The sequence below is a fragment of the Anabaena azotica FACHB-119 genome (assembly GCF_014697625.1).
GTDB classification, from domain to species: Bacteria; Cyanobacteriota; Cyanobacteriia; order Cyanobacteriales; family Nostocaceae; genus Trichormus; species Trichormus azoticus_A.
Genome location: NZ_JACJSG010000014.1, coordinates 115344 through 164279, shown reverse-complemented (window position 1 = coordinate 164279; position 48936 = coordinate 115344). Strand labels below are relative to the sequence as shown.

Sequence of the window (48936 nt, the reverse complement as noted above, 5' to 3'; positions counted from 1 at the left end):
GATGACTCAGTAGGAATTGCCACCATTGCGGCACGCTTCAACAACATCTCCAGTGGTAACTACCAACTAAAAATCAATGGCTTTAGTAAAACCCAACTGCTAACCACGGATTTCATTTTCAGTACGACAGTAGTAAATGACAATATCACAGGCACAAATAACATTGATGATTTGTTTGGTGGTTTAGGTGATGACACTATTCAAGGTAATGGTGGTAATGACCGTTTGTTTGGGGAACAAGGGAATGACAGATTATTAGGCGGATTTGATAATGATACTCTCTATGGTGGTGCGGGTAATGACGTGTTTGTGTTCGAGACCTTCAACACTGCCACATCGTCCCAGTCTGTGGATGTAGTTGCAGATTTTGTCCAGGGACAAGACAAAATCGATCTGAGAACTGTGGGCATCAGCGACAACAATACCCTGCAACTACTCCTGAATAATGACTCAGCCGGAATTGCCACCATTGCGGCACGCTTCAACAACATCTCCAGTGGTAACTACCAACTAAAAATCAATGGCTTTAGTAAAACCCAACTGCTAACCACGGATTTCATTTTCAGTACGGCAGTGGTAAATGACAATATCACAGGTACAAACAACAATGATGATTTGTTTGGTGGTTTAGGTGATGACACTCTTCAAGGTAATGGTGGTAATGACCGTTTGTTTGGGGAACAAGGGGATGACAGATTATCAGGAGGAGCGGGTAATGATACCCTCTACGGTGGTGCGGGTAATGATATCGCTGTTTATTCAGGTAATCGTTCCGAATATCAAATTACAAGTACAAATGGGGTATTTACAATTACCGATACAGTGTCTAATCGTGATGGTGTAGATATATTGAATGACATCGAACAAGTACAATTTTTAGATCAAACTATCACCATCGGCACTGTTTTACCCTCTATTACCCTAGCCGTCTCTCCCAGTAGCGTGACTGAAGACGGTACTCCCAATCTGATTTACACCTTTACCCGCACAGGAAGTACTGCTAACACCTTAACCATTAACTTTGGAGTGGCTGGTACAGCTACCTTCAACACTGACTACACTCAAAGCGGTGCAGCCAGTTTCACCAATACCACAGGTACAATTACCTTTGCTGCGGGTGCAAGTACAGCCATCCTGACTATTAACCCCACGGCTGACACCACCGATGAAAGTAATGAAACCGTTGCTTTGACGGTAGCAAGCGGTACAGGTTACACCATCGGCACGACAACACCTGTTACCGGAACCATTACTGATGATGATCCCTCCGGCATTACCATAAATCTTAATGCTGGCCAAACCATAGTCGAAGGCTTAACTAGCCCTCAAAACGCCACCTATACAGTTAGTCTGTCCCAAGCCAGTAGCCAAACTATCACTGTGCAATATGCCACTGCTAATGGTACAGCTACAGCAGGAGTAGACTATACCAACACAACTGGAACTCTAACTTTCAACCCAGGGGAAACTAGTAAAGTCATTAATATCCCCATTCTCAATGATTCCACCAATGAAGCAAATGAAACCTTTACACTCAGCTTAACTTCTCCCACTAATGCCAGCTTGGGTACGAGTACTGTTACTACAACTATCACCGATACTCTCTCAAGTTCTTCGACTACCACTCTGCCAACCAACGTCGAGAATCTCACTCTCACAGAAACAGCAGCTATTAACGGTACAGGTAATGCCGGAAATAACATCATTACAGGTAATAGTGCCAATAATACTCTCTCTGGTGCAGATGGCAATGATACTTATGCTTTCGTAGCCAATACTGCTCTGGGAACTGACACAATTGTTGAAACCGCTACAGGTGGTGTTGATACTATTAACTTCAGTGGTACTACTGTAGCTGTCCAAGCAAACCTGGGTGTAGTTACATCACAAACAGTGAATAGCAATCTCAAGCTAATTCTCTCTGCTAACAACGTCATCGAAAATGCTACAGGCGGTACAGGTAATGACCGTTTGACAGGTAATGCCTTAAATAATATCCTTGCTGGTGGTAGTGGAAATGACCAACTGCAAGGGTTAGCAGGAAATGATACCCTCTGGGGTGGACTAGGGGATGATATTTTGACAGGCGGTGCTGGTAACGATCAATATTTATTCCAAGCTAGTGGTGTCTTTAGTTCTAGTTTAGGGGTTGATTACATTAGCCTGTTTGAGGTGGGACAAGACAAAATTGTGTTGAGTAAAGCTACTTTTAATGCAATTACTAATGGTGTGGGACAAACTTTAACTGATTTTGCGGTTGTCAGTGATAATGAATTTGTCAACGCTAGTAGTGCGCGTATTGTCTTTAGCCAAAGTAGTGGGAGCTTGTTCTACAACCAGGATGGTAGTCTTTTGGGTACAAGTACAGTGTTTGAGTTTGCCAGTTTAGGTAATCCTGATATTACTTTGAGTAGTAGCGATTTCAGTTTAATTGCTTAATTACTTAGTTATAAATACCCGACTTTTCCACAAAGTCGGGTGTCTTGTTTTTGCAGCGTAGGTGTAGCCTTTAGTAGACATCGCTTGTTGAATTTAGTCTGCTGTTGCTCCTCATCAAATTTCTGTATCTTATCCTTGTCATAGCTCGTTTTTCTCGCTTTGAGATTTACTTTATAAATAGCCTCTTAAACTTTCAAGTTATATATTTTATTTAGTTAGACAGCCACAAGTAAAAAACTTATAGGACTTACGCAACTGGCATATTTTTTCTGTAGGGTGTGTGAGGAGCGATAATATTTGAACGTAGTCATGAGACTTGTAGCGTCACGCACCAACCACCAATTGTGACACTTGCGTAAGTCCTGACTTATTATAGCGGCTGAGTTTTTTTGTAACCAAATATTATTTTTTGTTTAAACATGATTAATTTATTTAAATTTATCTAAAGTTAGAATAATCAGTTCTAACGAATCTTCCTTGAAGCAAGTAATCTATATATTGTAATTTTATTAAAGTATAAGCATTTGGCTAATATTTTTACAACTATCAAAACAGTATGAATATAGGTTATTTTCAAAAAATTCCTCTGCTACCTTTGGTACTCCTGTGGCTAGCTTACGCTCTTTTAGGCTGGTATCTAGCAGCGCATCACATTGTTTGGTTAGTAGGAGCGTTTATTGCTACTGTTGCTATAACTGTAGTTCGTAGAAGTATTTCTTGGTTAGAAGGTTTAGTTTCTTTTGGCTCTCGCACTCTGGTAGTAGTCATATTATTAAGCGCATCTATTGCTTTAGTTGCAACTTGGTCAGTATTATTGAGCTTGTTTCTCATACCCATAGCCACTACTCTTTTAGCCGATTTAGAACTACGTTTTGCTGGCTTTAAAAAAATAGATTCGTTTTGGATTTTAACTGTTTTAGCGGGTTGGGGTTTAACAGTGGGTGAACTTGTAGATATTTTACTTCTACCCAGTAGCAGATACTAATACCAATTCAAAATGGTTTTGAGGAATTGTTGGTTACTGAATTTGGGAAAATTGCCATCAATTCTTAATTCTTTAGGTAGAGTAGGGTGGGCAATGCCCACCACAATAATAATACTGTTGCCAAATTTTAGTTAATTTGGTGCTGAGGCAGATAGTCATCACGCACCGCTAGATCAGATGGTGTTGAGGCGCTTCTATAATATTTTTCATGAGAACCTATAGCCAAAGTCTGCGCCTAACATACCCTAAAAGAATTTTATTTTTACTTTATAAATAACCTCTTATAGAAAAGCTTAACTTTCATTATTCAAGCCAAAAAGTAAAGATAAGTATAAAATAAGTAGGTAACTCAAAATGCCTTTATGACATTTCAACAACTACGTACAGGAGAATACTTTTGTTTCTCTGGTATGACTACTGCTTACGTATATAGGAAAATCAGTGCTTCCTATTGCAGCCAGAACGGTTTCCTACAAAAAATTAGACCGCAAGCAAAAATTAGAAGGCTAAGTCAGACAGAAATTAAGGAATATTTAACACAAAAGCAGAGTTCCCTAAAAAATGTCTTAGAGAGAGATTAGGTGTGTTTTCAAACCCCAAATTAGACTTTGATTTAGATGAGGACATAGATAAATTAACAATCCTATAGGACTCATACTTGATTTTTGAAATATAGGTAGGGCGCTGCACTGCCCACCAAAGCCATGATATGGTGGGCAGTGCAGCGCCCTACAGATACTACATATACCGAGATTTTTTCATAAATCAAATCGGATTCCTATAGCAAGCAGATTTTCAGCCTGTCACCTATCACCTGTCACCTGTCCCCTATCTAAGTTTGCTCTATCGCCCCTAACATTTGTAAGATTTTATCGGCGTTGTCTAAATCACCAACCATGCGGCGAATTGGCAGAGGCCAAACCTTAACTAGGGTAGGAGTTGCGGAAACTTGGTCAATTTCTGCTTGTTCGGGATTAGTCAAAACATCAATCACCTTCATAGTGTAAGGATAGCCTAGCGATCGCTCCAACAGTTCATGGAGATTTTTCAAGATCCGTTCCGTATTAGCACTGTGTCCAGCAACAAACAAACGCAGAACATATGTTTTCAGTTGCGTCTTTTGTACCGTCATAGCCGGTGGATGATATTTAGGAACCTGTTGGGAAAGGTCTAAGTTAACAATTAAATCGTGGTCTTCCCAAAGTTGGGGAAACGAAGAGCGATAAGTTGATAATACCAGGCGATCGCAAGAACCCTCTTGCCAAGGAGCAGGTTGCCAAACCAAGTCACCCGTATTGAAAATCGCGTTCAGCACCGCTTGATGCTTCAACACTGCTGGAGAAGCTTCCGCAAAAACTTTTACCTGCTGAGTTTGAGTATCTAACCAATGGTCAACCGTTGCAGTGTAGCAAGGTACTAGAAAATGAGGCGGTTCCGGTAAGTCTAAAATCTCCTGCAAAGCTGCACACAAATGCGAATGCCATCGACCTTGTTTGTGAGGGTCAATGCAGTAAATTAAATCGCCTCCAGGCGTAAACAGGGCAATACCCTTATATAACTCAGGTATCGATAAATTTTCTAGAGTCGATTTAGCCACGATATCCCAAAACTCAACAGTCCATAGTCAATAGTCCACAGTCCATAGTCAACAGTCAACAGTCCAAAGTACAAAACCTAAACTAAATAATATTAACAAGTCTCCACAAAGAAAAAAGGGCAAAGGCTTCTACCCTTCCCCTTTCTCCCTTCCCCCTTCCCCTTTCCCCCTTTCCCCTTTTCCCCAGTCCCTAAACCCGACCTCGGAGAAACTGAGCCATTTCGTTAGGAGTTGGTGACATCTCCAAAGCCGTTTCTTCCGTGATCCGTCCATCTTGATAGAGATTGTACAAAGACTGATTCATCGTAATCATCCCATCAAAACTAGCTTGCTTCATCAGCTCAGTAATTTCATCATATTTACCATCTTTAACCCATTCCTTAACCGCTTCCGTATTAATGAGGATATCGTGGAAAGCAGCCCGCTTACCGTCAGTTGTCCGACACAAACCTTGTGCAATAACAGCTACCAAAGACTCCGCTAGCGCCACTCGCATCGCATCCTGTTCTTCACCAGAATACAAATTTAGAATCCGTTCAATAGTTTTCACCGCACTATTCGTGTGCAGAGTTCCCATTACCAAGTGACCAGTCTGCGCCGCCTTCAATGCAGTATTCACCGTTTCCTTATCCCGCATTTCCCCCACCAGAATCAAATCTGGGTCTTCCCGCAAAGCTGCTTTTAAAGCATTATCAAATTTGCGGGTGTGCATTCCCACTTCCCGTTGCTTCACCAACGACTTGCGACTTTGGTGAACAAATTCTATTGGGTCTTCAATCGTGATAATGTGCTTAGGCATCTCGCGATTGATATAATCAATCATCGCCGCCATCGTCGTTGATTTACCAGAACCAGTCGGCCCTGTCACCAAAATTAAACCCTTGTGATAGTGGCAAATATCCCGAAATATTGGCGGTAATCTCAACTGATCAATAGATAAGATTTTCAGTGGAATCAACCGCAGCACCATTGCATAGCCTTTGAGAGAGTCAAAGACATTAATCCGTACACGGGCGAATTCATACTGAGTTGCACCATCAAATTCTAAATGTTCTTGGAAGCGTTGAATTTCTGGCTCAGTCATGATTTCCCGTAACCAACTCATAAAAGCCTCTTTGTCAGTTTCGGGATAATCAGTTGGGCTAATCTCGCCTCGGTTACGGAATCTTGGTATTTCACCAACACCTAAGTGAATATCAGAAAAGCCATTATCAAAAGCCTCCCTGATAATTCGCGCCAAAGTTAAAGGCGTATCGCTATCTGGCGTAGAGATTGGTGGTGGTGTCCCTGGACGATGCGCCGCATGAGGAGGCGGCGGCGGTGCAGCATTAGCGCTTCTATTAACTTCTGACATATCCAACGTTTGGGTATGTTGACGTTGGGTAATTAACGATGGTGGTGGCGGTGGCGGTGGCGGTGGGATTGGCGGGATGTTACGCGCAGTCACAGAATTAGAACCAGATAGAGAGTGGGATTCTGTCATATAACTTTATGTTTTTGTGGTAATCAACTGGAAACAGCAAAAAATCACCTTAGAGTGCTAATAGCTTTGGCAAGCGGCATGAAAAAAGCCGATTTGCTGAAAATTTCCTATTTACATTTTGTTACAATGATATTTTTGCTTATGTAATTTTTTTAACCATAAAATAAAAAAGGGATTATAAATCCATATAAACTTGTTTAACCTAAGCTTTCCCAGCACAGCATCAGCAAAAACACTCATAAATATACGTAGTTATTTATACTTTTAACTTATTTGAGGTCAATTCCATCGGCGTAAATGAGAAACTCAAAGCTGAGTTCGCCAAAAATAGCTAGCAATTAACAGCCAAATTATCTGTGCATAACTTGTTTAGCGCCACCAGAGAATTATGAGAAACAAGAGGAACTTTCATAAGAAATGTTAAGCAAAATCTAAGTAAAGAGTTTGCAGTAAACTTTTTGGGTCAGAGTTTTTGTATTCTACTTCTCCAGATAGATACCGAAAGCTAGATAAATCATGAAATGTAAATCCAGCTTTACATTTATCATTGAAAAAAATTAATTGTAAAGTTTAATAAATAAATGCTCATTTTCTCAGATTGGTTTTATATACTGAAACTTCATTGAAGTATTCAGTTTATTTTATATAAGCGAAATATTACTGAATCGCAACTTGCTGTGAATTTAGGAGGAAAAGTCATGGTTTCGGCTCAGAGTGCTAATCTCGAAAAAACCTACTCCTTGTTAGTTATCAAGAGCTTCTTGATATGGACTTTTACGCTGGCAGTGTGCTTGTTGGTTGTGGGTTTTCCATTAGTGGTTTTGATGGCTACGGTCGGATGTCTGTTGTCAATTGTGTTGCAATCTGTAATGCCTGTTAGTGCAGTTTTATTTGTAGCAGGCGGCTTGATTATGTTTAATGTCATGGCAGTTTTGTTAGCTGCTGGTGTATTGACAGTCAAAGGTGTACACCCCAAAGAAATCAAATGGTTAAGTTGGTTGCACGGAGAGGAAGAACAATTGCAAAGCACCGTTTACGCTTCTTGCCCTTTAACTTGCGACATCAACCTGTAAATTTCTAACCACAAATTCGACAAACAGTACATCTGCCCGGTCAAGCCGGGTTTTTTCATGGCTATATTGGGGACTGGGGAAGGGGGAAAGGGGAAAGGGGAAGGGGGAAGAGGGAAAGAAACTAATGACAACTGACAACTGATAACTGACAACTGATAACTGATAACTGATAACTGATAACTGATAACTGATAACTGATAACTGATAACTGACAACTGATAACTGATAACTGATAACTGACCAATGACTAACGCCTTCAACAGACTCGCACCTTTTATTCAAGAATATATTTATCATCATCAGTGGACTGAATTAAGACCTATTCAAACGGCGGCTTGTGAAGTAGTGTTTGACACGGACGCGCATTTATTAATTACTGCTGCTACGGCGGCGGGGAAGACAGAGGCGGCTTTTTTACCAGTCTTAACTCTCCTACATAACAACCCGGCAAATAGTATAGGTGCATTATATATAGGGCCAATTAAAGCTTTAATTAATGACCAATTTGCACGGCTTAACGATTTATTAAAATCAGCTAACATCCCTGTCTATCATTGGCATGGTGATGTAGCGCAAAGTCGCAAAAATAAACTTCTACAAAATCCTCAAGGTATTCTGCAAATCACGCCAGAATCTTTGGAAAGTTTATTAGTTAATAAACATAAAGAAATATTACGTCTGTTTGGCGATTTAAGGTTTGTGATTATTGATGAAATTCACGCTTTTATGGGTTCAGAACGTGGTTGTCAGATTATTTGCCAATTGCAGCGTTTGGCACAATTGACGAAAACCCAACCCCGTCGCATTGGTTTATCAGCAACTTTAGGTGATTATTCGATGGCGCAAGAGTGGTTGCGTTCTGGAACTGATAGACAAGTGATAACACCAAAGGTTGAGGCGGGAAAACGGCAAATCAAATTAGCTTTAGAACACTTTTATATTAAGAAAGATGTAGATGAATCTGAAGCCACAGCCTACGAGCAATACATTTTTAATCTGAGTGAATCACGCAAATGTTTAATTTTCGCAAACAATCGTACACAAACTGAATCAATCATTGCAGCTTTGCGACGCATTGCTAGCCAAAAAGCACAGCCAGATATATATCATGTGCATCATGGAAGTATTTCTGCTAGCTTACGACAAGCGGCAGAAAATGCCATGCGAGAACCTCACAGTCCGGCAGTGACTGCGGCTACTCTCACTTTAGAATTAGGTATAGATATCGGTCATTTGGAACGAGTGATACAATTAGAATCACCTTTATCTGTAGCGAGTTTTTTACAACGCTTGGGGCGTGCGGGGAGAAGAGGTGAAGCGGCTGATATGCGCTTTGTTTGCGCTGAGGATGAATTTGCAGCAGAAGCATCTTTACCTGAGCAAATTCCTTGGCAACTTTTACAATGTATAGCGATTATTCAACTATATTTAGAAGAAAGATGGATTGAACCAATTAAGCCGATTAAATATCCTTTGAGTTTGTTATATCACCAGACCATGAGTATATTGGTAGCGGCGGGAGCAATTTCGCCTGCGGCTTTAGCTAAACAAGTTTTGAGTCTGTCTCCTTTTGCTGCTATTTCGCCAGAAGATTATAAGTTACTGTTATGTTATTTAATTGATATTGGTCATATTCAACATACTGAAGAAAATAAATTAATTCTGGGTTTAGCGGGGGAAAGAATAGTAGGTAAATTTCAATTTTATGCTGTCTTCGCCGAGAATAAAGAATATACTGTGAAGCAAGGTACGAAAGAAATTGGGAGTGTTGTCACACCGCCTATTGTTGGTAGTCAATTTGCTTTAGCGGGGATGACATGGGAAGTTACAGAAGTTGACTTTAAAAAAAGAGTCATTATAGTTAAGCAAGTGGAAGGTAAAGCTACAAGTTATTGGCGCGGTGGTGGTGGGACAATTCACACTAAGGTTTTGCAGAGAATGCGCCGGGTTTTATTGGAAGATATAGAATATAGTTATTTGCAAAAGAATGCTGTTCTACGTTTAAGAAAAGTGCGTGAATTAGTAAATAAATTTGAGTTAGATAAACAGCAAATTGTGCAGTTAGAAAAAAATAAATGTTGTATTTTTCCTTGGCTGGGTACTGTGGCTTACCGTACTTTGGAAAGGTTACTGAATACTTTTTGTCGAGAATCTTTGGAAATTAGCAGTATTGGCGGAGTTAATCCTTATTATTTGACGGTTAAGTTAGGTAAGGGTAAATATAAATATTTGCAGCAAGAGATTGTTTCTTTGTGTGAACAGAGAATTATGAGTGAGGCTTTGGTAAGTTCTGCGGAAGCGCCAGAAATGCAAAAGTATGATGAGTTTATTCCGCATTCGCTTTTACGCAAGGCTTTTGTTTACGATCATCTAGATATGGATGAAGTTAGGCTAGTATTAGATAAGTAGAATCTAAAACAGCGATCGCCTATAATCTTCAACAATAAAGAAAAGTAAACTAGTCTATAAATTGTTGAGTAAAGGCAAAACTTCTTCTTGCCAATATTCTATACGATTGGTTCTTGTTGAGGGTTTACCCATTATCTTAGTCCAACTGTGATGATTTGCAGGACTAGGATGTGGAAACTCAAGATGTTTGATGCTAGAGTCTAGGCTATGGACTGCTTTATTTGCTACTTTTCCCCAAGTAATAACAGCAAGAGGCTCAAATATCTCTAACTCTAGTTGCAAAATTTTTCTGAATCGCTCTCGCTCCTGTTTTATCAGAGGAATGCTATGCTTACCATTATTATCCTGACTAATCCAAATTTTCAACACATCTGTCAAATAAACACGGTATCCGTTATCTAGTAAAACCTGAATTAGATCAAAATAAAGTCTTGTGCTGTGATGTTTTTCACGGCAATACTTTGAATGTAGAGCGTATGGTGTAGCAATTTCAATTTCTTCTACTCTTGTATCACTTTGCCTTCGAGGGTCTTGCCCTAGTATAGCAATTGTCTTTTTATTTAAAGTTTGGTCATTTCGTTCAAGTATGCTGGGAATATCAACTCCGATTATCCAAGCATTATCATACAATTGCTGAAAGCTTTCATTAGATGAATGAAAGATATTTCTAGAAAAAGTGTGTTTAGTACATCCTTCTTCCTCAAACTCTTTCCGCATCGTTTCATAAAATTCAGATATCTGATTTTGTGAAATAGTAAAAACTTGAGCTAATTGGTGATATAAATTTTTAAACTCATTATTTTTGAATTGAGAAAACAAATATTGAGACATATTTAGTAGTAATTAATATGTTACTGCCATTAAGGTGTGAAGTTATATATATTATGGGTGAGATGGCAGTAACTTATTCCAACCTTTGAGGGTAGCAGGAAGGACTAAAGTCCTTACTACGAACTCAAATAGAAAGTTTGACACTCCCCTGCCTAACCAAGTTTCGCTTTCGCTCACTTGCTTAAAAAGGCAGGGGATTCTTGGTTCAATGAGTCCACTTAGCGCCCGATTCCTTGCGGTATCTTGTGCCAGAGGTGGTTCTCTCCCCAAGCGTTAACTTTTGGTCTGCCCGACCATAGTTGCACAGTGTGCAATATTTGTTTGGTAGAGAAGCGATTAATCGCTTCTGTACAATGCTGTTCGTCTAGTACCTGTAAATCTTTTACCTACTTCCAGGTGATACTAGAACTACGAAGTAGAACCAGCAAGATTCATTTGTCAAGGTTCAGCTTCTGCGTATTAGGCAGCAATAGGGTTTTTTCAGTGGTTGATTACCCTTCCACAACCATATTCTACCAAAAGCCGTCCTATAAGGACGGGGTTTTCAACCCAAATTTTCGATAACTGTCTTACCTGGGATATATGTCGTATCTGTTATCTCTGTCGTATCTATCATCTCTGTCGTATCTATCATCTCTGTCGTATCTATCATCTCTGCCGTATCTGCCATCTCTGTCGTATCTGCCATTTCTGTAAAATCGAGAATTGCCTACAGAGAACTCAGCTCGACAACCATTTCTGACGAAAATACGATTGCGGGTGAAACCCCAATTCCCTCTACAGTCAGCATCAGATAATTGCCTGATGAGCCTCACTCTGCCTGTTGGGGGTATAGCACAAGTGTTTCTGCGATTATTCTGGCTTTCACAAGTTATGATTTGTTGAGCTGAAGCTGGGGGAGCAAAGCTCAAAAGGCTACCAATGCTAATGCTAGCGATCGCCAGACTAGTAACCATTTTTGCAAGACGAGTAACCATAGTAATTATGCTCCTGAATTAACATACCATCAAAACAGGTTGATTTTAGCTAAATCAACCCATATTAATCATAAAATTAGAGCTGAATGGGCAAACTAGGAAAAAAGTCATGAATCAGCTATGAATAAAGTCATATTTTCTTATTTTGCAGGACTTACGCACCAAGGTTATCTGTTGAGACAGGGTGTAGGGGGGTAAGGGTGTAAGGGTGTAAGGGTTTTAAAGATTTACACCCCTATACCCCTATACCCCTACACCCTTGCCCAAACCCTTGATTTTTCGTTTTTATGCGTAAGTCCTATTTTGGTTATGAAAACTGATATTAATCAGAATGTGGTGGGCATTGCCCACCCTACAGTAGACTCTAAGCTAAGGACAATATAATGTATCGCGGGTGTCTCGTCCTGTGGTGGGATTAGTACCTTTGGCAACTTTACAGAGTTTTTTCTGCTCGTCTGGACGTAGGAGGACATCAGTGAAGTCTGCACCGTCAATTATCGCCCCGTCAAATTTGGCGTTGGCGGCAAACGCTCCTTCTAAGATGGCGTTTGTTAAGTTAGTTTTGATGAGACGAGCTGAGTCTAATGTGGCGTTGGTGAGGTTTGTTCCTTCTAGGTTGGCTGCTTCTAAGTTGGCGGCGAAGAAGCTAACACCTGTTAAATTTGAGTTGCTAAAGTTGCTCTGGCGTAGGTTGGCTTTGGTGAAACTAGAGTCTGTTAAATCACGTCCAGAAAAGTCGGCTTCAATTAAGATTTCTTTGTTGTAATCAAGTGCTAATGCTGGGGGTGTGAAATTGGCGATCGCCATGATGCCAAGTACCCCCCAAAGTAATAAGCTCAGTATACTGAGGCTAAGTTGTGGAATCTTAAGTTTCATCATACTACTTTTACCCGGCGAATCTTCCACCATCACATTATCCTGATCTTGGGAGCATTGAGATAGGCTTGGGGATTTTCTGGGTCAAATTCTAAACCGTTAAAGAATTTCTCAACGCCCCGTGATGTACTAGCGGGAATTGCTGACTCTTGACCAATTAATTTAGCAACTTCTCGCCATATATCCTCCCGGTTAACGGTATCAATTAGGGGTTTAGTTTCAAAATCGGGGGAACGATAACCCCAGCGCATATCTTCAGTTAAAAACCATAAATCATGGCTTTTGTAAGGATATGAAGCACTGTCACGCCAGTATTTGATGGCGTGGGGGCTATTTTCCACTACCCGCCCGTTACCATAATCAAATTTACCTAAAAGGCGATCGCGGATCAACTCACTTTTCACCCCAATCCATTGCCTTTGTGACACAATCTCAAATAATTCAGCTTTATTTTCTGGCTGGTCACACCAAATTTGTGCCTCTAAAAATGCCGCCAGCATGGCTTTCGCCGCCTGGGGATATTTATCCACCCACTCAGCCCGCATTGTGAAGGCTTTTTCTGGATGATTATGCCACAACTCCCCAGTTGTCACAGCCGAATAACCAAGACCTTGTTTGATCAGGCGATGATGCCAAGGGTCAACCACGCAAAAAGCTTCCATGCTACCGCTACGCATACTTGCAACCATCTGTGGGGGTGCAATAACGATGATTGATAAATCACGCTCAGGGTCAATTCCACCGTAAGCCAACCACCAGCGCAAGAAAAAATCACCAGTGACTCGGCGATAGGGAACTGCACAACGCACCGTTTCCCCTGCTTGGGTTTTTTGGGCAAAGGCTGATTTTAAGGCAGAACTATCTAGACTCAAGTTTAAATTTTTGTAAGTATTGGCAACAGATATTCCCTGACCATTGACATTCATCCTCGCCAAAATGTACATAGGAATTTTGCGCCCGTAGGTAATTTCCCCGGTAGCCATGAGGTAAACCATAGGAAACAGGAGATGACCGCCATCTAAGCCTTCATCAGCAGCACCTAACATAAGTTTGTCGCGCATCACTGCCCATGAAGGTTGTTTGACGACACGAATATCAGGCAGACCATGTTTAGCAAAAAAGCCTTTAGCTTGAGCGATAATCAAAGGACAGCCACTGGTGACAGGTACAAAGCCGAGTGTGGCTGTTGTGACTTCTGGGCTGTCACTATAACCAGCGTAAACACCTGAATTTAATTGGGTTTTGGCAACGGTGGAATTAGTGGAGTTGCTGAGGGTGTGTGTGAGGACAGCAGCGCCAGCAGTTGTGATAAATTGTCTTCTGTTAAATTTTGCCATAGTTAGGGACTGGGGACTGGGGACTGGGGACTGGGGAAAGAACTTCTGTTTACCTTGTCTCCCTCATCTCCCTTTTCCCCTCCAGGGAGGGGCTAGGGGTGGGTTTCTCCCTCATCCCCCCCATTTCTTGACCTTGCAAGAATTGCATTAATTCGTGGCGTAGGTGGTGGTATTTGGGGGTGTCTCTAATTTCTAGGGAACGGGGATGTTCAAAGGGGATATCTAAGACTTGACCGATGGTGGCGGCTGGGCCATTTTTTAACATTACTACTTGGTCTGAGAGTAATAATGCTTCATCTACGTCATGAGTCACCATGATAGTTGTGATGTGGTAGATGTCACAGATACGCATTAATTCTGCTTGCAATGAACCACGGGTGAGGGCATCTAGTGCGCCAAATGGTTCATCGAGGAGGAGTAGTTTGGGTTGAACAGCTAAAGCACGGGCTAGGGCGACTCGTTGTTTCATCCCTCCTGACAGTTGTGAGGGCTTTTTATGAACTGCATCTTTTAAACCAACCATCTCTAGGTGCGAGGAGATAATTTCTCGGCGTTCGTTTTTGGATTTTCGCGGCATGGCTTTATCAACGAACAAAGCCACATTTTCCCAAGCAGTTAGCCAAGGTAACAGGGAGTAATTCTGAAAGACTACCATGCGATCGCGGTATGGTCTTTTGACTATTTGACCATCCACTCGCACTTGACCTTGAGTCGGTTTCTCTAAACCAGCTACGATATTTAACAGCGTAGATTTACCACAGCCAGAATGTCCTATCAAAGATACAAAACTTCCCTGTTGAATTTCTAAGTTGACATCTTTGAGAACAATATTCTTGTTTCCATTCTCAACAAATTCCTTGTTGATATCCCTGATTTCTACAAAATTAGACATAGTATTTACTTAAAAAATTGATTATTCTTTAACAGGAATTACGCAACTGGCAGATTTTTTCTGTAGGGTGTGTGACGCTGCGAAAAGATTTGAACGTAGTAATGAGACTTGTAGCGTCACGCACCAACCACCAATTGTGACACTTGCGTAAGTCCTGAATCTGTACGAAATTATTGGGGCTGACGCACCCTACAGTTAGTTTGGTTATGACACTTGCGTAAGTCCTATTACTCTTGAGGTGTCACTTTCTCGGCGATAAATGCCATAATTTTGTCTAGCACCAAGCCAACGCCACCCAAATATATAATTGCTAAAATCATTTCCTCAATATTTGCATTGTTGTAAGCATCAACAATAAAAAAGCCAATGCCATCATCGGAAAGCAACATTTCGGCGGCAACAACTGCTAACCATGATAAACCAATAGCAATTCTTAATCCTGTAAATATATAAGGTAACGTTGCGGGTAGGAGAATTTTATAAAAGTTTTCTAATGGTGATAAACCTACTAACTTAGCTACATTAATATAATCTTTAGGTATAAGTTTTACACCCAAAGCTGTATTTAAAATAATCGGCCAAATGGCAGTTATCGCAATTACAAAAATAGCTGAAGGATTGGGTTTGAGAAATACTGCTTGCGCTAAAGGTAGCCAAGCCAAGGGAGCAACAGGGCGCAATAACTGTATCAGTGGGTCTACCGCTTTTCGACAAAAGCTATTGAGGCTAATAATAAAACCGATGGGAATACCTATAACTGTTGCCAAAAAATAACCAACTACAACTCGCCTGAGACTTGCCATAATTAGCCAGAAGAAACCTTTATTATTCCCTCCTTTCTGGAAAAAAGGGTCTTTAATTAAATCCCAAGTATCGGTGACAACTGTCAAGGGTGAAGGCAAAGTTGTATTGGGGCGCAAGCTTAAAAAATGCCAGAGAGTTAAAAATATAAAAATACCAAAAATAGACGGCAATAACTGCTTTAGTTTTTGATAAGTGGCTTTTACTATCTGCTGCGGAAAATTTTGATAATTGGCTGGTGTATACATTTCTTATAGTTAAGTAACTAATTATGATTAACCTAAAAAACAAAAATCAGCAAACTTTGATAATCTAAAACCTGTAAAAAAGTAATTCATTTTTTCCCAAATCTTTCCTCCGTGTTAACACGGAGGAAAGATTTATTAGTCTAGTAAAAAATAATATAATTTTAATATAATTTCATTAAATGTTACAAAAATTAATATTTAATTGAGGGTTTATTTTGTAAAAGCTTGATTACTCCTAGTTAATGAACTGTACAGAAGATGAATGAGAACAGAAAATTAACTTACGTCTGATGTGAACAGGACTTACGCACCAATGTTATCTGTTAAGACTGGGTGTAAGGGTGTAAGGGTGTAAGGGTGTAGGTTTTGAAGGCTTACCCCCCTACACCCCTATACCCTTGTCAAAACCCTTGATTTTTCGTTTTCATGCGTAAGTCCTAGTGAATTAGGAAAACCTTCTATATCCAAAAAATAGCCTATGCTTGGAGCCTATGAGACTCGGTAGGGGCGGGTTCACCGGGATCATCGTTAATTGTTGATGATATTTGATTAACCCGCCCCTACAAATGTCTACCCAATTACAAGATTTTTATTCACCGGAAAAGGCAGAGGGCAGGAGGCAGGAGGCAGGAGGAATGTCTCCTGCCCTCTGCCCACGACTGAAAGGAGTAAGGGTCACAAGCCCCGGACATATCTTTGATTTGGGAGCTTCCAATTGGGAGGGGTCACAATCCCCTTCCAATTGGTTCCTCCTGCCCTCTGCCTCAAGCCGGACTGCCTTCTTGAACGTCTTACTCCCCTCTCCTCGTAGGAGAGGGGTTGGGGGTGAGGTCAAAACAACGTTGGTCGAACTCACGTTAAATTAAAATGTCATTTTTTAACAACTTTTAAACTACGCAGACTGGTATCAGCGCAACCTGTGATAAATCCACCTAAGCTTTGAATATGTTGCAAATATTCCAGGGCTGGTTTTGTAATCACTTCCCCTGGCATAATAACGGGGATTCCCGGTGGATAAGGACAGACTATTTCGGCACAAATGCGATCGCCTGTCTGTTCCACAGGTAATATCTCACTATCAGCAAAAAAAGCTTCACGGGGCGAAAGTTCCCGAAAATAAGCGAAATTAGTCTCAATTTCCCTATTTACTTGGGGGTAAGTTGGAGTTATTTCCACCAATTGAGTGAACCCTTGAACTAACTGCTCAATATCAGCAGGCTTGTTTCCCAAACTAATGATAAAGGTGAGATGTTGCAAACTGGCAAACTCCGCCACCACACCCAGCTTTTCATCTAAAATTTCTTCCGCCGCAAACCCAGTTATACCCAAACCGGAAACAGTGACAGTTAACCTTGTTTGATCCAAAGCCGCAAACCCTGGTGATATCCTGTGAGAATGCAGCACCGATAACCCAGCAATTTGACTAATTCTTTCCCTCGCCTCATTCGCCAGATGTAAAGTACGAGACATCAACTCTTTACCAAACACAGCCATTTGCTGACGCGCCGCATCCAAGGAAGCCAAAAGTACATAACTGGGACTGGTTGACTGTAACAACTGCAAAGCCTTACTCACTTTATCAACATCTATCCTATTGCCTTGGATATGCAGCATGGAAGCCTGGGTCATTGCACCCAGTACCTTGTGAGTTGACTGTACAGTTAAATCTGCTCCTGCGGCTAAAGCTGAGGTAGGTAATTCTGGGTGAAAAGTGAAATGTGCGCCGTGGGCTTCATCTACAAGTAAGGGGATATTGTATTGATGGGTGATTTGGGCGATCGCTTCTAAATCCCCACATACGCCGTAATATGTAGGATATACCGTCAACACCGCCTTAGCATCAGGATGTTGTTGCAAAGCAGCTTGTACAGCATCGGGTGTGATACTGTGGGCAATATCTAAAACTGGGTCATATTCAGGATTAAGGAAAATTGGCATAGCACCAGAGACAATTAAACCGGCGATCGCAGATGAATGCACATTCCGAGGCAAAATAATTTTATCCCCAGCGCCACAAGTAGCTAGAATAGCCGCCTCTACCCCACAAGTAGAACCATTCACCAAAAACCAAGTCCGCCCCGCCCCAAACGCCGCCGCCGCTAACTCCTGCGCTTGTTGAATCACACCCTGCGGTGCTGATAGATTATCCAAATTTGCCAACTCTGTCAAATCAGCCGCAAACACAGAATTACCCAGCAAATCAGCCAAAGATTGTGCAATTCCCCTCCCTCCCTTATGTCCGGGAGTGTAAAAAGCCGCATGAGAACGCGCTGCACAAGCCTTTATCGCATCAACTAGAGGTGTTTGGTTTTGATTGAGCATTTTTCGGGGGCTGGGCTTTCAAGGGCAGATTTTTGACAATTCGCTCCCAAATACTAGTTTTAGTGTAGGGGTGAATGAAAGTCTGATATTGAATATGTCGGTTAGTGGTTGAAAGTCTATGCTTTTGAGGATACGTCAAAATGTTGAGTAGGACGCAAATTTGATTTTTGGCTTTAAGCAAAGTAGTTGTATGAAACCACCCTGTCCTCCCAGGAGGGTAAAAGGGAGCAGGGGAGAATAACAACTGTCACCTGTCAACTGTCAACTGTCACCTGACCAATTGGCGCTAAACTTAACATTTATTAAAGAAGCAGTGGAAGACTTGGACAAAAAGAGATAATATTAATCTTCTGGAAAGAAAAGTTGCCAAAAATTTGTTTCTTTAACCTTTCCACTTAATTAAAATTTTCCATATCCCATCCTTAGCGAAAAAGACTTAAATCCCGTGACTTTGAGCTTGTCTGTTGCTAAATCTTATCGCCAACCCTGGCCCGGACTGATAGAAGCCTATCGTGAGTATCTACCTGTCAGCGAGAAAACACCAGTTGTAACTTTGTTAGAAGGTAACACTCCCCTAATTCCTGTGCCAGCGATCGCAGAACGTATCGGTAGACAAGTCACGGTGTATGTGAAATACGATGGTCTTAACCCCACTGGCAGTTTCAAGGACAGGGGGATGACTATGGCGATTTCCAAAGCTAAGGAAGCTGGAGCCAAAGCGGTAATTTGTGCAAGTACAGGGAATACCTCAGCCGCCGCCGCCGCTTACGCCAGGCGTGGAGGGATGAAAGCTTTTGTTTTAATTCCCGATGGTTATGTCGCCTTGGGTAAGTTAGCCCAAGCACTATTGTATGGCGCGGAAGTTTTGGCAATTAAAGGTAACTTTGATAGAGCCTTAGAAATTGTCCGCGAGATGGCGGAAAGCTATCCCATCACCCTAGTCAATTCAGTCAACCCCTACCGTTTGGAAGGGCAGAAAACAGGAGCCTTTGAAGTTGTCGATGCTTTAGGGAATGCCCCAGACTGGTTATGTATCCCCGTAGGCAATGCAGGGAATATCACAGCATACTGGATGGGTTTTTGTCAATATCATCAAATCGGGAAATGCGATCGCCTACCCCGAATGATGGGATTCCAAGCCGCAGGTGCAGCCCCCCTAGTCAATGGACAACCTGTAGCCCATCCCGAAACCATCGCCACAGCCATCCGCATCGGCAACCCCGCTAGCTGGGATAAAGCGATCGCCGCCCAAACAGCCAGCCAGGGCAACTTTAACGCCGTCACCGACGCAGAAATCCTCGACGCATACCGCCTGTTAGCCTCATCAGAGGGCATTTTCTGCGAACCCGCCAGCGCCGCCTCCGTCGCCGGCTTATTGAAAGTCAAAGACCAAGTACCCACAGGCGCAACAGTAGTATGTATCCTCACAGGTAACGGTCTCAAAGACCCAGATACAGCAATTAAGCACAGCAACAGCCAATTTAAACAAGGCATTGAGGCAGACTTAGGATCTGTAGCCAAGGCGATGGGATTTTAGTATAGGGTACTGGGGATTTGGTACTGGGTACTGGGAAAACTCAGGGAAGCAGAGGTACACAGGAGCGAGGAAAGAAATTTAGGACTTACGCATAAAAACGAAAAATCAAGGGTTTGGGCAAGGGTGTAGGGGTATAGCGCAAAGTCTGAGCGCCGGTTTCCGGCGCTCAGAACTTTGTAAGAGAGGGGTATAGGGGTGTAAATCTTTAAAACCCTTACACCCTTACACCCTTACCCCCCTACACCCTGTCTCAACAGATAACCTTGGTGCGTAAGTCCTGAAATTCTAACTCAGCCCAGGTTGAACGCCCCGCTACCGCGCTTAAGCATTCAGTACTCAGCACCAACAACTCATACCGTTTCTTGATGTATAGCAGTCGAAGCATAGGTTAGGACATCATACAATTTTAAAACCTTTAATTTCAAAGGCTTTCAGCCCTGACAAGAGTCCCCTATCACCTGTCCCCTGCTATAGCTTGTGGCGTAGTAGAGACGTTGTATGCAACGTCTCTACACAATTTTTGGCTGCAACTTTATTAGGACTTACGCATGAAAACGAAAAATCAAGGGTTTGGACAAGGGTATAGGGGTATAGCGCAAAGTCTGAGCGGAGGCTTCCTCCGTTGGCGCAGCCCGCCGTTCGCGGTAGCGTCTCTGAAAGAGAAGGCATCAGAACTTTGTAAGAGAGGGGTGTAGGGGGGTAAGCCTTCAAAACCTACACCCTTACACCCTTACACCCTTACACCCAGTCTTAACAGATAACATTGGTGCGTAAGTCCTGTTTATAGAGAATTGGTATCAGCACTTTGCTATAGTTTTTGTTAAATTTCGCTAACTTCTGAATTTGTAGTTAACTGTAAGGGTAAGCTCACTACATAGCGATGTCCTACTTCTGGCGAACCTTGAACGGTAATTTGTCCTCCGTGCAGCTCTGCCAACTGACAACTCAACAATAGACCTAAACTTTCACGAGACAAAGTGCCTTTGGATTTGGTGGGATTACCATTAACATCTACAGCCAAGATATCAGAAGAGGAATCAGTTAAAGTTTGTAATTTTTCTATAGTAACTGGTACACTTCCCACTTCCTCATGAAGTTCAGGCGGCATATTGTAAATAGCTGCTTCGCTGCTAAAATCCATCAGAGACATTGAATTGAGGCGTAAGTAAGGGTCAACGTCAGTAATACCGTCTCCTAACCAAGGGTGAGAAACCCAAATAGTAATATTCAGCGTATCTTCTTTATATGAAACATGAATACGCACAATACTGCCAGTAGCCGACAATTGAACCACGCTAAAAATCAAGTGATACAATATTTGCCGCACTTTGTCCTTGTCCAAAGCCCAAATACGGTTACGTCCTGGTTCTATCGACAAACGAATATCTTGTTCACGACGGTTAGCCGCTTCTTCTAGAGTATTGATAGCTTGTTGGCACAGCATTTCAATATCCACAGGAGCAAGATTGATGACATGGGCATTTTCATCTATTGCGCCTAGTTCAGCAATTTCATTCACTAGAGAAAGTAAATATTTGCCACTATGTTGGATAATATCTACATATTCTCGCTGCTTAGATGATAGCGGCCCGTAAATCTCACGCCCTAAAACACTTGCCATCCCTAACACAGATGTTAAGGGTGTGCGTAATTCTTGAGTGAGTTGGGCTAAAAGTTCTATTTTGACTTGCCTTGTTGAATCAGAACGTTTTTCTGGGCTATGTGATGTAACTTTAATATTACTAGGTTCTTCATGAAGAGTCATGGGAGCGCTCTTGAAGCTACTTGCTTCTGGTTTGGCTTGCATGAGTAGACGGTTACGCTCAAACTCGCTCATGCTCCAACGGGCGATAATTTGTAAAAATTCAATATCTCTGCTTGTAAAATTGCGCGGTACTAGATCCATAACGGCTAATGCACCAAGGCAATTACCAGCTGCATCAATTAAGGGTGCGCCTAAATAAGCACGAATGCCATAATCTTGGATCAACTTACCAGTCGCAAGTATGGGGCTAGTAATTTTTTGGGTATCATTGATGGCAAGTATTTGATGACTCTCTACTACTTGGGTGCAGAAAGATTCCTGGCGCAACAACTGACGACTTTGAGCTAGTTGATTCATCAAACCTAGCCTAGATAAACCTACCGCCGATTTGAACCAGTGACGTTCCTGATCTATAAAACCTAGAATAGAAATAGGTGCTTCCAAAAAATGAGCAGCAGTTTGAGTCGCCTCTTCAAAGACTGGTATCGTTTCTGGTTGTCGCAAACCTAATTCTAATATTGCTTTGAGACGTTGTTGTTCTCTTGGGTCGTGAGAAACCCAACCATCCTTGAGGGCTAACAATTTGTTTTCCGGCTCTAACATTGCCACTGCTACCTTAGTAAATGCGCGATAATGTAATTTATATAACCACTAAATATTGGGTTATGATTTCCTATCCCTAATAATTCCCTAATTTGACTGCTGATAAACAGTTTGGGAACAAAAATTTTCTCCACCTGAGAAAATAGTATAGGTAGTTATGTATTATCTCCTATCAGTAATCATTGTACGACAGTATATTAACCTAATTATTCGCTAGGTTTTATATTGCAAATGCTGTTAGTTTTGATATTTAGATGGGTACAATAAGTGATTTTGGCTTTGGCAAGCGTGAGTGCGATGCTAAGTCACTAGATATATTTCATCAAAATTACAAATATGAAATAGTCTGTCAATAATTGATGACCTCTTATTCATCGTCATGATATTTACAGGACAAAATAATTAATAAGTCTTCTGCTACCTTGTAAACTAATCTATGTTCTTCTGTAATTCGTCTTGACCAATAGCCTTGTAACTCATATTTAAGAGGTTCTGGTTTCCCTATTCCAGAAAAAGGCTCTCTTTGTATATCCTTAATTAACTCTAATATTTTTTTGAAAATTTTCTTGTCTTCGTTTGCCCACTGCCCTAGTTGTTCAAAAGCATCTGGCTCAAATGCGACTTTTTTCATATTCATCTAAATCAACATAAATTAAGTTTCCTTTCTCTACATTTTCTACAGCTTGAAGCAAATGCTTTTTATTAGCTTCTGATTTCATAAGATATGTAGTTTCATCCTCTTGAGTTGGAGATTCAACTAATACAATCACTTCTACAACTGTTCCTTCTGGTATTTCAGTTGCAGATAGTTCAATTTTGCCGTCTTTCCCCACAATAGCTTTTTGTTTAATCCCACTCAGCATAGTTTATATCCACTCTCGTCTACTTATTATTGTAACTTTATTTGGAGGAAGTATGACTAGGCGATCGCTTTCTTTCTCCCCTGTATTTTTTACTTTCCTAATTCATGAGATAAACTCCAACCCAAACTGGGAATACTAACTAAAGCACAGCTACCTGCTACTTATATGCAAGGTAGTTATTCATCGGCTGAAGTTGAGCAATGAGGAGAATATTGTGAGTTTACCAGTAACAGTAACATTCATGCTTGCGGATTGGATTGTCAAAGGATTAGCAGATGGAACTTTTGAACGGGTTGGGGGTGTAATTCGAGACAAAGCAAGTAAACAAGTTGTTACTTGGTTAAGAGGCATACCTAATAATTCTCCAATACCAACCGCTTCCTCTAACAATTTGCTCAATCTGATATTTTCAGGAGCAAATCTAGTTACATCAGGTGCTAACGTTGCTGTCACAGGAAAGGGTTTAGCTAATGTCAACGAGCGTTTAGGTGGAATTGAACAAACAAATTTAGGCAACATTGCTGTTTCAGGAGCTAATTTGGTTGCAAGTGTTGCTAACGCTGCTGTAACAGGAAAAGGTTTAGCCGATGTTAATGGACGTTTAGGTAGTATTGAAAATCAGTTACAGGAGCTAGGGCAGAATTTACAATTGACTCAAGGAATTTTACAGGTAACAACTGCTGCTAGCATACTCAATCTTGGTGTTTCAGTGATGGGCTTTGCTGTCATAGCACAGCGTCTTAGGGAACTAGAACAACGCCTACAAGAAGCACAAGAGTTACTAACCAAAATAAATCGAAAAATAGACCTAAGTTTTTATGCTAATTTTCGTGCTGCTATTGACTTAGCAATTAATGCCTTTACAATGACGAAAGCTGAAAATCGTAGAAGTAGCGCTTTACAAGCAATTAATAGATTTTTAGAAGCAGAACATATTTACACAGAATTTACCGATATTGAAATTGAACAACAGAGCCAAATTGCTGATGAATATCTTCTGACTCTATCTTTAGCATATCTAGCCGAAGCACGCTGTTATTTAGAATTAGAAGAACATGAAACAGCATTACGTCGTTTTCAAGAAGGCGCAAGAGTTATCCGTTCTCGTATTCAAAAGTATGTTGATATTCTTCTGACTTCTAACCCCGCAGCATATTTACAACCTCATTTAAAGGGTCAAACTGATTTGCAAAGATTAACCAGAATCTACCAATGGATTGATCCAAGTTTGGCTGAAAATGAGGTATTTGAAATGCAGCGTGAAAACTTATTTAAAATAGCACAAGACCCTAATAAGTGGGTAGAATCACTACCACCAGCAATTTTAAGTCGCGTTGAAGTTCAAGGAGGATGGCTAGGCCCAAATTCCAATGATTTAAAACGAGAAGCTGATAAACGGCTTCCTCAAATGTTAGAAGTAATGGAATCTATGGTAGAGACTAATCACCGTTTTGAATCATATCAAACAGAAATACAGGCAATCTCTCAACTTGGTATTAGCTTTCATGAATGGCTAAAATTATCGCCATCTACAGAAATAAAACCCGAAGGTGCAGAATTAATGTTTATCATTCCATCAACACCTTTGCAAATATAACTATTCATCATTCATATCTTACATTTTCTTAATAAACAGATGGTGGGCAATGCCCACCCTACTTTTCCTTATTTCTTTTGCGCCTCTGCGCCTTTGCGTGAAATAAAAAAGGCGAACATGGGTTCGCCTTAAATACTCTTTCCTCTGTGTCTCTGTGTCTCTGTGGTTAATAAAACCTAAATCTTCGCTTCCTCCCTTACCAACTTATCCCAACCCAAATCTTTCAAATTATTATTCCGACGTAGCGGACGAGTCACCAATTCCAAAATGTCACGCGCATTGCTAAAACCGTGAATTTGAGCAAAAGTGAACTCCACCGACCACTTAGTATTAATACCCCTTGCTTCCAATGGGTTAGCATGAGCCATACCAGTAATAACTAAATCTGGCTGCAACTCATAAATTCGCTGTAATTGATTATAATTATCTGGCTTCTCAACAATTGTCGGCAGAGGTACGCCCATTTCGTGACAAGCCTGTTCCAACATTGCCAACTCAGCAGCTTGGTAACGCTTATCCATGTAAGGAATGCCAACTTCCTGAACAGTCATCCCACAACGCACTAAGAACCGCGCTAAGGAGACTTCCAACAAATTGTCACCCATGAAAAACACAGACTTACCACGAATTAGTTTTACATAATCTTCCACGCCCGCCCAAATTTGCGCTTCCCGTTCTTCCAAACCTTTTGGCGTGATCCCAAACACAGAGCAAATTTTCTCGATCCAAGCGCGGGTTCCATCAGGGCCGATAGGGAAGGGTGCGCCGATGAGTTTGCATTTGCGGCGACGCATCAAGGTTGTGGCTGTACGGCTGAGGAAGGGGTTGACACCAGCGACATAATATCCTTCTTCCAGCACTGGTAATTCTGTAAAGCGTTTGGCGGGTAGCCAACCGGAAACTTTAATACCTTGTTTTTTTAATTCTAAAGTTAACTGAGTTACCACAGGGTCGGGTAGGGAACCGAAGAGAACCAAGGGAGGATGGTCTACATATTCAGATTCTTCTTGGGCGACATCTTCTTTCTTCTTACCAAAGTTGAGCAGCTTTTGAATAGCATTACGCTCATTTTTCTCTGCTTCGGCGACTGGCGCTTTATCGGGACAACGGTTAGCCATTGCAGCGAGAACTGTGTCTTCCCCTTGGGTGAAGGCGTAATCTAAGCCGTTAGCACGGGCGACTACAATAGGTATGCCGATTTCGCCTTCTAGCTTGGGTGCTAGTCCTTCCAAGTCCATTTTAATGATTTCGGTGGTGCAAGTGCCAATCCACACAATGACGCTAGGGTTGCGATCGCGCTTAATTTGTTCGCACAATCTTTTCAACTCCTCATAATCATTCAACTGTGCTGAAATATCTCCCTCTTCCAACTCTGCCATTGCATAGCGGGGTTCCGCAAAAATCATCACCCCCATCGCATTTTGCAGGAAATACCCACAGGTTTTAGTGCCAATTACCAAAAAGAAGCTATCTTCAATTTTTTGGTATAACCACGCTACACAGCTAATTGGGCAGAAGGTGTGATAGTTGCCAGTTTCACACTCAAAGTTTAAAGCTGCTGGTTCTTGTGCAATGGTCATCTTGGTTATCTCCCCTTTTGGATTAAAAGCCGGAATTGGGAGGAGTCGGAACTAGCCCCTAGCCCCTACTCCCTCTGTTTGGCACATAGCACCAACTACCAATCCCTTGTATTATGCGTTGGGGAAGAGACGGGCAATTTCTGATTCATCAAAAACGCCAGCCGGTAATTCTTCACCCAAAAAATCGTTATTATCTTCGGTCTTTTGCAGCGATGTCTCATCACCCCAAACATCTGATAACACGTCACTGAAAGCATTCTCATCTGGTGTGTTCAATTCACTGAGAATTTGTTCTTCCAAGTTTTCTGTTGATGCAGTGACGGTATCAAAGTTAACTTCATCAAAATCTGCTGTTCCCTTGCCGTTTGTATGCTGGAACTGATCCTGTAATTTAGTTTCGTTGGTGACAGAAATTTCATCCAGGTCGTTGAAGCTTGATGTTGCTGATTCAATTATCAGAGTTTGATGTTCAGAATCTAGGCTAAAGCCATTTGTTTCCGACGCTGCTAAGGTTTCATCTTGGATATTGTCTTCAATTGTTGACTCGTACTGATGACTGACTGGTTCTTCTTCCACCACTGAATGATGACCGAGGGCGATGTCTGGGTCAAAATTTAACTCCAGCACTTCAATTAAGGTATCGGCATCAGGATTCAGTTTGGAGAAGGGAAACATTAGCTGGGCTAGTTTCGGTTCCAGTGCGTTGACTACCCCCAGGATGAGGTAAGAAGGTGGTCGCTTGCCACCGTCGGGTGTATAAACTGATTCCACTTCCATGTGGAGTTTGATCCAGTCACGGTTAGCTTGAAAGAATTGCAGCCACTTCTGTTTAATCGAATCCGTAAAGCTATTAAAGAAAGCCATAATTGACCCCATCCTGAAAATAGATGATTTATACAATCATCAAGTCTAATTCCTCTTCAGGATTAGTAACCTGGGGTTTACGCGGATTTAAATAAAAATCTGATAATAAAGTGAATAATTCACGATCAGGGGCATCATTGGGGACGACTCCTTCAGGACGTGCTAAAATCTGGTCGGCAATGTTGAGGTAGTAGTCGCAAACGTAGTTCAGGGAAGGATCTGACTCTGCCATTTCAAATAAAGTCTTACCCTTAACGCGGGAAACGCGAATATCTTCAATTAAGGGTAAAACTTCCAATACTGGCATTGGCACGGCTTCCACATACTTTTCAATCAAGTCGCGCTTGGAAGTACGATTACCAATTAACCCAGCTAGACGTAGGGGATGAGTTCTGGCTTTCTCCCGCACTGAAGCCGCAATTCTATTAGCGGCAAATAAGGCATCAAAGCCGTTATCAGTCACAATCATGCAGTAATCAGCGTAGTTGAGGGGTGCGGCAAAACCACCACATACCACGTCCCCCAGAACATCAAACAAGATGACATCGTATTCATCAAAGGCGTTGAGTTCTTTGAGTAATTTTACTGTCTCACCTACGACATAACCGCCACATCCAGCGCCCGCAGGTGGGCCACCAGCTTCCACGCAGTCTACACCACCGTAGCCTTTATATATGACATCTTCGGGCCAGACATCTTCATAGTGATAATCTTTCTCTTGCAGGGTGTCGATAATTGTGGGAATCAAAAACCCGGTGAGGGTGAAGGTGCTGTCATGTTTAGGATCGCAACCGATTTGCAGCACTTTCTTACCGCGTTTGGCTAGGGCGACGGATATATTACAGCTAGTTGTGGATTTACCTATCCCACCTTTTCCGTAGACTGCTAGTTTCACTGTGCTTGCCTCTTATCGTTTTTTATCAAACCTGTGGCTAAAACATTTGCCTTCACCTAGCCGCAGTTGGCAATGTGTGAGGTATGTGATTGTGATTATTGACGAAATGACAGGGAAAAGAAAGGGGTGGTAAATATGAAAAAGCTAGATAATAGCTATTTAACAGAGATAAATTTAATTTTGAACATATTATTCAATAATTTTAGCTAATTTGAAGCTATAAGCTATTATAAACGTATTTATAGCTTATAAATATAAAAAGAGTAACAAAAAACAAAAAGCTAAATTTCCTATAATTCAAGAGTTTTGCTAGATTTAGCCCAGTGTGGGAGCTAGCTAGATTTTAGGAGAATAGGTGCGATCGCTTATAGCAGGGAACTGGGGACTGGGGACTGGGGACTGGGGACTGGGGACTGGTTCAAAATGGCAAATTTGAAGTTTACCAATCTCAGCATCTAATATATAGGGCGGGCAAGATGCCCACCCCACAAGACCAATAGTTATCGATTAGTTAAAAAATATGATGTTGTAAAAAATTATTAATTTTGCCAATAGTCATTAGTCATTAGTCATTATTCATTAGTCCATAGTTCAAAGTTACTCTCCCCCACTCCCCCCACTCCCTCATCTCCCTCATCTCCTCCACTCCCCAGTGCCTTATCTACTGCTTCAATTTCCTGCAATGACTGCCAACCGGCTTGCCACTGAAAACCATCTTGTAATAACTTGGCATTGAGCCAAAAGCGAACTTTGGGGTCACAAGCGGCGACCATCTCCGCATAAACCCATTTACCTTGGTTTTTGCGGTTGACTACTTGAAAGTGTCGCCAACCGTCTATTTTTTTTGTTGCTGTCCACTTGGAACCCACTAGATAAGGAAATTTCTGTTTTTTAGTCATTGGTCATTTGTCATTGGTCATTAGTCCATAAAACGGGCCAGGATTTCTCTTTTTCTCCTTTCTCCGTTTTCCCCTGAGTTGGAAATCTTGCGGCGTTACACCTAAGATAACGGTAGTCTGCTAATTAGCAATGTTTATTTTTATTCACCGTTACTATTTTATGGCAATTTTAGATTAAATCAGTTATCAGGTATAAGGCATAGGGTAAGAGATTTAGACCCGCCAAAATACGCCTTCTACCAATTACTGTGGTGTTTCGCCAACGTATTTAAGTACGGGCGGGTTTAGCTGACATATCTGTTTTCCCCATGAATTTCTCAATGAACCCGCCCCTACAACTGTTCACTGTTCACTGTTAAAATTTTATGTTTACTAATAAAAGCAATCAAGAGCTTGGGAAACATCTTCTCAGCGATGAAACAGTTGATTTAACAAACTGTGACAAGGAACCAATTCATATTCCGGGATTAATTCAGCCTCATGGAGTTTTGCTAGTTTTGCAAGACCCTTCATTAGAAATCATTCAAGTGAGTAGTAACGCTGAGGAAATGATTGGTTACACACCGGAGGAATTGCTAGGTAAACCTTTGTTAGAGCTATTCGATGATGAGAAAATTCAGAAAATTCAGCGATGTTTGAGTGAGGATTTTGAAAGTATTAACCCTATCAATCTTTGTATTCAGCATCTTCAGGAATCGCTTGATTTTGATGGCATTGTACATCGTATAGATGGGGTGATTATTCTGGAACTGGAGCCAAAAAACGCGCGGGGAAAAACTGACTTTTTTGACTTTTATCATCAGGTGAAAGGAACTATTACGCGCATTCAAAAAGCACCTACGTTGCTGGAAATGTGTCAACTTGTTGTGAAGGAAGTGCGGCGCATCACTGGTTTTGAGCGCGTCATGGTCTACCGCTTTGACCAGGAAGGGGCGGGTATTGTCATTGCTGAAGATACTGATCAGGAAATGGCTTATCTAGATTTACGTTACCCAGCTTCAGACATTCCTAAGCAAGCTCGACATCTCTACACCCTCAACTGGTTGCGGTTAATTCCCGATGCAAACTACCAACCTGTTCCCTTAATTCCAGCAAATAATCCTGTAACTAATCAACCACTGGATTTGAGTTTGTCGGTGTTGCGGAGTGTTTCGCCAATTCACTTGGAGTATTTGCACAATATGGATGTGGTTGCTTCTATGTCTATTTCTCTGGTGCAAAATCAAGAACTGTGGGGCTTAATTGCTTGTCATAATTCATCGCCTAAATATATTCCTTATAATATCCGCACTGCCTGCGAGTTTATTGCACAGGTGATGTCTATTGAACTAGCGAATAAAGAAGCTAGGGAGGATATAGATTACAAAATCCAATTGAAATCATTACAAACTCAATTTGTCGAGGCGTTGTCTCAGGCTGAGTATTTATTTGATGGGATGGTGCAACTGCAATCTCAATTACTGCATTTGGTAAACGCTACGGGTGCGGCAATTTTTACGGGTAAGCAGTGCATTAGAGTGGGTGAAACACCTTCAGAGGAGGAGATTCACGCCTTACTCGAATGGATTAAACCGCATCTGCATCAAGGTTGGTTTGAAACGCGATCGCTCACTAAACATTATCCCCCAGCTGCGTCGTTTGTGGCGATCGCTAGTGGGGTGTTAGCCCTAGAAATTTCTAGAGTCCACCGCAATTACATTCTCTGGTTTCGTCCAGAGGTGATTCAAACTGTGAATTGGGGCGGAAACCCTCACAAGCCTGTGGAAGTAGCCCTGGATGGCAGTTTACGGATGTCTCCCCGCAAATCCTTTGATTTGTGGCAAGAAACGGTGCAGGGTTGTGCTTTGCCTTGGAAGCCCTGCGAAATTGCCGCAGTGGCTGAACTACGCAGCCTCATTGTGGGTATTGTCCTGCGCCAAGCTGAGGAATTAGCCTCGATGAATTTTGAATTACAACGCAGCAATGAAGAACTTGATTCTTTTGCTTATATTGCTTCCCACGATTTGAAGGAACCACTGCGGGGGATTCACAACTATGCTAACTTTTTAATGGAAGATTATGCAGATTTGTTAAATGAGGATGGGGTGGCGAAGCTGCAAACCTTGGTGCGGTTGACGCAGCGCATGGAAAACTTGATTAATTCTTTACTCCATTTCTCGCGGTTGGGACGGGCCGAATTGATACGGCAAAGGGTGAATCTGCATGAGTTGGTGCAGCAGGCGATCGCTACTCTCACCATTGCCCGACCGCAAACTGATGTGGAATTTCGCCTTCCCCAAACTCTACCTATTGTAGAATGCGATCGCGCTCAAGTCAATGAACTCTTCACCAACCTGATCAGTAATGGGATTAAATACAACGACAAAGTGCAAAAATGGGTAGAAGTCGGCTATATTGATCAGCATTTAGCACCACCCATTTTCTACGTCCGTGATAACGGTATCGGCATTCGCCAGGAACATCTCGATAAAATCTTTCAAATTTTCCGTCGTTTACATGGCAGAGATGAGTTTGGCGGCGGAACTGGGGCAGGATTAACTATTGCCCGGAAAATTGTCGAACGACACGGGGGGCGAATTTGGGTAGAATCTACAATAAGTCAAGGTAGTACATTTTACTTTACTTTATCGGCGGAGGAAATCTCTTGAACCGTGATTCAACCTTGTTTGTGCAAAAAAAGCCACCACTTTTAGTTGTGGAAGACAGCAATGAAGATTTTGAGGCACTGCAACGGTTTTTGCTGCGATCGCATCTGAAAATTCCCATCCACAGGTGTGTGAATGGGGAGCAAGCCTTGGCGTTTCTTTACCGCAAGGGTAAGTATAGCGATCGCCAAATTTCCCCCCGTCCCGGCTTGATTGTGCTAGATTTAAACTTGCCGGGAACCGATGGCAGAGAGGTATTGCGCCAGATCAAGCAGGATGATCATCTCAAAACCATTCCGGTTGTAGTATTTACTACCTCTGATAATCCTAAAGATATTGATGACTGCTATCAGTATGGAGTCAATAGTTATATTGTCAAGCCGATCAATTTTGAACAATTGAAACAATATGTGCAAGGGCTAGTAGACTACTGGTTTGAAGTGACTACTCTGCCTGATTGTTTGGAAGATTAATTAGGTTGGGATAATTATACCGATTCCCAAATATGTCCGCTAGTTTTTGATTCAAAACCAAAGTCATCAGGGATGGAAAGTGAAAAATCAAGCGGGAGTTGGGAAAAATCAGGATAGTGATAAAAAATACTGCATAAAAAAGTAGAGTTACTGAAAATAGAGTGAGTAACTCTTGCAAAAGTTGATAAAAAGAAACCTTGAGTAAAATGACAATTTTTTTGAGATTGATTAACACGGCTGATAAGCTGTTTAGTGCTAATTTTATTTATTTTTTTGGCTTCTAGCCTGATTCTGACTATTAACTTTACTTCTAAGTTTTTGTTGTCTCAATTTTTACCAATATTCTTGATTTGCTGACTACTTTCTCTGTGTGCCAGTTTTAGGCGCGGAATGTGGGGTCCAAGCCGTAGTCCGTCGCATCGATAATATTTACCAGAAAGCGATCGCAACTCATTAACATAGATGAAGGTATAGCATTTGCCATCTAAGTTATGAAGTCAGAACTGCCGATAATTACCAGCGATCGCCTACTATTACGTATAGGTATTCAAGAAGATATTCCCAGCATCCTCAAATACTTCATTGATAACAAAGCCTACTTAACCCCATACTATCCCACTTGGGCTGAACATTTTTTCACAGCAGAATATTGGAATTATCAAGTAGAGAATAATTTTTTAGAATTTATCCACGACCAATCTTTAAAGTTATTCATATTTCCCAAAAAGCAACCTACCAAAATCATTGGAACTATAAACTTTAGTAACTTTGTCAAAGGAGCAGCCCATTTTTGTTATGTAGGCTATAGCTTGGCAGAGGCTGAACAAGGTAAAGGCTATATGACAGAAGCTTTAAAAGTCGCCACTGATTATGTATTCCAAGAATTAAACCTGCATCGGATTATGGCTAATTATATGCCTCATAATCAACGTAGTGGTAATGTCCTGAAAAGATTAGGTTTTGTTGTTGAAGGTTACGCCAGAGATTATTTATTAATTAATGGCAAATGGCAAGACCACATCTTGACCAGCCTCACAAACCCCAAGTGGGAACCATATGAAAATAGGTAATCGGTAATGGGTAATGGGGAAAAATTACCTATTACCTATTACCAATACAATCAAAATTACCCAAGCAAATCAGCTTGTTCTAATTCCTGTCCTTCCCCAGATTGTTTAAACGCAAAACGCAATAAAGGAGGCGCTAAAAAGGTTGTCAGAATCACCATAATAATGATTGCTGCTTGCAAAGGCTTATCTAAAACCCCACTAGCCGAACCAATACCAGCAAATACTAACCCAACTTCACCTCTAGGAATCATCCCAAAGCCAACAGCCAAGCGGTTAATTCCCGCTTGACCAAACACAGCCCAACCGGTGACAACCTTACCAATAATTGCCACCACAATTAAAAAGGTAGCGATGATTAAACCTTCTCTATTCTCTGGAACCAAAGGATTAAGCACACCTAAATCAACCTTGGCTCCAACAGTCACAAAGAAAACAGGAACTAAGATATCAGCAATAGGTTTTACTTGCTCATCTAACTCTTTACGCTTATCAGTTTCATCCAAAACCAAACCAGCCGCAAAAGCACCTAAAATCGCTTCCAAATGAATGGCATTACCTAAGAAAGCCATGAAAAATGCAAAGACAAAAGCGGGGATAATTAAGTTACCGCGAGTTTGTAATTTATTAGCAATGGCAACAAAACTTTGATTGAAGTATTTACCCAAAAGAATGGAACCGATCAGAAAAACGGTAGCGCTGACAATCAAATAAATTACATTAAAAACATCAACTTCCCCAGTTTTTGCCAAACTAGCAACCACCGCCAAAACGATAATTCCTAAAATGTCATCAATAACAGCCGCACCAACAATAATTTGTCCTTCCCTAGATTTTAACTGCCCCAGTTCTGACAAAACTTTCGAGGTAATCCCAATGCTAGTAGCCGTCAGTGCAGCACCAGCAAAAATTGCCGGAATAACAGGAGCATGAAATATGGTAATCAATCCTACCGTACCAGCCGCAAAAGGAACCGCAACCCCAACACAAGCCACAATTGTCGCTTGATAACCCACTTTCTGCAATTCTTTTAAATCTGATTCCAGACCAATTTCAAATAACAGAATGATCACACCCAATTCAGCCAGAATAGAAACAGCTTCACTTTGGCTTTGAAAAATTGATGTTACTGCTTCAGGAGTGAGATTGTTAATAAATTGCAGGATGGTCATAATCACCGAATCACTTGCAACTGCACCGCTTTCGGGAAACACAACCAAATGGAGTGCAGAAGCACCAACCACCACACCAGCAACTAATTCACCTAAAACTGGAGGTAAGTCTATCATCCGAGACAGTTCGCCCCCAATTTTACTGGCTAAATAAATGACTACTAAACTTAGGAGTACCCCAGTCAACACAATGGGAGCATTTTCTGCCTCGGTTGTGGCTAGTAATTGAGGCTGAAGTTTTAAAGCTAGGGAATTTACCCAGGTAATTGAATTAATTATTGGTTCTGTCAAAATCATGTTTTCTGTTTGTTTTGCTGATGAATTTTTGGGATTAATCAAAATAATTCGTAATTCATAATTAAATTACGAATTACGAATTAAAACAAGTGAAAGTTTACAGTATTTGAGTTAGTTGGGATAGGCGTAAGAATCAGGGTCATTACCTTGGTTAGTCAAGCTATTTAAGCCTACGACATCTGTGCCAGTTTGATTAGACTTAACTAAAGCAACAGCTTGTTTGAGCGCTTCCACACGGTCTACAAACATATAATGTGTAGGTACAAATCGCATGATGCCAAACTTTTCTAAGCGCCGTTTGACTTTACCACCTGCACCGACAATCAAAACTTGACGACCTTGTTCACTAGCATCTTTAATGGCGTTTTCAATCGCTAAAGAAGCTGTCACACCCAGCATTGGTACATCACTCAAGTCTACAATCAACACATCGGAATCCGCCATTGCTGAATGTTCACGAGCGATCGCCTTAGATACCCCAAAAATCATCGGCCCACTCAGATAAAATAGCAAAATGCGTCCATTACCTTGATCCAGCAATCGTTTCTCTTCATCGCTTAAAACAATTGCATCATCCGCATCACTAATTGTTTTCACTTCCTGAGCTTGCAATTCAGAAAGACGGTCAATAGTCAAGATATTGGCAATGAACACACCCACACCAACGGCAACAATCAAGTCAACAAATACGGTTAAAAATAACACACCGTACATGATGATTGTACCCTTCAAGGATACTTTGTGAGCGCGTTTTAAGAAGCTCCAGTCAAGAATATCAATCCCCACCTTCAGAGCAATACCAGCCAACACCGCCATTGGGATATATTCGGTGATATTCGCAGCCCACAACACCACAACCAATAAGATTAAGGCGCGAGTAATACCAGATAAAGCAGTTTGAGCGCCAGTCTGGATATTAACCACCGTTCCCATTGTCGCACCTGCACCTGGTAATCCACCGCACAAACCAGATACAAAGTTACCAATACCTTGACCAATTAATTCCTTATCAGATTTGTGTTCGGTACGAGTTAAACTATCCGCAATCACAGCAGTCAGCAAGGTATCAATACAACCCAGCATCCCTAACATTGCGCCATCAATAATCATGACTGTGATTTGTGATGGAGTGAAGGTAGGTAGTACTAATTTTGGCAACCCCATTGGAATGTCGTTAATACGTCTAATATCAACGTTGCCAAAGAAAACCAGAGAAACTACAGTACCTATAATTAATGCAACTAACTGAGGTGGGGCGTAACGTTTAATTTTGGATGGCATGAAAAAGATAATTGCCAATGTCAGCACACCCAAAATTGTTTCTGCCGGATTAATCTTTGTCAATAAAACAGGCAGGTTTTGCACCATTCCCAATACCCCGCCTTTAGGATTTGGTTGTCCAACAAAAGGCGCAATTTGGAGAATAATCAGAATTACCCCAATTCCTGACATAAAGCCAGAAATTACACTGTAGGGCATGAGGGTAATATATTTACCCAGCTTAAATACCCCAAAGAAAATTTGAAATAATCCAGCTAGCATGACTACAGTAAATGCCATTGCTAAACCGTTTTCTGGATTATTTGCAGTCATGGAACTGACAATAGCAGTCATCACTACAGTCATCGGCCCAGTTGGTTCAGAAATTAGCGTTGGAGTCCCACCAAATAAGGCCGCAAAAAAACCAACGCAAACCGCTCCATACAAACCAGCTACAGGCCCAGCACCAGAAGCCACGCCAAACGCTAAGGCTAGAGGCAGAGATACAATTGCGGTAGTTAAACCACCGAATAGATCGCCTCGCAAGTTATTGAAATTGATACTATTGGTCAAAGACATTTTAGCTACAAGGTAAGAGAAATTGAAACTTTGACAAAACTTTGAGTCGCTTTTATAGCGGTTCTCGGTCTAGTGAAGTACAATTTTAACCTCTCTCCAAACCTCTCTCCTAAAAGGAGAGAGGCTTTGAATTGTTCCCCCTTCCCGCTTCGGGAAGGGGGTTAGGGGGTTAGGTCTATTTGCATACCTGTACCTCACTAGATTGAAAATGGCTATAATAAATTTCTTCTTTTATAGGCATGAAAAACTTAGCCAAGAAATAAATTTTTGGCGCACTCAAGGTTGATAGCGATTTGCATACAAAGCCTCGCTATCGTGCAAGTGTTAAACAAAGCTCTTACTAGAGATTAGATACAAAAAAACTCATTTAGGCTAATTTATGCAGTAGTTTTTTATCAACAGCATTGACATTCATTAATATTCACTGAGAATAGCTTACAGCGATTCGTATCAATGTTGTGCATTTGTAATTGTTATTATTAAAAGAATATTAAATTAATATCATAGATAAAGACTTATATATTAAACAATATTACGCCTTATCAAAATATGATCCCAGACGTGTATATCAAAGGGGATATTCTTAAACTAGTAATCTAGAGAAGTTTGCCCCAAAAATAAATGGGCTTGTGTACAAATTAGTTGTGGCTTTTCTGGAAAATATCAACTTTATTAAGCCATCAGAGAAGTAAATTATGTCAAAAAAATCACATTTAACTATAAATTGTTACTAGCATTACAACTGTATTAATATAATTATCTAGTAATTTAACCACTGCTCAAAGCTAATATAAAACTCCCTGCGCTTAGAAAAGGGAGTTTTATTGTGCTATTCTCAGCTCCAGGGTGAAGGGATAGGTGTTGTTGACAGTACCTTGTTAGCCATTAACCGGATTGCTGTTCTGCCACAACTAGGACAAGTGGCTTCTATAACTTGGGGAGATACTCCTTCAACCTCACTTAATAAACCTTGCTTACAGTGCCAACATTCATAAATCACTCTGCTTACTGGTTGATTGCAGTCCAGTATTTTAACGTGTTGAAAGTTCCTAGTTTCGTAGTCTTGAGTTTTTGGCTTGTAAGGTTTTTTAATTTCTTTAATTTCCATAGTGTCTGTGAGTGCTTGGAATTAATTTACTTTCAAGGATGACCAATTAGAGCATTATAGAAGAAGCCAAAGGAGAAGGGAAAGCCTTCAAACCTGAGCTTTTTCTCTTTTCACCAGTTTTCACATAAAACTGGGTGTACTTCAATTTTATTTGGGAGACTTGGGTTGCTTAATTCAATCGGATGCCACAAGGAGCGATCGCAGTAAATAATTTATGGTATAGGTAAGCCGTCGAAAATCAATCAAACTATGTTAAGTACTGTAAAGTTATCACAATTGAGTGAGTAGTCAGGACTTTAGTCTTTTTCCCCGGACTAAAGTCCTGACTACAAACCCTAATTTATTTAGTCGGTTCTACTTAAACAACTATATGAATGCTAAGTAAGTTTTGAACTTGCTAGTTACTTGAGCTATCAGTACTAATCAAGCCTCTTTTTAGATGGCTTTCAACACCCGTTTTGGTGATATTACCAGAAAAGGAACCTCCGCCACTCTTATCTGTGTACCTATAAGAATAGCAACAAAATCAAGTACATTACGCCAAGCGTTATGGTTCCCAGTCTCTACCAAAAAATAGCAGGTGTCCTTGTTCAAGTTGCGATCGCAGTTTCAAACCACTGATTTAGGTAAATCACTGCTGCATCATATTACAAATATTTGCAAATATCAAAAGCTAGCATCAAGCTTCCTATGTCGCGCTTCATTTCTAACTTTTTATTTGCCTTGTTTTTAAACTCCCCAGACTGGATTCGAACCAGTGACCAATCGATTAACAGTCGATCGCTCTACCGCTGAGCTACTGAGGAACGTTGCTCTCACGATTTATAATGTTAGCGTAGTATTTAGGAGATGGCAAGGGCTTTTGCAAAATTTTTTTCACTTGCTTTATTGTCCAGATAATTCCAGCCAAAACCCTCTCTAGTCTGACACTAGAGACTTTGCTGCTGCTAGCATTGATTCAAATGCCCATGCGTAATTCGGCAAGTTTCTGCCTTGCTTTAGGATCAATAGCACTAGCTAAAAATCTACTTTTAGACTGTTTACGGGTTTGATACTTATGACGCATCCGACATACTGTAGTTTCCACTTCCCCACACAGTTGATGTGCTGATAACCATTCAGCCCCGTATCCCTGCACCGTCAATTGCTGTGCGCGGTCTGATGTGGCAACAATGACGCGAGAAATGCGAGCTTGTGCAATTTCGGAACGTAAGGACGCACAAATTTTTTCGATGTACGTGTCTGCCGTTTGCCCAAAATCTGTGTAATGAACTGAGACTAGCTCTGTAATAACTTCCTTATTACTAGAAGTATTTTGATAGTGAGCATCAAAAACGACTTGAGTATCGTAGCCTACAAACGCGCTGTAACTTGTCATCGCTTCCACAAGTTGCCAGCGAGCCGCTTCTAGTCCATCTTGATCACGGGTTTTTTTCAGGCAAGGCCAAGCGCCAATTATATTGTAGCCGTCTACTAATAAAACGACGGGGATTAGGGAACGGGGCATGGTTTTCAATCACAATTTTCTAGAGTTAACAAGATCCATTCATAACTTTTATAGTAATTGAAGCAATGCCTGTAACACTATGTTACAAATAATGGAAAAATATGATTTGTTGGCAAAGTTAATTTGAAAAAGCGCCAATAACAGCAAACGCGCCATTAATAGCGCGTTGCAGTTGTCAGAAATTATTGATTAATTGGTCAGGGGACAGGGGAAAGGGGAAAGGGGAAGGGGTAAAGGGTTTGAATTATTCCCTTAACCTTTACCTTTTTTTCCACCCTACGGGTTCGCGGTAGCGTCTCGTCAGAGAAGCAAGCTACATCTTCCCCCAGTCCCCAGTACCTAGTCCCCAGTCCCCAACTCAAGAAGCTTCTTGATGCACTTCCATCAGACGCTGTTTGAGGCGTTCGGGTTCACCTTGGTCTACTAAACAACCTTTTTCTAGTAGGAAAGCGCCATCGCAGTAATTCAACTCATCCAAGCGATGTGTTACCCACAAAGCAGTGATACCCCTGCTTTTAACTAAGCGGCGGACACTGGCCACTAAGTCCAGTTGGCTATCTGGATCGAGTAAAGCTGTAGGTTCATCTAATAATAAGACTTCACAGCGTCGAGCGATCGCCCCTGCAATAGCCACACGCTGTTTTTGCCCCCCACTGAGGGCGTAAATTGGGCGTAGCGTCAGGGCGTTCAAATTCACAGCCCCCAAGGCCTCCTCTACTCTGGCTCTAACAACAGCAGTTGGCAGTTTTTCCTCCACCAAACCAAAAGCCACATCCGCCCCAACAGTTGGCATCACCAATTGATGATCGGGGTTTTGGAAGACAAAACCCACAGGTTGTAAAACTCCAATTTCACCAGCTTGAGGAGCCAGAAGCCCGGCTAAAAGACGGAGTAATGTGGATTTTCCACTGCCATTAGTGCCGAGAAGCATCCAAAACTCACCTTGGGGGACTTCCAAAGAGCAAGATTGAATGGCTATCTCACCACTCGGCCAACTAAAACTTAAATCTTTAACAACAATGCCCATGTCCGCCATGTTTGCACCTTGGGTTACTCACCAGCTAGGGCAAAAAATCCCGGCGCTCTACCACTGCTGGTTGTAACACCATCTTTTTGAGTAATTTGCACTCCAGAAATTTCACTAGCGCGGACAGCAACTTTCTTTTCTGTCTTACCCTCACACTTAAGTTCCACAATATCAGGATTGCCAGAGCGCATAGCTGCCAAAATCAGCTGATAAACAGCCTCAGCGTCCTCTGCTGTCTTACGTTGCACCGTTACGGGGAAAGCAGTATTTTTGATTGTTAAGTCGATGGTAAACATTTAGCAGGAATTACATATAACTGTAGGACTCATTTTAGCGTTATCAGATTAGGGATTGGGGATTGGGGATTGGGGATTGGGGATTGGGAATTGGGAATTGGGAATTGGGAATTATTTAATTCTCCTCTGCTCCCCTGCTCCCCTGCTCCCCTGCTCCCCTGCTCCCCCAGTCCTTTATGTATCCAAATATTAAAATCTCTTTAAAACTGACTGGAAAAATTAGTGATTTACGCCTAGAATTATTAGAGTCAGTAAAAAATTGTAAACTAGATTGACAATCTAGTTAATTATCTGTTTGTAGAAGGCAATACCCAGCCAATCTACAGACAAATCCGAACTTATAACATTTTGGAGATTTCTTGTAATGACCATCGCAGTAGGACGCGCCCCCAGTAGAGGGTGGTTTGACGTACTAGACGACTGGTTAAAGCGCGATCGCTTCGTATTCGTAGGTTGGTCAGGAATATTACTATTCCCCTGCGCCTTCCTCGCACTAGGCGGTTGGCTAACCGGCACAACCTTCGTCACCTCCTGGTACACCCACGGACTAGCATCATCCTACCTGGAAGGAGCAAACTTCCTGACAGTAGCAGTATCCAGCCCAGCAGACAGCATGGGACATTCCCTGCTGTTGTTATGGGGGCCAGAAGCCCAAGGCGACTTCACCCGTTGGTGTCAGCTAGGCGGTTTATGGACATTCGTCGCATTACACGGAGCCTTTGGTCTCATCGGCTTCATGCTACGCCAATTTGAGATTGCGCGTTTGGTAGGCATCAGACCCTACAACGCCCTAGCATTCTCAGCACCCATTGCGGTATTCGTCAGCGTATTCTTGATGTACCCCTTGGGACAATCAAGCTGGTTCTTCGCACCCAGCTTTGGAGTAGCAGCAATCTTCCGTTTCTTATTATTCCTGCAAGGGTTCCACAACTGGACACTCAACCCCTTCCACATGATGGGAGTAGCGGGTGTACTAGGTGGAGCGCTACTATGTGCCATCCACGGTGCAACAGTAGAAAACACCCTATTTGAAGACGGTGAAGGGGCAAACACCTTCCGCGCCTTCAACCCCACCCAATCAGAAGAAACCTACTCAATGGTGACAGCAAACCGCTTCTGGTCACAGATATTCGGGATTGCTTTCTCCAACAAACGCTGGTTACACTTCTTCATGTTGTTCGTACCTGTAACAGGGTTGTGGATGAGTGCAGTAGGTATTGTCGGCTTGGCATTGAACCTACGGGCTTATGACTTCGTATCCCAAGAGTTACGTGCAGCAGAAGACCCAGAATTTGAAACCTTCTATACCAAGAACATTTTGCTGAACGAGGGTATCCGCGCTTGGATGGCTCCTCAAGACCAGCCTCACGAAAAATTTGTATTCCCCGAAGAAGTATTACCTCGTGGTAATGCTCTCTAAGCATGATTTAAGATTCATCGCTTGCCATTGTGTTAAGAACCTCCGCCCCGCGCGGGGGTTTTTTGTTGGGGAAAGGGGAAAGGGGAAGGGGGAAGGGAGAAAGGGGAAAGGGGAAGGGGGAAAGGGGAAAGGGGAAAAAACTATGGACTATGGACTATGGACTATGGACTATGGACTATGGACTGTGGACTTTTGACAACTGACTATAGACTAATTAATTTTTTATGTTATATTAGTCGAAGGTGAAAACCCAGAGATAAATTCTCTGCCTTTTTGAGACTAAGACCGTTTAGGCAACAAGGAGGTGATGCCCATGATAGAAAGTAGTAAAAGCATGGGTCATCAGGTTGCAGTTAGCCGGCTGTGTGCCGGGGCTGTTCTCTAAAAGTTAGCCTTAGTCTTTTTGAGACTAAGTTAGCTCCAAAAGCTAGGCTAAAGCTCGGAGTTCCTTCCGGCAGTCTGGTTGCAACCTGAAGACCCGCTAGACCGCTCTGACTTAGATTATCTGATCTAAATCAGAGCGGATAGTTTTTTAGAGGGATTGTCAGTGGTCAGTTGTAAAAAAATAGCAAGACTGTTAATAGTGAAGTTATTAGAATAGAGCTAAAAACAACTGACAGACTCTTGCGTAATAAATGTAGGAAATTTCGGCAATGGCACAACTACTAAGTGATGCAGAAATTGAAGCACAAGCCAGTAAACTATCTGGATGGATATTAGAGGGTTCCAAGTTAGAGACTAAGCGCAAGTTCAAAGATTTTGTGGAAGCGATCGCATTTGTTAATAAGCTAGTAGAGCCAGCCCAAACAGCAGGACATCATCCAGATATAGAAGTGTCTTATAACAAAGTCAAAATTACTTTGACAACCCATGACGCAGGCGGTTTGACGCAAAAGGACTTTGATCTGGCAAGGGAGATTTCGCAAATTGATTAATCACTTGTGAGAAAATTGCCAAGCAAATATATAAAAAAATACATAATTTTTTATACACAGGAATTAAGAAATTGAATACTCCCTTTTGGTATATATATAGAACTAAGTGTGACAGTTGATAAGGTGATCGCCATTAGCTTGTCATAGCGTTGAAATGCTCTATAATAATCAGCTATATGGGTAAGTTTTTGCATAAGTTGATTGCATTAATTTTTAAGATTAAGTTAATTAGTTATTAGCTTGGCAAAAACTAAAATTGTCATAGTGGCAACTTTGCCTCATCAAAAGAGTCAAATAAGATATCGCACTTTTGAGAGTAGCTGCAACAAAAACAATTATCTATACAAGGTGTGAGGAGAAAAGTAAATGTCTAATATATTGTGGAAATCCCTCGTGGTTAGCCCGGCTGTTTTAGGCGCAACATTATTGGTTTCGTCAACAGCGATCGCAGCAACAAATGCAACCACAGAAGTATCAACAACTGATACAGTAGTACCTACTGAAGTAGCTCAACAGCAGCCAGCAATTGTCGCTCAAGCAGCGCCAACAACCAACGAAACCCAGATTATCAACCAAGTTGACCGCTACGGCAATGAAGGTAGAAGTAACGCTCAAGGTCAAGTTACATCGGTTTCTCAGTTCTCTGACGTACAACCAACCGATTGGGCATTCCAAGCATTGCAGTCCTTGGTTGAGCGTTATGGTTGTATCGCAGGTTATCCCAACGGTACATATCGCGGCAACCGTGCTTTAACCCGTTATGAATTTGCGGCTGGTTTAAACGCTTGTTTGGATCGCGTAAATGAATTGATTGCAACAGCAACAGCTGACCTAGTAACCAAGCAAGACTTAGCAACCTTACAACGTTTACAAGAAGAATTTTCCGCAGAACTAGCAACCCTACGCGGTCGTGTAGATACCTTAGAAGCACGCACGGCGGAATTGGAAGCTAACCAGTTCTCCACTACCACCAAGCTAGTTGGGGAAGCTATATTCGCTGTTACCGATGTTTTTGGTGAGAACACAGGTAGCGCTAACAACACTGTTTTCCAAAACAGAGTGCGTTTAGGCTTGCAAACCAGCTTCACTGGTAGAGACGTATTAACTACCCGTCTGTCCTCTGGTAATGCAGTAGGCTTTGAGTTTAGAGATAACAATAACAATCCTACTGGTGTTAGTGGTCAAGGACTACAAACCTTCCAAGTTGATAGCACGGGTGGCAACACTGTTGAGATAGACAAATTGACCTATGAAGCTCCCATAGGCCCAGCTCAAGTTTACTTAGCTGCTGCTGGTGGTCGTCATAGCCATTATGCTGCTGTCAATAACCCCTACTTCTTTGATAAAACAGACGGCGGTAACGGTTCTTTATCCACCTTCTCTTCAGAAAACCCCATCTATCGTATTGGTGGCGGCGCAGGTATTGCGTTCAACATACCTTTTGGTCAAGGTGGCGGTATCTTAAGACCTAGCTCTTTGACTGTTGGTTACTTAGCATCAGACGCTAATAACCCTGGCACAGATGCAGGTTTGTTCAACGGTGATTATTCTGCTTTAGGTCAGTTGAACTTTAGTGTAGGCGATCGCGTAGCGTTAGCTGCTACCTACGTTCATGGCTATAGAGGAGGACTAAACAATAATCTCTTTAGTAATGAAGACGATACCCCCTTAGTTGGTACTTCCTTCGCTAACAATTTACCTAACCCATCTTCTATCAACGCCTACGGTTTATCTGCGGCGTTTAGACCCAGCAATAATCTATCAATCAGTGGTTTCGTATCTTACATAGATGTCGTAGGTACTGGAGCTGGTGATGACAGAGAAGCTTGGGCTTACGGTGCTGGTGTAGCTTTACCTGACTTCGGTAAACGAGGCAACGTTTTAGGTATTTTCGCTGGCGCTCAACCCTATTCTTTGGGTAGAACATCTGATGGTAACAATGATGTTCCTTACCAAGTTGAAGGTTTCTACAAATATCGCGTATCCGATAACATCTCTATCACCCCTGGTGTGATTTGGATCACCAATCTTAACCAGAACGGTAACAATGATGATGCGTTTATCGGTACTTTGAGAACTACCTTCACCTTCTAAGGTGTTGATCACTCACTAAAAACTTTTAAATCCCAAAAACCCCGCCATTAGACGGGGTTTTTTGCTGTGATTAGGGGTGATGCACAAACCCCACTGCTTAACCGGAGTATACTGGAGAAAGTTATAGCAGGTGACAGGTGATAGGGGACAGGTTCAAAACCTGCTTACTATCAATATTTTGTGATTTCCCAATGTCCTAAGCTATGTGGCTACTGCTATAAAACTCATAGCAGGTGACAGATAGATGAGGAAATGGGGTAATTATCAGACTCCAATAGCAAACAGCTTCTACATCTGTCCCCTGCTGTAACACTTAACCGTTTATAAATTACCTATAACTTATTGCTTGTGGAACTATCTTGTAAATCAGAATACGCAATTCTGGCCCTAATAGAAATGGCAACTCATTACAACAGTGGCGAACCCATGCAAATTAGACAAATCGCCGCTCAACAGAGTATACCCGATCGCTATTTAGAGCAGCTACTAGCCACCTTGAGGCGTGGGGGAATACTCAAAAGTCAACGGGGAGCAAGAGGCGGCTATTTTTTAGCCCGTGAACCCCGGAAAATTAGCATTTTTGATATATTGGAATGTTTGGAAGGTTTAGAAGCAACGGCTGGTGAAGATAATGTCAAAACTCAAACTTTGGATGGTTCGGTTATAGAAGAAATTTGGCAAGAAGCACGTCAAGCAGCAAATGCTGTGTTGAAAAAATATAGCCTTGAGGATCTTTGTGAAAAAAGAGATGCTCGTAAGCAGTTAAATGTAATGTATTACATTTAGTCATTAGTCATTAGTCATTAGTCATTAGTCAACAGTCAATAGTCCATAGTTTGGGACTGAGTGCTGGGGGCTGGAGTCAGGGATATGAATTAATAAATAGTAACCAATGACCAATGACCAATGATCAATGACCAATGACCATTAACTAAATAAGGAAAAAAATATGCGGGTTGCTCGTAACGTTACAGAATTGGTTGGTCGTACACCTTTAGTACAGTTGAACCGCATTCCTCAAGCGGAGGGATGTGTGGCTGAGATTCTTGTGAAGATGGAAAGTATGAACCCATCGTCGTCTGTAAAAGACCGAATTGGGGTGAGTATGATTAATGCGGCGGAAAAAGAAGGATTGATTTCGCCAGGGAAAACGGTATTAGTAGAACCTACATCGGGAAATACAGGTATTGCTTTAGCAATGGCCGCAGCCGCTAAGGGTTATCGCTTAATTTTAACGATGCCAGAAACTATGAGTGGTGAGCGTCGGGCGATGTTGCGGGCTTATGGGGCGGAATTGGAACTGACACCGGGAATGGAAGGTATGAGTGGAGCCATTCGCCGGGCGCAGGAAATTGTCAATAGTACGCCTTATGCTTATATGTTACAGCAGTTTCGCAATCCCGCTAATGTGAAAATACATCAAGAAACTACCGCCGAAGAAATCTGGGAAGATACTGACGGAAAGGTAGATATGATTGTCGCTGGGGTGGGTACTGGTGGTACGATCACAGGTGTAGCCGAAGTGCTGAAAGCTCGTAAACCTAGTTTTAGGGCGATCGCAGTTGAGCCTGCCAATAGCCCAGTTTTATCGGGAGGTAAACCAGGCCCCCATAAAATTCAGGGAATTGGTGCAGGATTTGTCCCCCAAGTCCTCAAGCTACAATTAATAGATGAGGTGATTACCGTCACCGATGAAGAAGCGATCGCTTACGGTCGGCGTTTAGCCAGAGAAGAAGGTTTACTATCTGGAATTTCCAGTGGTGCTGCTTTGTGTGCAGCTATTCAAGTGGCTCAACGTCCAGAAAATGCGGGACGCTTAATTGTGTTGATTCAGCCTAGTTTTGGTGAAAGGTACTTAAGTACACCTTTGTTCCAAGACCTAGAGGCGAAGGCAACAGCTAGCATTAGCTAAAGATAATTTGAATGAATGGTCGATTCTAAGAAAGACATAAATCATTACGACACTCTCAAAGTCAGCCCCAACGCCAGCCAAGCGGAGATTAAGCAAGCTTACCGCCGCTTGGTAAAATTATTTCATCCCGATAGTAATCAGGACACAGCAGACAAAGAGCAGATTATTCGCATTAACGCTGCATACGAAGTTTTAGGCGACAATCAAAGTCGCCTCAATTATGACCAAGAACTACGGGATCAATCACAAAGATTCAATAGCGAACGTCAACAACGCACTGCATCAGTGCAAGAACAATACAAAACCAGACGCAAAACTGGTAAGGATGCAGATGAGCAGGTAGAAGAATGGTTACGCTTGGTTTATCACCCAGTCAACCGCTTACTCTGCACCATCCTCAATTCATTGGAAGAACAAATAGAGGAACTAGCGGCTGATCCTTTTGATGATGAGCTATTGGATACATTTCAGGAATATTTAGTCACCTGTAAAGAAGACTTCAAGCAAGCCCAAACGATATTTCGTTCCCGTCCCAATCCTCCCAGCATGGCGAGAGCGGCTGCACATCTTTACTACAGCCTCAATCAAGTCGCAGATGGGCTGGAAGAGTTGGCTTATTTTCCCTTGAATTACGACGATCGCTATTTACACACTGGTCAAGAATTATTCCGTATAGCTACGCGATTACACTGTGAAGCACAGGCTGCTGTAAGTAGTCAATAAGGGTGAGAAAAGATTTCCTATAATTAGTTGTTTTGAAAAGAGGGAGTAGGTGTAATGTCAATTAAAGAACAGATTACTCAAGAACTAGAAAGATTACCTGAACCTCTCTTACAGGAAATTTTAGACTTTGTTCAGTTTATACAAGCTAAACATCAAAAAATCAAACCTGTTGTAGCAGAGCATACTTTGACAGGTTCGACTGCTCAGGATTTATTAGAGTTTGTAGGAAGTTGGGAAGGTTCAGATATTAGAGAATGTTTACAATTAGTGCATGAAAGCCGTATGCCAATTGAATCTTAATTATGTATCTTATTGATACTAATCATTGTTCTTACTTAATGGAAGGTCTGCCTAGTGTAGTTGAACATTTGCGATCGCTTGGTCAAGTAGAATTGGCAACCAGCGTTATTGTTGCTGGTGAGCTAAGGTTTATGGCACAAAACTCGCAGCAAATTACAAGATATCATCAACAAGAACTGTACCACCATCATAGAAATCTATGCTGAGATGATAAATTTCTATATTCGCATTTGTTAGCCGATAAAAAGTGAGATTAATTCGAGCTTGTAACCCAACTACGGTTCCATTTATCACGATGCCGTCCTGATTAATGTACCACCAACAGCATAGACTGCATTGAAACCAATCCGTCCTGCCCAGATTGCTGCATCAGCCTGCTTGACTTGTAATTGGCGACTTGTGGCTATGAGATCATCACCGATTTCATACTCACCGGTTTCCACATTAATAGAAATAATTTTGCCAATATTCTGTGCTGTCTCTACTTGAGGACGAATGCTCTTTTCATAGATTGCTCTACCACGTTGGGTAATTTCTTCACCGCTCAATTTAGGGTAAGACATAGGTAATGTGGAAGTTTTAATTAACTTATGCCATTATTCTAAAACACAAGCTACCGTCAATCGTTTTTCTTTGCCAAGGGCAAAAAATAGGCAATGGCAACGCTCAACCTCATGTAGCGCAGTGAGGGAATCCTCTATAGTCAATAGTGAAAAATCCATACACTAATGACTAATGACTGATGACCAATGACGAAAAAATTAGTTTATGCTGGTAGCAGTGAAAGATTAAGAAAGTTTAAAATTTGCTCCCAGTGTACTCATGCAATGTATCGTAAATCGCCGCGCTCAGTTTTCGGCTAGCCATCGCTATTGGTTGCCAGAACTGGGTGAAGCCGAAAATATTGAGAAATTTGGCGCTTGCTCTCGGTTTCCAGGGCATGGACACAACTATGTCATATTTATCTCCCTGGCGGGAGAACTAGATGAATATGGTATGGTGTTGAACTTGTCTGATGTGAAACAAGTCATCAAGCGAGAAGTTACCAGCCAATTGGACTTCTCCTATCTCAACGATGTCTGGGCAGAATTTGGTCAAACTTTGCCAACGACAGAAAATATCGCACGGGTTATCTGGCAGCGACTAGCACCTCACTTGCCTCTAGTCCGCGTACAGTTGTTTGAACATCCTGAACTTTGGGCAGATTATTTAGGAAACGGAATGGAAGCTTACCTCACTGTTAGTACT

At 41.7% G+C, this 48936-nt stretch carries 42 protein-coding genes and 1 tRNA gene (1 of these 43 cut by a window edge); 19 read left to right on the top strand and 24 right to left on the bottom strand.

Features of this window, described 5'->3' with window-relative positions:
- The 3 genes from H6G83_RS12725 to H6G83_RS34965 all read left to right on the top strand — a co-directional run.
- A partial coding sequence (locus H6G83_RS12725; RefSeq protein ID WP_190472253.1) for a Calx-beta domain-containing protein occupies nt 1-2439 on the top strand: 2439 nt, incomplete at its 5' end.
- Between the two features lie 556 nt (nt 2440-2995).
- The gene (locus tag H6G83_RS12720; RefSeq protein WP_190472250.1) at nt 2996-3424 is read left to right on the top strand and encodes a hypothetical protein; all 429 of its coding nucleotides are present in this window, start codon (nt 2996-2998) and stop codon (nt 3422-3424) included.
- Nucleotides 3425-3786: 362 nt separating this feature from the next.
- Entirely contained in the window at nt 3787-4005 is a 219-nt protein-coding gene (locus tag H6G83_RS34965) for a hypothetical protein (RefSeq protein WP_206758988.1), read from the top strand.
- A 251-nt stretch (nt 4006-4256) separates the two neighbouring features.
- On the opposite strand, the gene H6G83_RS12715 is transcribed toward H6G83_RS34965, so the two are convergent.
- Nucleotides 4257-5021: a circadian clock KaiB family protein gene (locus tag H6G83_RS12715; protein WP_190472247.1), complete on the bottom strand. Its 765-nt coding sequence runs from the start codon at nt 5019-5021 to the stop codon at nt 4257-4259.
- Nucleotides 5022-5211: 190 nt separating this feature from the next.
- Nucleotides 5212-6504, bottom strand: a complete 1293-nt coding sequence (locus H6G83_RS12710) for a type IV pilus twitching motility protein PilT (protein WP_190472244.1) — start codon at nt 6502-6504, stop codon at nt 5212-5214.
- A gap of 698 nt (nt 6505-7202) precedes the next feature.
- Here H6G83_RS12710 and H6G83_RS12705 point away from each other — a divergent pair.
- Both H6G83_RS12705 and H6G83_RS12700 read left to right on the top strand, forming a co-directional pair.
- Complete coding sequence (locus H6G83_RS12705) at nt 7203-7577, top strand: hypothetical protein (RefSeq protein WP_190472241.1); 375 nt, start codon at nt 7203-7205, stop codon at nt 7575-7577.
- Nucleotides 7578-7820: 243 nt separating this feature from the next.
- Nucleotides 7821-9986 carry a DEAD/DEAH box helicase gene (locus tag H6G83_RS12700; RefSeq protein WP_190472238.1) on the top strand — a complete coding sequence of 722 codons (2166 nt, stop codon included), beginning with the start codon at nt 7821-7823 and terminating at the stop codon, nt 9984-9986.
- Nucleotides 9987-10040: 54 nt separating this feature from the next.
- On the opposite strand, the gene H6G83_RS12695 is transcribed toward H6G83_RS12700, so the two are convergent.
- The 7 genes from H6G83_RS12695 to H6G83_RS12665 all read right to left on the bottom strand — a co-directional run bounded on the left by H6G83_RS12695 (nt 10041) and on the right by H6G83_RS12665 (nt 18270).
- Nucleotides 10041-10817 carry a uracil-DNA glycosylase family protein gene (locus tag H6G83_RS12695; protein WP_190472235.1) on the bottom strand — a complete coding sequence of 259 codons (777 nt, stop codon included), beginning with the start codon at nt 10815-10817 and terminating at the stop codon, nt 10041-10043.
- Nucleotides 10818-11386: 569 nt separating this feature from the next.
- Nucleotides 11387-11794, bottom strand: coding sequence for a DUF3011 domain-containing protein (locus H6G83_RS12690; RefSeq protein WP_199328410.1), 408 nt, complete (start codon nt 11792-11794; stop codon nt 11387-11389).
- Nucleotides 11795-12163: 369 nt separating this feature from the next.
- Nucleotides 12164-12673, bottom strand: a complete 510-nt coding sequence (locus H6G83_RS12685) for a pentapeptide repeat-containing protein (protein WP_190472283.1) — start codon at nt 12671-12673, stop codon at nt 12164-12166.
- A 29-nt stretch (nt 12674-12702) separates the two neighbouring features.
- Entirely contained in the window at nt 12703-14007 is a 1305-nt protein-coding gene (locus tag H6G83_RS12680; RefSeq protein ID WP_190472232.1) for a CmpA/NrtA family ABC transporter substrate-binding protein, read from the bottom strand.
- A 49-nt stretch (nt 14008-14056) separates the two neighbouring features.
- Nucleotides 14057-14899, bottom strand: a complete 843-nt coding sequence (locus H6G83_RS12675) for an ABC transporter ATP-binding protein (protein WP_242044571.1) — start codon at nt 14897-14899, stop codon at nt 14057-14059.
- 227 nt (nt 14900-15126) lie between these two features.
- Nucleotides 15127-15948, bottom strand: coding sequence for a nitrate ABC transporter permease (ntrB, locus tag H6G83_RS12670; RefSeq protein WP_190472229.1), 822 nt, complete (start codon nt 15946-15948; stop codon nt 15127-15129).
- An 870-nt stretch (nt 15949-16818) separates the two neighbouring features.
- Nucleotides 16819-18270 (bottom strand): aminotransferase class I/II-fold pyridoxal phosphate-dependent enzyme, encoded by a 1452-nt coding sequence (locus H6G83_RS12665; protein WP_190472225.1) that lies wholly within the window; start codon nt 18268-18270, stop codon nt 16819-16821.
- Nucleotides 18271-18715: 445 nt separating this feature from the next.
- Here H6G83_RS12665 and thrC point away from each other — a divergent pair, with 445 nt between their 5' ends.
- The gene (thrC, locus tag H6G83_RS12660; RefSeq protein WP_190472222.1) at nt 18716-19807 is read left to right on the top strand and encodes a threonine synthase; all 1092 of its coding nucleotides are present in this window, start codon (nt 18716-18718) and stop codon (nt 19805-19807) included.
- Between the two features lie 820 nt (nt 19808-20627).
- Here thrC and H6G83_RS12655 read toward each other — a convergent pair.
- The 3 genes from H6G83_RS12655 to H6G83_RS12645 form a co-directional block, all read right to left on the bottom strand.
- Nucleotides 20628-22175 carry a GAF domain-containing sensor histidine kinase gene (locus tag H6G83_RS12655; protein ID WP_190472219.1) on the bottom strand — a complete coding sequence of 516 codons (1548 nt, stop codon included), beginning with the start codon at nt 22173-22175 and terminating at the stop codon, nt 20628-20630.
- 367 nt (nt 22176-22542) lie between these two features.
- Complete coding sequence (locus H6G83_RS12650) at nt 22543-22806, bottom strand: Txe/YoeB family addiction module toxin (protein WP_190472216.1); 264 nt, start codon at nt 22804-22806, stop codon at nt 22543-22545.
- Complete coding sequence (locus H6G83_RS12645; RefSeq protein ID WP_190472213.1) at nt 22787-23038, bottom strand: type II toxin-antitoxin system Phd/YefM family antitoxin; 252 nt, start codon at nt 23036-23038, stop codon at nt 22787-22789. Before H6G83_RS12645 ends, H6G83_RS12650 begins: the two co-directional genes overlap by 20 nt.
- A gap of 214 nt (nt 23039-23252) precedes the next feature.
- Between H6G83_RS12645 and H6G83_RS12640 the strand changes: the two genes are divergently transcribed.
- Nucleotides 23253-24635: a hypothetical protein gene (locus H6G83_RS12640; RefSeq protein ID WP_190472210.1), complete on the top strand. Its 1383-nt coding sequence runs from the start codon at nt 23253-23255 to the stop codon at nt 24633-24635.
- A gap of 176 nt (nt 24636-24811) precedes the next feature.
- Here the strand turns inward: H6G83_RS12640 and H6G83_RS12635 are convergent, their stop codons facing one another.
- The 4 genes from H6G83_RS12635 to H6G83_RS12620 all read right to left on the bottom strand — a co-directional run bounded on the left by H6G83_RS12635 (nt 24812) and on the right by H6G83_RS12620 (nt 28873).
- A complete protein-coding gene (locus H6G83_RS12635; protein WP_190472207.1) occupies nt 24812-26215 on the bottom strand; it encodes a ferredoxin:protochlorophyllide reductase (ATP-dependent) subunit N in 1404 nt (467 codons plus the stop codon).
- 111 nt (nt 26216-26326) lie between these two features.
- The gene (locus H6G83_RS12630) at nt 26327-27079 is read right to left on the bottom strand and encodes a DUF5331 domain-containing protein (RefSeq protein ID WP_190472206.1); all 753 of its coding nucleotides are present in this window, start codon (nt 27077-27079) and stop codon (nt 26327-26329) included.
- Nucleotides 27080-27107: 28 nt separating this feature from the next.
- Nucleotides 27108-27974 carry a ferredoxin:protochlorophyllide reductase (ATP-dependent) iron-sulfur ATP-binding protein gene (gene bchL, locus H6G83_RS12625; RefSeq protein WP_190472203.1) on the bottom strand — a complete coding sequence of 289 codons (867 nt, stop codon included), beginning with the start codon at nt 27972-27974 and terminating at the stop codon, nt 27108-27110.
- A 572-nt stretch (nt 27975-28546) separates the two neighbouring features.
- A complete protein-coding gene (locus H6G83_RS12620; protein ID WP_242044567.1) occupies nt 28547-28873 on the bottom strand; it encodes a TIGR02450 family Trp-rich protein in 327 nt (108 codons plus the stop codon).
- A gap of 365 nt (nt 28874-29238) precedes the next feature.
- Between H6G83_RS12620 and H6G83_RS12615 the strand changes: the two genes are divergently transcribed.
- The 3 genes from H6G83_RS12615 (at nt 29239) to H6G83_RS12605 (ending at nt 33061) form a co-directional block, all read left to right on the top strand.
- The gene (locus H6G83_RS12615) at nt 29239-31521 is read left to right on the top strand and encodes an ATP-binding protein (RefSeq protein WP_190472200.1); all 2283 of its coding nucleotides are present in this window, start codon (nt 29239-29241) and stop codon (nt 31519-31521) included.
- Nucleotides 31518-31991: a response regulator gene (locus tag H6G83_RS12610; RefSeq protein WP_190472197.1), complete on the top strand. Its 474-nt coding sequence runs from the start codon at nt 31518-31520 to the stop codon at nt 31989-31991. Before H6G83_RS12615 ends, H6G83_RS12610 begins: the two co-directional genes overlap by 4 nt.
- A gap of 491 nt (nt 31992-32482) precedes the next feature.
- Nucleotides 32483-33061: a GNAT family N-acetyltransferase gene (locus H6G83_RS12605; protein WP_190472193.1), complete on the top strand. Its 579-nt coding sequence runs from the start codon at nt 32483-32485 to the stop codon at nt 33059-33061.
- Nucleotides 33062-33117: 56 nt separating this feature from the next.
- On the opposite strand, the gene H6G83_RS12600 is transcribed toward H6G83_RS12605, so the two are convergent.
- The 7 genes from H6G83_RS12600 to H6G83_RS12570 all read right to left on the bottom strand — a co-directional run bounded on the left by H6G83_RS12600 (nt 33118) and on the right by H6G83_RS12570 (nt 40304).
- A complete protein-coding gene (locus H6G83_RS12600; protein WP_190472280.1) occupies nt 33118-34527 on the bottom strand; it encodes a cation:proton antiporter in 1410 nt (469 codons plus the stop codon).
- A gap of 111 nt (nt 34528-34638) precedes the next feature.
- Entirely contained in the window at nt 34639-36366 is a 1728-nt protein-coding gene (gene bicA, locus H6G83_RS12595; protein WP_190472191.1) for a bicarbonate transporter BicA, read from the bottom strand.
- Nucleotides 36367-37201: 835 nt separating this feature from the next.
- Nucleotides 37202-37474: a hypothetical protein gene (locus H6G83_RS12590; protein WP_190472188.1), complete on the bottom strand. Its 273-nt coding sequence runs from the start codon at nt 37472-37474 to the stop codon at nt 37202-37204.
- A gap of 734 nt (nt 37475-38208) precedes the next feature.
- Nucleotides 38209-38280, bottom strand: a tRNA-Asn gene (locus H6G83_RS12585).
- Nucleotides 38281-38432: 152 nt separating this feature from the next.
- Nucleotides 38433-38981: an NYN domain-containing protein gene (locus H6G83_RS12580; protein ID WP_190472184.1), complete on the bottom strand. Its 549-nt coding sequence runs from the start codon at nt 38979-38981 to the stop codon at nt 38433-38435.
- A 358-nt stretch (nt 38982-39339) separates the two neighbouring features.
- On the bottom strand, nt 39340-40017 hold the full coding sequence (locus tag H6G83_RS12575; protein ID WP_190472181.1) for an ABC transporter ATP-binding protein: 678 nt from the start codon (nt 40015-40017) through the stop codon (nt 39340-39342).
- A 14-nt stretch (nt 40018-40031) separates the two neighbouring features.
- Nucleotides 40032-40304, bottom strand: a complete 273-nt coding sequence (locus H6G83_RS12570) for a hypothetical protein (RefSeq protein WP_190472178.1) — start codon at nt 40302-40304, stop codon at nt 40032-40034.
- Between the two features lie 364 nt (nt 40305-40668).
- On the opposite strand from H6G83_RS12570, the gene psbD reads away from it, so the two are divergent.
- From psbD to H6G83_RS12530, 8 genes are all read left to right on the top strand, one after another.
- Nucleotides 40669-41724 carry a photosystem II D2 protein (photosystem q(a) protein) gene (psbD, locus tag H6G83_RS12565; protein WP_067765766.1) on the top strand — a complete coding sequence of 352 codons (1056 nt, stop codon included), beginning with the start codon at nt 40669-40671 and terminating at the stop codon, nt 41722-41724.
- Nucleotides 41725-42377: 653 nt separating this feature from the next.
- Nucleotides 42378-42659, top strand: a complete 282-nt coding sequence (locus tag H6G83_RS12560; RefSeq protein WP_190472175.1) for a 4a-hydroxytetrahydrobiopterin dehydratase — start codon at nt 42378-42380, stop codon at nt 42657-42659.
- Between the two features lie 366 nt (nt 42660-43025).
- Nucleotides 43026-44753 carry an iron uptake porin gene (locus H6G83_RS12555; RefSeq protein ID WP_190472173.1) on the top strand — a complete coding sequence of 576 codons (1728 nt, stop codon included), beginning with the start codon at nt 43026-43028 and terminating at the stop codon, nt 44751-44753.
- Between the two features lie 348 nt (nt 44754-45101).
- Complete coding sequence (locus tag H6G83_RS12550; protein ID WP_190472170.1) at nt 45102-45539, top strand: RrF2 family transcriptional regulator; 438 nt, start codon at nt 45102-45104, stop codon at nt 45537-45539.
- Between the two features lie 163 nt (nt 45540-45702).
- A complete protein-coding gene (cysK, locus tag H6G83_RS12545; RefSeq protein WP_190472167.1) occupies nt 45703-46665 on the top strand; it encodes a cysteine synthase A in 963 nt (320 codons plus the stop codon).
- Nucleotides 46666-46680: 15 nt separating this feature from the next.
- Nucleotides 46681-47388 carry a J domain-containing protein gene (locus tag H6G83_RS12540; protein WP_190472164.1) on the top strand — a complete coding sequence of 236 codons (708 nt, stop codon included), beginning with the start codon at nt 46681-46683 and terminating at the stop codon, nt 47386-47388.
- Nucleotides 47389-47442: 54 nt separating this feature from the next.
- Nucleotides 47443-47688, top strand: a complete 246-nt coding sequence (locus tag H6G83_RS12535) for a DUF2281 domain-containing protein (protein WP_190472161.1) — start codon at nt 47443-47445, stop codon at nt 47686-47688.
- A 2-nt stretch (nt 47689-47690) separates the two neighbouring features.
- Nucleotides 47691-47894 carry a type II toxin-antitoxin system VapC family toxin gene (locus tag H6G83_RS12530; RefSeq protein ID WP_190472158.1) on the top strand — a complete coding sequence of 68 codons (204 nt, stop codon included), beginning with the start codon at nt 47691-47693 and terminating at the stop codon, nt 47892-47894.
- Nucleotides 47895-47978: 84 nt separating this feature from the next.
- Here H6G83_RS12530 and H6G83_RS12525 read toward each other — a convergent pair whose 3' ends face one another.
- Nucleotides 47979-48251 (bottom strand): hypothetical protein, encoded by a 273-nt coding sequence (locus H6G83_RS12525; protein ID WP_190472155.1) that lies wholly within the window; start codon nt 48249-48251, stop codon nt 47979-47981.
- 259 nt (nt 48252-48510) lie between these two features.
- Here H6G83_RS12525 and H6G83_RS12520 point away from each other — a divergent pair, with 259 nt between their 5' ends.
- Nucleotides 48511-48936, top strand: partial view of a 6-carboxytetrahydropterin synthase gene (locus tag H6G83_RS12520; RefSeq protein WP_190472152.1) — the start only. 447 nt of this gene lie beyond the right edge of the window; only the first 426 of its 873 coding nucleotides appear in the window; its start codon is at nt 48511-48513; its stop codon lies off the right edge, out of view.

Coding starts and splice junctions, on each gene's coding strand:
- H6G83_RS34965 (WP_206758988.1), top strand. CDS start 3,787: ATGACATTTCAACAACTACGTACAGGAGAATACTTTTGTTTCTCTGGT.
- H6G83_RS12535 (WP_190472161.1), top strand. CDS start 47,443: ATGTCAATTAAAGAACAGATTACTCAAGAACTAGAAAGATTACCTGAA.
- H6G83_RS12690 (WP_199328410.1), bottom strand. CDS start 11,794: ATGGTTACTCGTCTTGCAAAAATGGTTACTAGTCTGGCGATCGCTAGC.
- H6G83_RS12685 (WP_190472283.1), bottom strand. CDS start 12,673: ATGATGAAACTTAAGATTCCACAACTTAGCCTCAGTATACTGAGCTTA.
- H6G83_RS12555 (WP_190472173.1), top strand. CDS start 43,026: ATGTCTAATATATTGTGGAAATCCCTCGTGGTTAGCCCGGCTGTTTTA.
- H6G83_RS12650 (WP_190472216.1), bottom strand. CDS start 22,806: ATGAAAAAAGTCGCATTTGAGCCAGATGCTTTTGAACAACTAGGGCAG.
- H6G83_RS12570 (WP_190472178.1), bottom strand. CDS start 40,304: ATGTTTACCATCGACTTAACAATCAAAAATACTGCTTTCCCCGTAACG.
- H6G83_RS12680 (WP_190472232.1), bottom strand. CDS start 14,007: ATGGCAAAATTTAACAGAAGACAATTTATCACAACTGCTGGCGCTGCT.
- cysK (WP_190472167.1), top strand. CDS start 45,703: ATGCGGGTTGCTCGTAACGTTACAGAATTGGTTGGTCGTACACCTTTA.
- H6G83_RS12560 (WP_190472175.1), top strand. CDS start 42,378: ATGGCACAACTACTAAGTGATGCAGAAATTGAAGCACAAGCCAGTAAA.
- H6G83_RS12620 (WP_242044567.1), bottom strand. CDS start 28,873: ATGACTAAAAAACAGAAATTTCCTTATCTAGTGGGTTCCAAGTGGACA.
- H6G83_RS12675 (WP_242044571.1), bottom strand. CDS start 14,899: ATGTCTAATTTTGTAGAAATCAGGGATATCAACAAGGAATTTGTTGAG.
- H6G83_RS12665 (WP_190472225.1), bottom strand. CDS start 18,270: ATGCTCAATCAAAACCAAACACCTCTAGTTGATGCGATAAAGGCTTGT.
- psbD (WP_067765766.1), top strand. CDS start 40,669: ATGACCATCGCAGTAGGACGCGCCCCCAGTAGAGGGTGGTTTGACGTA.
- H6G83_RS12655 (WP_190472219.1), bottom strand. CDS start 22,175: ATGTTAGAGCCGGAAAACAAATTGTTAGCCCTCAAGGATGGTTGGGTT.
- H6G83_RS12525 (WP_190472155.1), bottom strand. CDS start 48,251: ATGTCTTACCCTAAATTGAGCGGTGAAGAAATTACCCAACGTGGTAGA.
- H6G83_RS12695 (WP_190472235.1), bottom strand. CDS start 10,817: ATGTCTCAATATTTGTTTTCTCAATTCAAAAATAATGAGTTTAAAAAT.
- H6G83_RS12645 (WP_190472213.1), bottom strand. CDS start 23,038: ATGCTGAGTGGGATTAAACAAAAAGCTATTGTGGGGAAAGACGGCAAA.
- H6G83_RS12530 (WP_190472158.1), top strand. CDS start 47,691: ATGTATCTTATTGATACTAATCATTGTTCTTACTTAATGGAAGGTCTG.
- bicA (WP_190472191.1), bottom strand. CDS start 36,366: ATGTCTTTGACCAATAGTATCAATTTCAATAACTTGCGAGGCGATCTA.
- H6G83_RS12575 (WP_190472181.1), bottom strand. CDS start 40,017: ATGGCGGACATGGGCATTGTTGTTAAAGATTTAAGTTTTAGTTGGCCG.
- ntrB (WP_190472229.1), bottom strand. CDS start 15,948: ATGTATACACCAGCCAATTATCAAAATTTTCCGCAGCAGATAGTAAAA.
- H6G83_RS12710 (WP_190472244.1), bottom strand. CDS start 6,504: ATGACAGAATCCCACTCTCTATCTGGTTCTAATTCTGTGACTGCGCGT.
- H6G83_RS12580 (WP_190472184.1), bottom strand. CDS start 38,981: ATGCCCCGTTCCCTAATCCCCGTCGTTTTATTAGTAGACGGCTACAAT.
- H6G83_RS12630 (WP_190472206.1), bottom strand. CDS start 27,079: ATGGCTTTCTTTAATAGCTTTACGGATTCGATTAAACAGAAGTGGCTG.
- H6G83_RS12700 (WP_190472238.1), top strand. CDS start 7,821: ATGACTAACGCCTTCAACAGACTCGCACCTTTTATTCAAGAATATATT.
- H6G83_RS12605 (WP_190472193.1), top strand. CDS start 32,483: ATGAAGTCAGAACTGCCGATAATTACCAGCGATCGCCTACTATTACGT.
- H6G83_RS12720 (WP_190472250.1), top strand. CDS start 2,996: ATGAATATAGGTTATTTTCAAAAAATTCCTCTGCTACCTTTGGTACTC.
- H6G83_RS12635 (WP_190472207.1), bottom strand. CDS start 26,215: ATGACCATTGCACAAGAACCAGCAGCTTTAAACTTTGAGTGTGAAACT.
- H6G83_RS12705 (WP_190472241.1), top strand. CDS start 7,203: ATGGTTTCGGCTCAGAGTGCTAATCTCGAAAAAACCTACTCCTTGTTA.
- H6G83_RS12600 (WP_190472280.1), bottom strand. CDS start 34,527: ATGATTTTGACAGAACCAATAATTAATTCAATTACCTGGGTAAATTCC.
- H6G83_RS12590 (WP_190472188.1), bottom strand. CDS start 37,474: ATGGAAATTAAAGAAATTAAAAAACCTTACAAGCCAAAAACTCAAGAC.
- H6G83_RS12540 (WP_190472164.1), top strand. CDS start 46,681: ATGGTCGATTCTAAGAAAGACATAAATCATTACGACACTCTCAAAGTC.
- H6G83_RS12615 (WP_190472200.1), top strand. CDS start 29,239: ATGTTTACTAATAAAAGCAATCAAGAGCTTGGGAAACATCTTCTCAGC.